Origin of the sequence: Halioxenophilus aromaticivorans, assembly GCF_042850945.1 — a bacterium.
Lineage (GTDB): Bacteria > Pseudomonadota > Gammaproteobacteria > Pseudomonadales > Cellvibrionaceae > Halioxenophilus > Halioxenophilus aromaticivorans.
Genome location: NZ_AP031496.1, coordinates 1,841,194 through 1,897,648 on the forward strand (window position 1 = coordinate 1,841,194; position 56,455 = coordinate 1,897,648).

General features: G+C 51.9%; 56 protein-coding genes (2 of these 56 running past the window's edge). 31 read left to right on the forward strand and 25 right to left on the reverse strand.

What is annotated here, in order from left to right; all coding sequences use genetic code 11:
• The 8 genes from ACGHM3_RS07945 to ACGHM3_RS07980 form a co-directional block, all read right to left on the reverse strand.
• A protein-coding gene (locus ACGHM3_RS07945) for a TolC family protein (protein WP_345417896.1) crosses the window boundary here: on the reverse strand, window positions 1-1,146 show its 5' portion. It extends 255 nt beyond the left edge of the window; the window shows 1,146 of its 1,401 coding nt (coding positions 1-1,146); it begins with the start codon at window positions 1,144-1,146; the stop codon falls past the left edge of the window.
• Complete coding sequence (locus ACGHM3_RS07950) at window positions 1,143-2,174, reverse strand: HlyD family efflux transporter periplasmic adaptor subunit (RefSeq protein ID WP_345417899.1); 1,032 nt, start codon at window positions 2,172-2,174, stop codon at window positions 1,143-1,145. The genes ACGHM3_RS07945 and ACGHM3_RS07950 overlap by 4 nt, the downstream gene beginning before the upstream one ends.
• Window positions 2,175-2,189: 15 nt before the next feature.
• Window positions 2,190-3,857: an ABC transporter transmembrane domain-containing protein gene (locus tag ACGHM3_RS07955; protein ID WP_345417902.1), complete on the reverse strand. Its 1,668-nt coding sequence runs from the start codon at window positions 3,855-3,857 to the stop codon at window positions 2,190-2,192.
• 239 nt (window positions 3,858-4,096) lie between these two features.
• Window positions 4,097-5,101, reverse strand: coding sequence for an ABC transporter permease (locus tag ACGHM3_RS07960; RefSeq protein ID WP_345417905.1), 1,005 nt, complete (start codon window positions 5,099-5,101; stop codon window positions 4,097-4,099).
• A 24-nt stretch (window positions 5,102-5,125) separates the two neighbouring features.
• Complete coding sequence (locus ACGHM3_RS07965) at window positions 5,126-6,007, reverse strand: ABC transporter ATP-binding protein (RefSeq protein WP_345417908.1); 882 nt, start codon at window positions 6,005-6,007, stop codon at window positions 5,126-5,128.
• Window positions 6,008-6,074: 67 nt separating this feature from the next.
• Window positions 6,075-7,403, reverse strand: a complete 1,329-nt coding sequence (locus ACGHM3_RS07970; RefSeq protein ID WP_345417912.1) for an AmpG family muropeptide MFS transporter — start codon at window positions 7,401-7,403, stop codon at window positions 6,075-6,077.
• Window positions 7,404-7,448: 45 nt separating this feature from the next.
• The gene (locus tag ACGHM3_RS07975; RefSeq protein ID WP_345417915.1) at window positions 7,449-7,760 is read right to left on the reverse strand and encodes an MGMT family protein; all 312 of its coding nucleotides are present in this window, start codon (window positions 7,758-7,760) and stop codon (window positions 7,449-7,451) included.
• Window positions 7,761-7,765: 5 nt separating this feature from the next.
• Complete coding sequence (locus ACGHM3_RS07980) at window positions 7,766-8,473, reverse strand: DUF481 domain-containing protein (protein WP_345417918.1); 708 nt, start codon at window positions 8,471-8,473, stop codon at window positions 7,766-7,768.
• Between the two features lie 252 nt (window positions 8,474-8,725).
• Here ACGHM3_RS07980 and ACGHM3_RS07985 point away from each other — a divergent pair, with 252 nt between their 5' ends.
• The 4 genes from ACGHM3_RS07985 to ACGHM3_RS08000 all read left to right on the forward strand — a co-directional run bounded on the left by ACGHM3_RS07985 (window position 8,726) and on the right by ACGHM3_RS08000 (window position 12,329).
• Window positions 8,726-9,202 (forward strand): FxsA family protein, encoded by a 477-nt coding sequence (locus ACGHM3_RS07985; RefSeq protein WP_345417922.1) that lies wholly within the window; start codon window positions 8,726-8,728, stop codon window positions 9,200-9,202.
• Window positions 9,203-9,375: 173 nt separating this feature from the next.
• Entirely contained in the window at window positions 9,376-9,666 is a 291-nt protein-coding gene (locus tag ACGHM3_RS07990) for a co-chaperone GroES (RefSeq protein ID WP_345417925.1), read from the forward strand.
• Between the two features lie 56 nt (window positions 9,667-9,722).
• Window positions 9,723-11,366, forward strand: coding sequence for a chaperonin GroEL (gene groL / locus ACGHM3_RS07995; RefSeq protein WP_345417928.1), 1,644 nt, complete (start codon window positions 9,723-9,725; stop codon window positions 11,364-11,366).
• A gap of 216 nt (window positions 11,367-11,582) precedes the next feature.
• On the forward strand, window positions 11,583-12,329 hold the full coding sequence (locus ACGHM3_RS08000) for a hypothetical protein (RefSeq protein ID WP_345417931.1): 747 nt from the start codon (window positions 11,583-11,585) through the stop codon (window positions 12,327-12,329).
• Window positions 12,330-12,378: 49 nt separating this feature from the next.
• Here the strand turns inward: ACGHM3_RS08000 and ACGHM3_RS08005 are convergent, their stop codons facing one another.
• Window positions 12,379-12,639, reverse strand: a complete 261-nt coding sequence (locus tag ACGHM3_RS08005; RefSeq protein ID WP_345417934.1) for a Lar family restriction alleviation protein — start codon at window positions 12,637-12,639, stop codon at window positions 12,379-12,381.
• 353 nt (window positions 12,640-12,992) lie between these two features.
• Here ACGHM3_RS08005 and ACGHM3_RS08010 point away from each other — a divergent pair, with 353 nt between their 5' ends.
• The 5 genes from ACGHM3_RS08010 (at window position 12,993) to ACGHM3_RS08030 (ending at window position 17,344) form a co-directional block, all read left to right on the forward strand.
• Complete coding sequence (locus ACGHM3_RS08010; protein ID WP_345417937.1) at window positions 12,993-14,510, forward strand: fumarate hydratase; 1,518 nt, start codon at window positions 12,993-12,995, stop codon at window positions 14,508-14,510.
• A 225-nt stretch (window positions 14,511-14,735) separates the two neighbouring features.
• Window positions 14,736-15,143, forward strand: a complete 408-nt coding sequence (locus tag ACGHM3_RS08015) for a Dabb family protein (RefSeq protein ID WP_345417940.1) — start codon at window positions 14,736-14,738, stop codon at window positions 15,141-15,143.
• A gap of 24 nt (window positions 15,144-15,167) precedes the next feature.
• Window positions 15,168-15,509, forward strand: a complete 342-nt coding sequence (locus tag ACGHM3_RS08020; protein ID WP_345417943.1) for a 4a-hydroxytetrahydrobiopterin dehydratase — start codon at window positions 15,168-15,170, stop codon at window positions 15,507-15,509.
• Window positions 15,510-15,555: 46 nt separating this feature from the next.
• Window positions 15,556-16,971 (forward strand): exodeoxyribonuclease I, encoded by a 1,416-nt coding sequence (sbcB, locus tag ACGHM3_RS08025; RefSeq protein ID WP_345417946.1) that lies wholly within the window; start codon window positions 15,556-15,558, stop codon window positions 16,969-16,971.
• Window positions 16,958-17,344: a hypothetical protein gene (locus ACGHM3_RS08030; protein ID WP_345417949.1), complete on the forward strand. Its 387-nt coding sequence runs from the start codon at window positions 16,958-16,960 to the stop codon at window positions 17,342-17,344. The genes sbcB and ACGHM3_RS08030 overlap by 14 nt, the downstream gene beginning before the upstream one ends.
• Here ACGHM3_RS08030 and ACGHM3_RS08035 read toward each other — a convergent pair.
• On the reverse strand, window positions 17,278-18,204 hold the full coding sequence (locus ACGHM3_RS08035) for a histone deacetylase family protein (RefSeq protein WP_345417952.1): 927 nt from the start codon (window positions 18,202-18,204) through the stop codon (window positions 17,278-17,280). The genes ACGHM3_RS08030 and ACGHM3_RS08035 overlap by 67 nt on opposite strands.
• Before the next feature lie 337 nt (window positions 18,205-18,541).
• Between ACGHM3_RS08035 and ACGHM3_RS08040 the strand changes: the two genes are divergently transcribed.
• The 6 genes from ACGHM3_RS08040 to ACGHM3_RS08065 all read left to right on the forward strand — a co-directional run bounded on the left by ACGHM3_RS08040 (window position 18,542) and on the right by ACGHM3_RS08065 (window position 25,358).
• Window positions 18,542-20,965 (forward strand): GNAT family N-acetyltransferase, encoded by a 2,424-nt coding sequence (locus tag ACGHM3_RS08040; protein WP_345417957.1) that lies wholly within the window; start codon window positions 18,542-18,544, stop codon window positions 20,963-20,965.
• 105 nt (window positions 20,966-21,070) lie between these two features.
• The gene (locus ACGHM3_RS08045; RefSeq protein WP_345417960.1) at window positions 21,071-21,508 is read left to right on the forward strand and encodes a DUF2214 family protein; all 438 of its coding nucleotides are present in this window, start codon (window positions 21,071-21,073) and stop codon (window positions 21,506-21,508) included.
• Window positions 21,509-21,721: 213 nt separating this feature from the next.
• Window positions 21,722-22,525, forward strand: a complete 804-nt coding sequence (locus ACGHM3_RS08050) for a class III extradiol ring-cleavage dioxygenase (protein WP_345417963.1) — start codon at window positions 21,722-21,724, stop codon at window positions 22,523-22,525.
• Between the two features lie 148 nt (window positions 22,526-22,673).
• Window positions 22,674-22,973, forward strand: coding sequence for a hypothetical protein (locus ACGHM3_RS08055; RefSeq protein ID WP_345417966.1), 300 nt, complete (start codon window positions 22,674-22,676; stop codon window positions 22,971-22,973).
• Window positions 22,974-23,051: 78 nt separating this feature from the next.
• Window positions 23,052-23,651, forward strand: a complete 600-nt coding sequence (locus tag ACGHM3_RS08060) for a CBS domain-containing protein (RefSeq protein ID WP_345417969.1) — start codon at window positions 23,052-23,054, stop codon at window positions 23,649-23,651.
• A 417-nt stretch (window positions 23,652-24,068) separates the two neighbouring features.
• Window positions 24,069-25,358: a TonB family protein gene (locus tag ACGHM3_RS08065; protein WP_345417972.1), complete on the forward strand. Its 1,290-nt coding sequence runs from the start codon at window positions 24,069-24,071 to the stop codon at window positions 25,356-25,358.
• A gap of 414 nt (window positions 25,359-25,772) precedes the next feature.
• Here ACGHM3_RS08065 and ACGHM3_RS08070 read toward each other — a convergent pair whose 3' ends face one another.
• Window positions 25,773-26,027, reverse strand: a complete 255-nt coding sequence (locus tag ACGHM3_RS08070; protein ID WP_345417975.1) for a hypothetical protein — start codon at window positions 26,025-26,027, stop codon at window positions 25,773-25,775.
• A 210-nt stretch (window positions 26,028-26,237) separates the two neighbouring features.
• Here ACGHM3_RS08070 and ACGHM3_RS08075 point away from each other — a divergent pair, with 210 nt between their 5' ends.
• Window positions 26,238-26,942 carry a hypothetical protein gene (locus tag ACGHM3_RS08075; RefSeq protein WP_345417978.1) on the forward strand — a complete coding sequence of 235 codons (705 nt, stop codon included), beginning with the start codon at window positions 26,238-26,240 and terminating at the stop codon, window positions 26,940-26,942.
• Here the strand turns inward: ACGHM3_RS08075 and ACGHM3_RS08080 are convergent.
• From ACGHM3_RS08080 to ACGHM3_RS08090, 3 genes are all read right to left on the reverse strand, one after another.
• Window positions 26,939-28,669 (reverse strand): SLC13 family permease, encoded by a 1,731-nt coding sequence (locus tag ACGHM3_RS08080; RefSeq protein WP_345417981.1) that lies wholly within the window; start codon window positions 28,667-28,669, stop codon window positions 26,939-26,941. The two genes, ACGHM3_RS08075 and ACGHM3_RS08080, sit on opposite strands and share 4 nt — an antisense overlap.
• Before the next feature lie 56 nt (window positions 28,670-28,725).
• The gene (argS, locus tag ACGHM3_RS08085) at window positions 28,726-30,462 is read right to left on the reverse strand and encodes an arginine--tRNA ligase (protein WP_345417984.1); all 1,737 of its coding nucleotides are present in this window, start codon (window positions 30,460-30,462) and stop codon (window positions 28,726-28,728) included.
• Window positions 30,463-30,541: 79 nt separating this feature from the next.
• The gene (locus ACGHM3_RS08090) at window positions 30,542-31,114 is read right to left on the reverse strand and encodes a tRNA-(ms[2]io[6]A)-hydroxylase (RefSeq protein ID WP_345417987.1); all 573 of its coding nucleotides are present in this window, start codon (window positions 31,112-31,114) and stop codon (window positions 30,542-30,544) included.
• Between the two features lie 215 nt (window positions 31,115-31,329).
• On the opposite strand from ACGHM3_RS08090, the gene fabV reads away from it, so the two are divergent.
• From fabV to ACGHM3_RS08120, 6 genes are all read left to right on the forward strand, one after another.
• On the forward strand, window positions 31,330-32,523 hold the full coding sequence (fabV, locus tag ACGHM3_RS08095) for an enoyl-ACP reductase FabV (protein WP_345417990.1): 1,194 nt from the start codon (window positions 31,330-31,332) through the stop codon (window positions 32,521-32,523).
• A gap of 11 nt (window positions 32,524-32,534) precedes the next feature.
• Window positions 32,535-33,470 (forward strand): lipid A biosynthesis lauroyl acyltransferase, encoded by a 936-nt coding sequence (locus tag ACGHM3_RS08100; RefSeq protein WP_345417993.1) that lies wholly within the window; start codon window positions 32,535-32,537, stop codon window positions 33,468-33,470.
• Window positions 33,471-33,598: 128 nt separating this feature from the next.
• Complete coding sequence (dapA, locus tag ACGHM3_RS08105; RefSeq protein ID WP_345417996.1) at window positions 33,599-34,477, forward strand: 4-hydroxy-tetrahydrodipicolinate synthase; 879 nt, start codon at window positions 33,599-33,601, stop codon at window positions 34,475-34,477.
• A gap of 98 nt (window positions 34,478-34,575) precedes the next feature.
• Window positions 34,576-35,763, forward strand: coding sequence for an outer membrane protein assembly factor BamC (gene bamC / locus ACGHM3_RS08110; RefSeq protein WP_345417999.1), 1,188 nt, complete (start codon window positions 34,576-34,578; stop codon window positions 35,761-35,763).
• 196 nt (window positions 35,764-35,959) lie between these two features.
• The gene (locus ACGHM3_RS08115) at window positions 35,960-36,748 is read left to right on the forward strand and encodes an MBL fold metallo-hydrolase (RefSeq protein ID WP_345418002.1); all 789 of its coding nucleotides are present in this window, start codon (window positions 35,960-35,962) and stop codon (window positions 36,746-36,748) included.
• Between the two features lie 77 nt (window positions 36,749-36,825).
• Window positions 36,826-37,098, forward strand: coding sequence for a PilZ domain-containing protein (locus ACGHM3_RS08120; RefSeq protein WP_345418005.1), 273 nt, complete (start codon window positions 36,826-36,828; stop codon window positions 37,096-37,098).
• A 232-nt stretch (window positions 37,099-37,330) separates the two neighbouring features.
• On the opposite strand, the gene ACGHM3_RS08125 is transcribed toward ACGHM3_RS08120, so the two are convergent.
• Window positions 37,331-37,843, reverse strand: coding sequence for a hypothetical protein (locus ACGHM3_RS08125; protein ID WP_345418008.1), 513 nt, complete (start codon window positions 37,841-37,843; stop codon window positions 37,331-37,333).
• A gap of 104 nt (window positions 37,844-37,947) precedes the next feature.
• Between ACGHM3_RS08125 and ACGHM3_RS08130 the strand changes: the two genes are divergently transcribed.
• Window positions 37,948-38,397: a hypothetical protein gene (locus tag ACGHM3_RS08130; protein WP_345418011.1), complete on the forward strand. Its 450-nt coding sequence runs from the start codon at window positions 37,948-37,950 to the stop codon at window positions 38,395-38,397.
• Window positions 38,398-38,417: 20 nt separating this feature from the next.
• Window positions 38,418-39,215, forward strand: coding sequence for a class I SAM-dependent methyltransferase (locus ACGHM3_RS08135; RefSeq protein ID WP_345418014.1), 798 nt, complete (start codon window positions 38,418-38,420; stop codon window positions 39,213-39,215).
• Window positions 39,216-39,344: 129 nt separating this feature from the next.
• Here ACGHM3_RS08135 and ACGHM3_RS08140 read toward each other — a convergent pair whose 3' ends face one another.
• The 4 genes from ACGHM3_RS08140 to moaC form a co-directional block, all read right to left on the reverse strand.
• On the reverse strand, window positions 39,345-39,614 hold the full coding sequence (locus ACGHM3_RS08140) for a hypothetical protein (RefSeq protein ID WP_345418017.1): 270 nt from the start codon (window positions 39,612-39,614) through the stop codon (window positions 39,345-39,347).
• 22 nt (window positions 39,615-39,636) lie between these two features.
• Window positions 39,637-40,104 (reverse strand): molybdopterin synthase catalytic subunit MoaE, encoded by a 468-nt coding sequence (gene moaE, locus ACGHM3_RS08145; protein ID WP_345418020.1) that lies wholly within the window; start codon window positions 40,102-40,104, stop codon window positions 39,637-39,639.
• 2 nt (window positions 40,105-40,106) lie between these two features.
• On the reverse strand, window positions 40,107-40,394 hold the full coding sequence (locus ACGHM3_RS08150) for a MoaD/ThiS family protein (protein ID WP_345418023.1): 288 nt from the start codon (window positions 40,392-40,394) through the stop codon (window positions 40,107-40,109).
• A gap of 90 nt (window positions 40,395-40,484) precedes the next feature.
• Window positions 40,485-40,973: a cyclic pyranopterin monophosphate synthase MoaC gene (gene moaC / locus ACGHM3_RS08155; protein ID WP_345418026.1), complete on the reverse strand. Its 489-nt coding sequence runs from the start codon at window positions 40,971-40,973 to the stop codon at window positions 40,485-40,487.
• A 469-nt stretch (window positions 40,974-41,442) separates the two neighbouring features.
• On the opposite strand from moaC, the gene ACGHM3_RS08160 reads away from it, so the two are divergent.
• Entirely contained in the window at window positions 41,443-41,838 is a 396-nt protein-coding gene (locus tag ACGHM3_RS08160) for a hypothetical protein (protein WP_345418029.1), read from the forward strand.
• 432 nt (window positions 41,839-42,270) lie between these two features.
• Window positions 42,271-42,972 (forward strand): hypothetical protein, encoded by a 702-nt coding sequence (locus tag ACGHM3_RS08165; protein ID WP_345418032.1) that lies wholly within the window; start codon window positions 42,271-42,273, stop codon window positions 42,970-42,972.
• Here ACGHM3_RS08165 and ACGHM3_RS08170 read toward each other — a convergent pair.
• Window positions 42,969-44,357, reverse strand: a complete 1,389-nt coding sequence (locus ACGHM3_RS08170) for a leucyl aminopeptidase family protein (protein ID WP_345418035.1) — start codon at window positions 44,355-44,357, stop codon at window positions 42,969-42,971. The two genes, ACGHM3_RS08165 and ACGHM3_RS08170, sit on opposite strands and share 4 nt — an antisense overlap.
• A gap of 34 nt (window positions 44,358-44,391) precedes the next feature.
• Window positions 44,392-45,210, reverse strand: coding sequence for a pyruvate, water dikinase regulatory protein (locus tag ACGHM3_RS08175; protein WP_345418037.1), 819 nt, complete (start codon window positions 45,208-45,210; stop codon window positions 44,392-44,394).
• Between the two features lie 99 nt (window positions 45,211-45,309).
• On the opposite strand from ACGHM3_RS08175, the gene ppsA reads away from it, so the two are divergent.
• From ppsA to rraA, 3 genes are all read left to right on the forward strand, one after another.
• Entirely contained in the window at window positions 45,310-47,679 is a 2,370-nt protein-coding gene (ppsA, locus tag ACGHM3_RS08180; RefSeq protein WP_345418039.1) for a phosphoenolpyruvate synthase, read from the forward strand.
• A 614-nt stretch (window positions 47,680-48,293) separates the two neighbouring features.
• Window positions 48,294-49,082, forward strand: coding sequence for a sulfotransferase domain-containing protein (locus ACGHM3_RS08185; protein ID WP_345418042.1), 789 nt, complete (start codon window positions 48,294-48,296; stop codon window positions 49,080-49,082).
• A 123-nt stretch (window positions 49,083-49,205) separates the two neighbouring features.
• Window positions 49,206-49,700, forward strand: coding sequence for a ribonuclease E activity regulator RraA (rraA, locus tag ACGHM3_RS08190; RefSeq protein WP_345418045.1), 495 nt, complete (start codon window positions 49,206-49,208; stop codon window positions 49,698-49,700).
• 125 nt (window positions 49,701-49,825) lie between these two features.
• Here the strand turns inward: rraA and ACGHM3_RS08195 are convergent, their stop codons facing one another.
• Window positions 49,826-50,878, reverse strand: a complete 1,053-nt coding sequence (locus tag ACGHM3_RS08195; protein ID WP_345418047.1) for a DUF2971 domain-containing protein — start codon at window positions 50,876-50,878, stop codon at window positions 49,826-49,828.
• 318 nt (window positions 50,879-51,196) lie between these two features.
• On the opposite strand from ACGHM3_RS08195, the gene ACGHM3_RS08200 reads away from it, so the two are divergent.
• Window positions 51,197-52,213, forward strand: coding sequence for an aspartate carbamoyltransferase (locus ACGHM3_RS08200; RefSeq protein WP_345418050.1), 1,017 nt, complete (start codon window positions 51,197-51,199; stop codon window positions 52,211-52,213).
• A 106-nt stretch (window positions 52,214-52,319) separates the two neighbouring features.
• Here the strand turns inward: ACGHM3_RS08200 and ACGHM3_RS08205 are convergent, their stop codons facing one another.
• Window positions 52,320-53,372 carry a DUF3549 family protein gene (locus ACGHM3_RS08205; protein WP_345418053.1) on the reverse strand — a complete coding sequence of 351 codons (1,053 nt, stop codon included), beginning with the start codon at window positions 53,370-53,372 and terminating at the stop codon, window positions 52,320-52,322.
• A gap of 153 nt (window positions 53,373-53,525) precedes the next feature.
• Here ACGHM3_RS08205 and ACGHM3_RS08210 point away from each other — a divergent pair, with 153 nt between their 5' ends.
• Window positions 53,526-54,716 carry a hypothetical protein gene (locus ACGHM3_RS08210; protein WP_345418056.1) on the forward strand — a complete coding sequence of 397 codons (1,191 nt, stop codon included), beginning with the start codon at window positions 53,526-53,528 and terminating at the stop codon, window positions 54,714-54,716.
• A gap of 95 nt (window positions 54,717-54,811) precedes the next feature.
• Here the strand turns inward: ACGHM3_RS08210 and ACGHM3_RS08215 are convergent, their stop codons facing one another.
• Together ACGHM3_RS08215 and ACGHM3_RS08220 are read right to left on the reverse strand one after the other, a co-directional pair.
• Window positions 54,812-55,492, reverse strand: a complete 681-nt coding sequence (locus tag ACGHM3_RS08215; protein WP_345418059.1) for a Fe2+-dependent dioxygenase — start codon at window positions 55,490-55,492, stop codon at window positions 54,812-54,814.
• A 13-nt stretch (window positions 55,493-55,505) separates the two neighbouring features.
• Window positions 55,506-56,455 carry the 3' portion of an alpha-hydroxy acid oxidase gene (locus ACGHM3_RS08220; RefSeq protein ID WP_345418061.1) on the reverse strand. 151 nt of this gene lie beyond the right edge of the window, so the window shows 950 of its 1,101 coding nt (coding positions 152-1,101); the start codon falls outside the window, past its right edge; its stop codon occupies window positions 55,506-55,508.

The following is a 56,455-nucleotide window of genomic DNA, read 5'->3' on the forward strand; positions in this document are numbered from 1 at the left end:
TTCTAGGTTTATTTCAGTTTGGGCTAGGCTAACGTTCAAGGCTCTAATCAGTGCTTCAAGGTCACGATAAACCTGCCGCAGTTTAAATTCCGCTTTGGTTTTCTTGGCTTTAGCTTGGGTGCGCCGCAGGGGTACTGAAAGCTTCAGCGCCACTTTGGTTTCCTTTTCCTCCAACGACTCAGGACCAGAGCCAAAATCCTTGGCCACGGCCACTTCCAAATCCATTTTCGGCAGCAATTTGTTTTCGGCTAGGCGCAGTTCCTGTTCGGCTTTTTCTACCTCAACCAGCTTGGATTGAATGGCTGGGTGGCTACTGCTAGGAGTCAGTTCATTGGTGGCCATTATCAAAGCGCTCGGCCAAGCAAACTCTAAATCTACTAAGGCTTTGTATTGGTCGGGACTGGTGGCGATGTCGCGCGGAATAAAGTAGCGTAATTGCTCGTAGCTTGCCCGCAGGGTCTGCTCGGCATTCAGGGCGGTGATTTCGCGCTGCATCAGTTGGATTTCAAACTCGGTCAGTACGATACGAGCCAAGTCGCCGGTGTTTACTCGAGTGCTAATGCCTTTGCGCCGATTTAAGGTGGTCTCCAGCATTTGCAAGGACAAGCGATAGTACTGGGAGGCCTTAGCCCACTCGGCGTAGGCTAATATCGCCGTGTAGTAGAATTCACTTTGCGCTATTTTTATCTGCTGCTGCCATTTTCGTCTGTCGTTTTCCGCCAACAAAATATTGTAGCGGTCTTCGTCGATGGTGCGGTTTTGCAGCAGTGAGATGCGCAGCCCAACCGAGGCTTCACCCTCTGACAGGGTGCGATTTTGTTCCTCGTATACTGGAAACTCGCCATCGGAGACCCGGTATTGAGTAAACACTTCACTGTTAAACGGCTTCAACCGCTGCGCAATTTCCTGAGTACTGTAAATACCGTCGTAATAACCCGTTACCCGTGAGGCGGTTTTATGGGCAAATTCGGTATCGTAGGCACCTTCGGCGTACTGGCGGTCGGCGGCGTATTGTTCACTCCTGGCCTCCAGGGATTGCAATTCGGGGTGGGCCTGGGCCACCAAGCCTAGGTATTCCATTAAAGGTAGGGCTGCGCAGTTGCCTGTAAACAAAAGGCCAAAAACTAACGGGAGGCTTTTCTTCATGGCTTTCTGTTGCTATTAGCTTGTTGTTCTCTAATGGGCGGGAAATTATTCAATTGTCGCCACAATTCGTAGCCCAGGCGAACTTCCTCTAACAGTATCCAAGCGCGCACCCGGCTGCCGAGGCGAGCGCTGTCGTGGTCCGGCCAGGGTTCGGCGCTTAAATCGGGTTTGATCCAAACTCGGAACTGGCCGTTGATGTCCGCCACCGGCTCAATAAAATCAACGATGCCCGAAAACGTGCCCACGGAGACGCCAGGCCAGCCGCTGAACTGAAATGTGGGCCAACCTTCAAATTGAATGCGCGTTGTTCGGCCCGGCGACACCAGCGCGGCATCCAAGCCGTTGACATAAACACTGACGTAACGGTCATCGGTTTTCGGTACGAAGGAAGCCAGCACAGCCCCGGCGGTGACGTAGGTGGAGGTGCCAACGGACTGCAGGCGAACCACCGTGCCGTCGACCGGTGCCAACTTGGTGCGGGTTTGCTGGCGGGCCAGGGTCATTCGGATGGTGTCCAGATCTTCCTGGGTTTTGGCCAGTTCTGCTTTCAGTTTTTCCAGGCTGATTTCTGCGCTCTCAACGTCTTTGGGTGATACCAAGCCTTCTTTTAGCAAAGCTTGTTGCCGTTCCAGGTTGCGTTCGCCGTTAACCACCGCAAGCTCGTTGGAGGCAAAGCGCTGGCGAGCGGCGGCCTCTTGGGATTGGATTTTTTCGATGCGTTCTTCGTCCACATCCACCAGGGTAACAATGGGTTGGCCGGCTTTCACCAGTTCGCCTTCGCTGACGTGCCACTGTTCAATCTGGCCGTCCAACAGGGCGGAGATGGGTTGAATACGCAAGGCTGGGTTGAGCGTGTCCACCGTGCCAACGCCATAGGCTGTTTGCACCCAAGGGGTGAATATCAGCAGGGCCGCAGCAAAGCCAATAAGGGCCATAACTGACCCGATGATGGCTTTGTAGTATTTGGGTGCAGATAGGCGATTTAGGGTTTTCATCGCCAGCATGAAATCTTTACGCGCGATTGTCATGTCGATGAGGCCTGTTTAGTGTCGCAGTCTGGTGGGCAGAGCGTTGGCATTGGGTTGCACCATAATGTCGATCACTCGGCTAAACACTGCGGTATCGGCGGCGTTGGTAAAATACAGCACCGTGGTATTCATATTGGCGATGATGTCCATTAGTGCCTGGCGCCGCTGTTGGGGAATGGTGTCGAAATGCTGGTTGATAATCAGTACTTTGGGAGAACCCAGCAATGCCGATGCCAGTTTTAGCTGAATAAATTCCATGGGCCCCAATGGCGCACCAACGGCTGATAATTGTGTATTAAAGCCGTCGGGTAGGCTGCAGATTCTCTCGTACAGCCCCACCTGCTCAATCACATTATTAATGGCCTCTTTGGTGATATTGCTTGCCGACATTTTTAAATACTCGGTGATGGAGCATTCAATGATCAGCGAGCGGTCGAGGACAAACACGGCTTGGCGCAGCTCATAGCTGTCCAGGTCGTTGAGATCGTAGCCTCCCAGTTTAATCCAGCCGCGTTTAGGCTCTAAGTAACGCTTGAGTAAGCGAATCATACTGCTTTGCGTCCAGTTATTCTGGGTGGTGACAAACACCTTTTCTTTACTGTCGATGGAGAAATCCAAGGTGCACATTTCGTCTCGGTTTTCCACAATCACATTGTTGAAATAGATAGCACCGTTAACCGGAGCGGGTTTGCTGGTTTGCTCCAGTGATTCTTGGGGAATACTCAGTACGCTGCCCAATTTATCGGCGGTGCCGTACAGCTCGTAATACAGTTTTAAATAGTATGGGAAGCGAGATAGGCCCAAGAACACGGCGGACATAATCAACTCGGCGGCCACCAATTGGCCAATGGAAAGTTGGCCGGCGATGACCAGCCAGCCACCCAGCCCTAGTAATGCCGAACTTGCTAATGCGTACAACGCGTAAAACAAAACCACCTGCTTAAACGTAAACGAGAAATGTTTTTCGTGCAGAGCGGTGTATTGCGCCACATAGGCTTCGGTTTTTTGGCTGGCGTAATCGAATTGTGAGGCCGACTTGGTGTATTCGTGGGCCGCAGCCAGGTTGCTCAACCAATTGGCGGTGTAGTACTTGGCCTCGGAAAGGCGTACGGCGGAGCGCTTTGCTGGGCCCGACCAGATGCGCCAAATAACCCAAACCAGAAGTAGTACAAACAGGTTAAACGCCAACAAGAATGGATGATAGAAAGCAACCAGAGTGAAGCCCACAAACATTTGCAGAATCAGCGCGTTGCCATCTACCACTAATGCTGGCACATTTTTTTGTAGTGTTATTATGTCGAAGTAGCGGTGGGCTGTGGAGGTGTTGCGTCTGCCTTCAAAAAAGCTGCGTGGCGCTAAAATGGTACGCAAACTGAGCTCCGCCACTAAGCGCGCATAAACTCTACGCTCGTAATATTCCATCACCTCGGTTCGCAAGGCGGCGAAAAACGCCGACAGTGCCAGTGTGCAAAATAGCACGATAGCGAGGATCACCACGGAGCGCGGTGAAGCCATATTGACCACGGTGTTGATCAGGGTTTGTACCGCGATGGGAACGGCCAGGGTCATTAGGCCGGTGGCAATGTTATAGGCGACAACAACACCAAAAAAAGATCGCTCAGGCTTAAGAAGGGAAAAAAGCGTGCTGCGCAGCTGCTTGAGGTCGATGTCTTTGTCGGCCATATTTACGTCGGAGGGTTAGTCATTTTACGGGAAAAAAATAGAAGGTTTGTTTGGTGTAGGTGGGTAGAGCTAACCCATACAAGCCTCACCGAAGGCAACAGTAACCAATTCGCTTGGTGAACACAATGCTTTGCTCAGTGGCAGCGGTTTGAGCCATTGGAGAAACGATTAACAGGCCTTCCGGCGGCGGCTGTGGGTAACTTTGTGCGAGCAAAGGCGCCGCCGAAGGATAGCCGGCCCTAACTTTCCCGCCAGCGGAAAAGCCAGGCAGAAAGCCCCAAGAATACCGCGCTCATGGCCGTTAAAATAAGCAGGTGGTGGCTAATCTCGGCCGGGCCGGCGCCGTCCAGCATCACCGAGCGGGCCGCTTGCACCATATGAGTGAGCGGTAAAAATTGGCTGGCGGTGACCATCCATTGTGGGGCGCCGTCCAATGAAAACCACACCTCTGACAACAACATCATAGGGAACACAAACAGATTCATCAGGCCGTTGGCCAGCTCTTCACTGGACAGCCGCGCGGCTACGATCAACCCCATGGATAAAAGCGCCAGGATGCCTAGCGCCGCCGACAATACCAACAAGAAGTAGCTGCCCAGCATGACAAAATCCAACACCAAGTTAGCTACCACAAAGACGATGGCACAGACGCACATATTGATCATAAAGCGAGACAAAACCTGGGCACTGAGGAACTCGATGGGTTTTACCGGCGAGGCCTGAATACGCTTTAACACGCCGTTTTTTCGGTAGCGGACGATGACATAGCCGACACCGAATAAACTGGAGAACATCATGTTCATGGAAATAATGCCGGGAATTACCCAGTCTACGTAGCGCACCTCGCGGCCACTGATGGATTGCGCCTGCCACTGTGGGTTGCTCGCGAGCCCCAGCAGTTGTTCTACCACATCGCCTTTCATGGAATCGCTGTTTTTCCAGTATTGATTTGCGCCCAGCAAGAGGTCAAGTTGGTGGAATTGCACCTTGGTAATGGCTTGCTCGCGATCGCTGTAATCTACAATTTGCACGCTGGGCTGTTCGCCCACCAATTGCTCAACCACGCTGGGGTCGGCGTTAAGCGTGCCCACTTTAAATAACGCATCTTCGCCACGGGAGAAGGCGAGGGCGACCACGCCGATAATAATTGGCGGCATCACAAACGACCAGACCAGCGACGAGCGATCTCGGTAATACTCTTTGTTACGCGCAATAAATAAGCTTAATAGACGTTTAAAATTCATAGTAATCAATGTTCGAGGCAGTTATCAGTCGCGCAGGTTTTGGCCGGTGATTTTTAAAAATAAATCGTCCAGGGTTGGATTGCGAATTTGCAGTGATGTCAAATCCACCTGCAGTTCAATTAAGGTTTGCAGGGTTTGGTCGACGTTGTGGCTAATGATTTCGACCCCGGTTGCGGTTACCGAATGTTCAAAATTAGCCAACAGGTCGGCGGCCATGGCACCTTCGGGCAGGTCGATGTAGGTAAAGCCGAAATGCTCCCGCAGTAAGCCTTTGGGGGTGCCCTGGGTGATGATTTTTCCACTGTCGACAATCAGTAGCTGATCGCACAGGTATTCGGCTTCGTCCATATAGTGTGTGGTCAGCACAATGGTTTTGCCCTGGGCCTTAATGGATTCTATTAGCTGCCAAAAATTACGCCGGGATTGTGGGTCCAAGCCGGTGGTGGGTTCATCCAAAAACACGATTTGCGGGTCGTTGAGAAGCGCCAAGGCTAACAGTACACGCTGCCGTTGGCCGCCGGAGAGCTTCGCCGCCGGGCGTTCTAGAAACTCAGACAGAGCACACAACTGGGTGAGCTTCTCCAGCGATAATGTCTCTTGATAGAAACCGGAAAACAACGCTATGACTTCGCGCACCGTTAAGAAGTCCATCAACGCCGTGGCTTGGAATTGAATGCCGCTTTGGGTTTTAAATTCTGGGTTATTGGCCACGCCGCGGTAGCGGATTTCACCACTGGTGGGCGGGGTGATGCCTTCAATCATTTCGATGGTTGTGGTTTTGCCGGCGCCGTTGGGTCCGAGTAAGCCAAAACACGTACCCTGTTCTATGGTAAAGGAAATTCCTTTTACGGCTTCAACATTTTTGTAGCTTTTGCGCAAATCGCGCACTTCCAATATGGCGGGCATGGCGTACAGCTTGCTCTGTTGGTGTGAGTCGGTGATTTTAACCCGGGCAGTTTACCGCAAAGGGTTTTTAGCCGTTAGTGAGATCTCTGAATTTATGCCGCAGGCTCCACAGCAGTATTAAAGAAGGGATTACCATTAGCGTGGTGACAACGAAAAAGGCCTCCCAGCTGCCTAGCCAATCTACCATGTAGCCACTTGCTCCAGACATACTGGAACGCCCCAGGTTGCCCAGTGAGGCCAGCAAAGCGTACTGGGTGGCCGTGAAGGCCCGGCCAGTGATGGCCGATATAAATGCCACTAATGCCACAGATGAGAAAGCCGCGGTAAAATTATCCACCAGCAAGGTTAGTAACAGTAGCCATTCAAGTGGGCCGGATTGCGCCATTAAGGCGAACATTAGGTTGCTGCCGGCCATGGCGATGCCGCCAATCATTAGCCCCTTAAGCACGCCAAATCGAGTATTAAAAGCGCTGCCCATCAGAGTAAATAGCACGGTTAAAAACCAGCCAAATAGCTTGGTGTATTGACCGATCTGCTCGTTGCTAAAGCCTAGCTCGCGATAAAACACGACGGACATACGGCCTAGGAAAGCTTCGCCGATCTTAAAGGTGAAGATAAACACCATTATGGCCAGCGCGACTTTTACGCCGTTACGCCGAAAGAACTCCATAAAAGGCTCTATCAGGGTCACCGTGAGCCAGTTGCCGGCCTTGGACAGGTGCAGTTTGTCTTGCACGTTTTGCTCGGCTTGGGATTGCAGTGCCTCGCGTTCAGTTTTGGGTTCTCGCACCAGCAAGGTGGCTGCCATCAGCACCCCTAATACGGCCATCATCACTGCATACACTTGATTCCAGCCGATGCTGTCGGCACTGGCAAAGGCGATGTAGCCGGGCCAGGAATAACCGGTCCACCAGCCGATCACTGACATGGCCGCGGCGGCGGGCATTTTGTCGTTTTCGTCTACGGAAAATTGGTCGATACGAAAGGCATCGACAGCGATGTCTTGGGTGGCTGAGCAAATAGCGATTAACAGGGCCAGCAAACCGAAGGTAAACAGTTGCTGATTGGGAGTAACGGTGGTGAGCAAAAACACCCAGATCAACATTAGGGCTTGCATTAAGAGTATCCAGCTGCGGCGTTGGCCGAGTAGCCGGTGCAACAAGGGTAGGTGAACCCGATCGATGAACGGCGCCCACAAAAAATTTAAGGCATAGACCATGCTAACACTGCCCAGCAAGCCGATTTCTGCCCGGCTTACGCCCTCATCTTTAAGCCAGCCGCTGAGCCCGCTGGCAATCAGTACCCATGGGAAACCGCTGGCGATGCCCATTAAAAAAATCCAAAACAAGCGGATGTCGCGGTAGGTATTTAGGGTAGAAAGCCAGGATTTGGGCATGGTAAGTCTGTTGTCAACGCGCAGTGCTTTGCGAGGCCGGTAAAGCTAATTGCTGGGTGGGTGAAGGTTCCAGCCGAATTGTCGCAGATTTACACGATCGTTGCGAAAAGTAATGCCTTCTTGTTCCAGCCGTTGACGCTGGAATGAGCCGCGCTCCCCGGGCAGAGAAATCCTACCCTGGCTGTTGATGATGCGGTGCCAGGGTAGGGTGCTGTCTTGCGGCAGCCGGCTGAGTATACGGCCCACCCAGCGAGCTCGATTAGGCAATCCGGCTAAACGAGCAATGGCACCGTAGGTGCAAACCCGCCCACTGGGCACTTGGCTAATGGCCAAGTAAAGGGCGGATTCCGGTCCCATGGCGCCTAGAAGCTGTAAACCAGGTTTACAGAGGTGATGGTGTCGGTGTCTTCGATGCCCGGGGCGGTGTCGCTGTTATTGCGCCATTCGTAGGCCACTTTCAACGCAAGATCCGTATTAATAGCGACACGCAGGCCGAAAATATTGTTGGTGAAGGTGTTATCTGAGGAAATCTCTATTCGGGTGTCATTTTCGATGGAGGTGGTATCGGTAAGCTTGTGGGCGTAGGCTGAGGTCAACAGATAGTTAATACCGCTTTGATTGTCACCCGTCTCTTCTTCCTTGGTTTTACGATAGCCGAAACCGGCGGAAATATCCCAGGTGATGTTTTCTTGCACAATCACTTTATAACCGGCACCGACAGACGCGGTGTAAATGGCTTCGTAGGAATCAAATTTGTCGTCAAAAAAGCGCAGGTCGCCGAATACGAAGGTGCGTTCCGACAACAGATACTTGCTCAGCCACTTGGCGGTATAGGACTCGGCAGACTTTACACCATCGGCCTCAGCACTAGTGCCAGAAATACCTGCGGAGTGCTCCCAGGGGGCACCATCAACGTAGTCAAAATTCACCGCGCCATTGGCAACCTTGGACTCAGAGTTGCCTTCCACCAGTACTAATCCAGCTTCACCAGTGCCTTTCCATTCGGCCGCCAGGGAACTGCTGCTGGTAATAACTAGGGCTAATGCCGTCGCGATTTTCGTCTTGTTCATAAACTAACCTTCAGTTTGAGTTTGTGGCGCACAAGTGCGCACTTCTAAAGCGGCGCTAGTGTAAAGTGTGTGGCGCCTAATCCCCAAGCATTACTGAAATAATCCATGCCATAGTTGTCAAAGCCACCAAGGTAGATGCGCACAAAGGCAGGGTTTGTGGCCGTGGCGCTGACGTGAGTGGCTTGAATCACCCAACTTTGGCCGCATTTTGTAACTAACCCTCATTGAATATTAATTTTAGACGAGTTTTGAATGCCTATTTTATTGATTGTCTTTTTTGGCATGTTTGTTGAGTTTTGGGTCATTGTGGCCATCGCTAAACAGATCGGTGTATTGGCTACTTTGGGCGCCACCCTGGTCACCGCGGCTATTGGACTGGCGCTAGTGCGTCGCCAGGGACTGAAAACCCTGGCTCGGGCGCAGGAAAAGGCCCAGCACGGGGAGTCACCGGCCAGAGAAATGGTCGAGGGCGTGGCTATATTCTTCGGCGGTATCTTGTTGTTTGTGCCTGGGTTTTTCAGCGATGCCATTGGCTTCGCCCTGCTGATCCCCGGTCTGCGAGGCGTGCTAGGGCGTCGTTTTCTAGCGCCAATCATTCAAAACGGGCGCAGTCAGTTTCATTTCTATAGCCAGTCCGGCGCGCAAAGCCGTACCTTCGAAGGCGAATTCGAGCGCACCGACATCAACAACGGTCCAGACGGCAAAAAAAATCAAAATTTTTTACCGTAGGGGTGTTGAAATCCATTCTGCCAACCCCATTTCCTGAAACACCCAACTAATGGTTAGCCGGTGTGCTGCACCTGCTACCTCTCAAGTGGGCTAAGCCCGCTTGAGCGTTGCTTAAAAAAACACTGTGAAATCCGCACCATCGGGTTGTTTTACTATATTAGGAGAAAATAAAGATGAACATTCGTCCTTTGCACGATCGTGTTGTGGTTCGCCGTAAGGAAGAGGAAAAGACAACTGCATCCGGCATCGTGTTACCTGGTTCCGCTACTGATAAGCCTAACCAAGGTGAAGTTCTGGCAGTTGGCAACGGTCGAATTTTAGAAAACGGTGACGTTCGCCCAGTAGACGTAAAAGTGGGTGACGTTGTGGTATTCGGTAAGTATGCCGGTAGCGACACCATCGAAGTTGACGGCGAAGAGCTGTTGATTTTGAGCGAAACAGACATCAAAGCAGTGTTGGTTTAAGCACTGCCGACGCCTCGTTAAACGCAAGTAACTGAATTTGAATAAAGGAAAGAACAATGGCCGCTAAAGACGTAAGATTTGGTGATGACGCCCGCAAAAGAATGCTCGCAGGTGTAAACATCCTGGCTGACGCAGTTAAAACTACCTTAGGCCCTAAAGGCCGCAACGTTGTATTAGACAAGTCTTTCGGTGCTCCTACCGTGACTAAAGATGGTGTATCTGTAGCCAAAGAGATCGAGCTGGAAGACAAGTTCGAAAACATGGGCGCGCAGATGGTTAAAGAAGTGGCTTCTAAAGCCTCAGATGACGCCGGTGACGGTACTACTACCGCGACTGTTTTGGCGCAATCTATTGTTAACGAAGGTCTGAAGGCAGTTGCCGCAGGCATGAACCCAATGGATCTTAAGCGTGGCATCGATAAAGCTGTTGCCGCGGCTGTTGAGCACGTTCGTTCTGTTGCCCAGCCTTGTGCTGACAGCAAGTCCATCGCCCAGGTAGGTACTATTTCTGCCAACAGCGACGAGAACATCGGTAGCATCATCGCTGAAGCCATGGAAAAAGTGGGTAAAGAAGGTGTAATCACCGTTGAGGAAGGTTCTGGCCTGGAAAACGAGTTGGACGTAGTAGAAGGTATGCAGTTCGACCGCGGTTACCTGTCTCCTTACTTCGTGACCAACCAAGACAACATGTCGGTAGAGTCTGAGAGCCCATTCCTGTTGTTGGTAGATAAAAAGATTTCCAACATCCGCGAATTGCTTCCAGTGTTGGAAGCCGTAGCTAAAGCCGGTAAGCCTTTGGTTATCATTGCTGAAGACGTAGAGGGCGAAGCCCTGGCGACATTGGTTGTGAACAACATGCGTGGCATTGTTAAAGTTGCCGCATGTAAGGCCCCTGGTTTCGGTGACCGTCGTAAGGCTATGTTGCAAGACATCGCCACTTTGACTGGTGGTACTGTGATCTCTGAAGAAGTTGGCCTGGATCTGGAAGGCGCTACCTTAGAGCACCTGGGTACCGCTAAACGCGTTACCATGACTAAAGAAAACACCGTTCTCGTTGACGGCGCTGGCGACGTTGAAGAAATCAAAGCCCGCGTTGCTCAAATCCGTGTTCAAATCGAAGAGTCTACCTCTGACTACGACCGTGAAAAACTGCAAGAGCGTGTGGCTAAACTGGCCGGCGGCGTCGCGGTAATCAAGGTTGGTGCTGCTACCGAAGTTGAAATGAAAGAGAAGAAAGCTCGCGTCGAAGATGCTTTGCACGCTACTCGAGCTGCAGTAGAAGAAGGCGTCGTGCCTGGCGGTGGTACTGCTTTGATTCGTGCGGTTGCTGCTATTGAGCATCTAACTGGCGACAACGAAGACCAAACTGCTGGTATCACCATTGCCCGTCGTGCTATGGAAGCACCTTTGCGTCAAATCGTGACTAACGCGGGTGAAGAGGCTTCTGTTGTTGCTTCTGAAGTACGCGGTGGCGAAGGTAACTTCGGCTTTAACGCTGGTAACAGTACCTACGGCGACATGCTGGAAATGGGTATTCTAGACCCAGCTAAAGTAACCCGTACTGCGCTACAAGCAGCCGGCTCTATCGCTGGTCTGATGATTACCACCGAAGCTATGGTTGCGGATGCACCTGCTAAAGACTCTGGCGCACCTGCAATGCCAGACATGGGTGGCATGGGTGGCATGGGCGGTATGATGTAAAGTCTGCCCCGGCACGTACAAAAAGGCTCGCTTGGCGGGCCTTTTTGCGTTTTTGGGGTTGTAGTTTTTCTTGTGCTTGCTATGTACACTGCACACACCCACTGGGCCGTGGCGCATAGAGTTGAGCAAACTGGGTAAAACACGGTCAAAGCCTTACGCCACTGGGCTGTTGAGCTTTGGGCTAGCCGCAACGACAACGCAAGGATTCTAAGACTTATGGTGCAATCTCGTAGAGAACCGACCATCTCCTCCTCAGATTTTTCCGCACCCCTGGATGACGATACCCCCAACCGCAACAGTAACGGCCGACGCACGCAAAAAACGCCACCGCCACCGCCAACGCCAGCCAAGGGTGGCCAGGGCATGGCCATCTTTGCGTTTTTGATTGCCTTGGTCGGAGTCGGCGCCGGTGGATTTGCCGTGTGGAAAATCCAAGCGCTGACCCAAGAGTTGACCGGAGCCGACGACCGCATCGCCGCGCTGGAAAAGCGGCTCACACTTTCAGACGATGAATCCAGTCAGTCGGTGACTGTACTGCAAGCCAATTTAAAGCAAGCGGTGAAAGACATCGGTACCAACGAGTCTGAAATTCGCAAACTTTGGGATACCCGTAACGTCAATCGTAAAGCCATTGCCCAGAATGACGACGGCCTAAAAGCTGCTCAGGCCGAGTTGGAAAAGTCGGTTGCCAGCGTGCAGAAAGCATTGTCCGATCAATACGCGGGCCTAGCCGGTAGCGTCAAAGAGTTGGAGGCGTCTTCAGGTTCATTGGAGCGACAGGTAGCCAATCTGCGCACGCAGTTAGCGGAACTGGATGGCGTGGCGCAAAAACTGGCCGCCGTGGATCAGCTTTCGGGCCGGGTTAGAAGCAACGAAGAGGCCATCGAAGCCATTGATGCTTATCGTCTTAATATTAACCGTCAGCTGGTTGAGCTGCAGCAAAAGCTCAGCCCAGGGCCTTAAATAAGACTAATCGCAATGCAGCTACTCGGTGAGCCGAGAGCTGCAGGCTTTAGCGGTAATCTGGTTTCAGTTTTATGCTCGGCTGGCCCATGGGGTGGCCCGGCGTGGCCGTGGTTGTTGGCATTTGCTTGAGGCAGGCTGAATGCAGACGGCTGGTTTCATTCCAGTGCATCACAGCTTGTTCTTGATTAGGTTTTTGCGGGCCGCGGCAGCGACAGCTTTGACAGGCGATGGAATAATTCATCTTGTGCACCACCATATGTAGGTGCTGGCTACCACAAAAGGGGCAAGGTTCGATCTGCAACGCCATAAAAGACTCCTGGTCGGTAAAGTGGCGTGTTTGATTGCATGGCCATTCCCTGTTGAAACTGGCTGCGTCCAGAACGTGGTATCTTTGGCGCAGCAATCTACGGCAAGGGATTCTTGCCTCAGCTCGCTCTTCGATGAGCTTACCAACCATGACTAAAGTCTAGTATTTCTGCCGATATATGCAAGAGATATGAGCAATAAATCACTATATGTAGTGCTGGGTTTTTAAGGTTTATCCCACATATGGTGTGCTTGGGGATGGTTTAGGCAGGCCGCATGAAGTAGGAAATTCGCCGCCCTTTGGTGTAAAATCGCGGCTTCAAAAATTAAAGCCGATACAGTGAGAAGTGCGTTATGACCACCGTGATTCGCAAGCAGGACCTGATTGACAGTATTGCTGATGCCCTCCAGTTCATCTCTTACTACCATCCCAAAGATTTTATTCAGGCGGTTCATCAAGCCTACCAGCGCGAAGCTAACCCCGCCGCTAAAGATGCCATGGCGCAAATACTGATTAATTCGCGCATGTGTGCCGAAGGCCATCGGCCAATCTGTCAGGACACCGGCATCGTCAGCGTCATCATGAAAATTGGTATGAATGTACAGTGGGATACCGACAGTAGTATCGAAGATATGATCAACGAAGGCGTGCGATTGGCCTACAATCACCCCGATAACAAGCTGCGCGCCTCCGTATTGGCCGACCCCGACGGGGCTCGTAAAAACACCGGCGATAACACCCCAGCCATGGTGACCTACAAACTGGTGCCCGGTGATAAAGTTGATGTGCATGTTGTTGCCAAGGGTGGCGGCAGTGAAGCGAAAACCAAATTTGCCATGTTGAACCCGTCGGATTCGGTGGTGGATTGGATTCTGAAAATGCTGCCCACCATGGGTGCAGGTTGGTGCCCGCCGGGTATCCTTGGTATTGGCATTGGTGGCACCGCCGATAAAGCTATGGCCATGGCTAAAGAGGCTCTGCTGGATCCAATTGATATCCAAGATCTGCAGGCTCGTGGCGCGTCTAGCCGGGCGGAAGAGCTGCGTTTAGAAATTATGGATAAAGTGAACAAGCTGGGTATTGGTGCCCAGGGCTTGGGCGGTTTAACCACCGTGTTGGATGTTAAAGTAAAAGATTGCCCAACCCACGCCGCCAATAAGCCGGTGGCGGTTATTCCCAACTGTGCCGCAACCCGCCTGGTGAAATTCACCTTGGATGGCACTGGCCCATCTTTGCAAACGCCGCCCAGTCTGGACGATTGGCCAGAAATTACCTGGGAAGTGGGCAATGCGCGCCGCGTGAACCTGGATGAAATCACCAAACAAGACGTGCTTGAGTGGCAACCCGGCGAAACCATTTTATTGTCCGGTAAATTGCTCACCGGCCGCGATGCCGCGCACAAGCGTATGGTAGACATGATCGCCAAAGGCGAGCCCTTACCGGTGGACTTCACCAATCGCTTTATTTACTACGTCGGCCCGGTTGATCCGATCGAGGGTGAGGTAGTCGGTCCTGCTGGCCCAACCACGGCCACACGTATGGATAAATTTACCCGCACTATGTTAGAAGAAACCGGCTTGGCTGGTATGGTGGGTAAAGCCGAGCGTGGTCCGACTGCCATCGAAGCCATTAAAGACAACAAGGCGGTGTATTTAATGGCCGTGGGTGGTTCTGCTTACCTGGTTTCCAAAGCCATCAAAGCGTCCAAGGTTGTCGCCTTTGAGGACTTGGGGATGGAGGCCATTTACGAGTTTGAAATCGAAGACATGCCGGTCACCGTAGCGGTGGATAGCAGCGGCGAGTCCGTGCATCAAACCGGCCCCAAAATTTGGCAAGCCAAAATCGAAGAAGGCGCTATTGAAGTTAAATAGCGCACATTAAGGCCGGTTTTTACCGGCCTTTTTTGTCGCGCCTTTTTCACCGCGCCTTTTTCACCGCGCCTTTTTCACCGCGCCTGAGTTTCGTTTTGGTAACAATATCCCGTACACTCGAAGGACAAGGGCGATGAGGTCTTTTGCACAAATCCCAGCAGCATGATCCAATGTGCCCGAAGTAAACGCAGGCCCTAGGTCTCTGACGATAAAAAAGGAATACTAATGACCGATATCTCTCGCCGTAAATTGATGGCAACCGGAAGTGGCCTGGCGATTGCGTCCGCGCTACCAAAGTCAGCCTCTGCGGCCACCGATGTGGTTCCACCTGTGCACCACATGGTGTACTTCTGGTTAGCCAACCCAGAGTCCACCGAAGACCGCGATAAACTTATTGCCGGTTTGAAAAGCCTAGCCGAAATACCCGAGGTACAGCGGCTGCATGTGGGCGTCCCGGCATCCACACTGAAACGAGATGTTATCGACAACAGCTTTCATGTCTCAGAATTAATGATGTTTAACAGCGTTGAAGATCAAGATGTCTATCAAAGCCACGAACTGCACACCAAGTTTGTAGAAGAATGCGAAGGTCTTTGGGAAAAAGTAGTGGTACACGATTCCATCATGGCGTAAGCCTAAGCTGATTCAGGAGCCTTTATGCAGTTGGCAGAGCAAACCTGCGCCGCCTGTGATAGCAGTGCTAAGCCTCTAAGCGATGTGGCCATCGAGCAATTGTTGGCAGAGCTTCAGGGGTGGCAGTTAGAGCACAGCAGCGGCATCAAAAAATTGGCAAAGGTGTTCACGGTAAAAGATTTCTCCGCAGCGGTGGCCTACGCTCAGGCGATAGCTGAGCTTGCCAACCAGCACGATCATCATCCGGCTTTGGTGGTGGAGTGGGGCAGAATCACCGTGCAGTGGTGGACCCACAGTATCAATGGTTTGCATAAAAACGATTTTGTTATGGCAGCAAAAACCGATGCCTTAGTTCAGTCGTTGTAAAACACTTACCCAATCATTCTTCTCACTTAAAAAAGAGTTACTCGGTTTGACCAGTCTTTTTTGGCACGATTATGAAACCTGGGGGGCTAGTCCGGCCCTGGACCGTCCGGTCCAGTTCGCGGGTGTGCGCACCAACCTTGATCTGGAAATCATCGATGATCCAGTGAATATTATGTGCCGGCCAAGCGATGATTTTATACCTCACCCAGAAGCTTGCCTAATTACCGGTCTAACACCACAGCAGGCGCTGTCCGAAGGCTTGCCGGAACGCGACTTTATCGCCAAAGTTTACGAGCAATTGGCAGAGCCTGGTACCTGCGGAGTGGGCTACAACAGTATTCGCTTTGATGATGAGGTCACTCGCTACAGTTTGTGGCGTAATTTTTACGACCCCTACGAGCGCGAATACAAAAATGGCAATAGCCGCTGGGATATCATCGACATGGTGCGCCTAACCTATGCTTTACGGCCGGAGGGCATCGAGTGGCCAATGGTGGATGGTGTACCCAGTTTTAAATTGGAAAATATCGCCGCTGCCAATCATTTTGAGCACGAAAACGCCCACGATGCGCTGTCAGATGTGTATGCCACCATTGCCTTAGCAAAACGTATAAAAACCCTTCAGCCCAAACTGTTCGATTACTTATTTACCCTGCGCGATAAACGCGAGGCCGCCTCGCACATCGATATTGGTAATTCCACGCCCCTGGTTCACGTGTCGGCAATGTTCCCAGCCAGCCGGGGATGCACCGCGCTGGTAGTTCCCTTGGCCAATCATCCTACCAACAAGAACTCGATTATTTGTTTTGATTTGTCGGCCGACCCTACGCCGTTATTTCAGCTATCTGCTGAGCAAATTCAGGAAAAACTCTACACCAAGACAGAAGATTTACCCGAAGATGAAGAGCGCTTGGCGTTGAAAGAGGTACATTTAAATAAAAGTCCAGTGTTGGCCACAGCCAAATTGCTAACCCCCGAGCACGCTTCGCGCTTGCAGATCGATTTGGATTTGTGCCGCCAACACTGGAAGCAAATTCACCGGCATAATTTGGGCCCCAAGTTGCAACAGGTTTACGCCAGCCGAGAATTCGCCAAACCGCGCGAGGAAGAAGCCGCTCTGTACGACGGTTTTGTATCCGCCAAAGATAAACAAAAAATGGCCCAGGTGCGCACTTCTAATGGCGAAGATTTGGCTGCCGCTGCCTTGAGCTTTGACGACCCACGCCTCAATCCGTTGTTGTTTCGTTACCGCGCGCGGAATTTTCCCGAAACCCTCACCGAAGCCGAACACCACCAGTGGCAAGAATACCGCTATCAGCGATTAACCGAGCCTCGACCTGGGCTTGTGACCCTGGAAGAGCTGCATGAAAAAATCTTCAGTTTACAAGAGTCAGAGCAGCTGACACCGGCGCAAATGCAGGTGTTGGACTCGCTGTCTGAATACGCTGATGCCGTGGTTTAATGTTTTTTTACTGAAAGACTCCATGGGGCCAACCAAGCGTGCCGTGCTCTATGCGACCGTGGTTACCTTGGCCGTGGCGGTACTCTTTAAGATTTGCTTTTGGCTGGATGATTCACTGTTACCGGTGTACCAGTGGTTGGCCTGGCCCGGTATTACCTGGGCGGGTTTCTTCAGTGCGGAATTGGACTATTGGCCCAAGTTTATTATTGTGCTGGTGGGCCAATTTCTATTTTGTTTTGTTGTTTTAATTACCGTCAATTGGGCTTGGCGATTTATTAAACAGGCGCTGTGCGCTCGCCGTGGCCCTTATCCCAGCCCCATTAAGCAGCGTATGTGTGCAAACGCTGCACGCCCCAAGGCGTCTAAGTCGTAACCTCCCTCCAGCACAGAAACCAATTTGCCCCCACAGTGGCGATCTGCCACTTGCATCAGTTCATCGGTGATCCAGGCGTAATCGGCGTCTTGCAGTCGCAGTTGGGCCAAGGGATCTTGTTTATGAGCATCGAATCCAGCCGACACCATCAGCAGTTGCGGTTGGAAGGCGTCCAGCGCTGGCAACAAATGTTTGCCGATGGCTTGGCGAAACTCAGCGCTGCCACTGCCGGCTGATAACGGCATGTGCACCATATTGTCGTGGGATTTGCCTGGGTCGCTGAACGGGTAGTAGGGGTGTTGGTAGCTGGATGCGTAGAGCACTTTTGGCTCTTGCCGGAAAATATGTTCGGTGCCGTTACCGTGGTGAACATCGAAATCAACGATGGCTACGCGGTCCAAGCCGTGGTGGTTGATGGCGTGGCGAGCACCCACGGCCACGTTATTGAATATACAAAAGCCCATGGCCCGGTCGTACTCGGCATGATGGCCCGGTGGCCGTACCGCGCAAAACGCATTGTTGAATTGCTCAGCCATGACAAAATCCACCGCCTGAATAACCGAGCCTGCCGCGTGCAGTGCGGCTGCCAAGGTATGCGGCATCATAAAGGTGTCGGAATCCAGCTCCACGCGGTCTTGTTGCGGGGCGCGGGCGAAGATGGCATCGACGTAGTCCGGATCGTGGGTGGCCACCAGTTGTTCGCGGGTGGCCGGTTCGGCGTCTATCCAGCGTAGAAAGTCGGCCATTTGACCGGCGATCAAGCGGTTTTGAATAGCCCCAATTCGCTCCGGGGCCTCGGGGTGCTCTTCCCCGGCGATGTGTTTTTCACAACTGTTGTGCGAGATATACACCGTAGGCATAGATCATCTCCGTAGCCGCGCTACATCTTCGGTAACGCTTTTATATTGTTTGTTATGTGATTACACCCTACTGTAATTTAGAGCGTAATAAGTTGCGGTGGATCAAGCCATAAGTTGCCCTATGATTAGAATCCTACCAAAGTATCGTTTTGTTCGCCCATTACACCCGTAACAGTGCATATTCTGAGTTAATGCTGTATGACGGTATAAGTTTTATGGGGTTTTCGCGGCGCTGCCCACCACGGCGGTAATGCTATTTTTTACGTCATCGGTTATTCAGCTATTGTCTGGCAGGCTAGGCAATGCATCAACACTTCTTAGGAGTAAAAATCCACTAATGTCGGAACACGCTCTGCGGCCTTTGTTTGCGCCGCAATCTGTAGTGGTATTAACCGGGGTTAATCCGCAGCACCCGGCGGTAACTGCAATATTGCAGTCCCTGGCGGTGGCCGCTCGGCCGTTGACGGTAACCCTGGCCGGGCCACGCCCATCCATGGCCACGGAAACTCCCCTAGTGACCCATGTAGACCATCTATCGGAGCTGACTGACAGCCCCGATCTGGCGATTTTAGTGGGGGATTTGGCGGCTCCGGCACCGCAGTTAATTGAACAGTGTGCATCGGCAGGTATTAAATTCGTACTAATGGTGGCCGCTTGCAATACCCCTGAGGCCGAGCTGGCGGCCGCCACCAAGCGCTACGGCGTGAGAATGCTAGGCCCCAACAGTTTCGGAATCTGCCGACCTAGTGCGCGTTTTTTTGCCTGGCTTGGGCACACCCAGCCACTCACCGGTCGGCTGGCGCTGATGTCGCAATCCGGCACCATTGCCAGTGGCTTGGTGGATTGGGCTACATGGCAAGGCATTGGTTTTTCCCAGGTGGTGGCCTTTGGCTTGTCTTTGGATAATAGTATGCCGTCCCAGGTGTTGGATTATCTTGCCAGCGATTACAACAGCCAGTCGCTACTGATGTACCTAAAGTCCGTGGGCAACCCCACTCGGTTTTTATCCAGCCTGCGCGCGGCGGGGCGGACTAAACCGGTGGCGGTGGTGGCCGAGCATTCCTTGGGTACCGATGAGCGAATTCTTGATGCCGCCCTCAATCGTACTGGTGCTGTGCGTGGCAAGCGCCTTAACGACTTAATTGCCGCTGCCTCCGTGATGACGAATGCCCGCCGAGTCTACGACGGTAGCCTGCTTATTATTGGCAACGGAGCCGGGCCGGGAGAAATGGCCGTGGAGCGCGCGCGTGAGCTTAACGTGCCGTTGTTACAACCCGAAGGACGCTTAAAACAAGAGCTTAGCGATATCATCGGCGAAGACGGCACGGTGGATAGAATCACTACGGTTTGGGCCAGCAGTGCAGCGGGGCGCTATGTCGAGCTGGCCGATGAAGCCTTGCGGCACAAAAGCTGTGGCGCGGTGCTGTTAATGCTTAGCCCGACCGCCTTGCTGGATTTGGGCTCTCTATACGATGGCATTGTCAGCTTGCAGCGCAAACAAAAAAAACTGGTTATGGTGTGTTTGATTGGTGGCGGTAACATGGTCACCGTGCGTAAACAAATCACCGCCGCTGGAATTCCCACTTTCCGCACGCCGGAATCGGCCATCGAGGGCTTTCAATTTTTAGTGCAGTTTCAGCGCAACCAGCGCCTGGCGAAACAGAGCCCGGAAAGTGGTGCAGTGCGTTTGCAAATTGATGTGGAAAATGCCCGGGCGATTATTCAAGCGCACCTGGATCAAGGGCTTAGTGAACTGCATTTTTCTGGATTAACCGAAATACTTGAGCAGTTTAATATCTGCGTGGCGCCAGGTGTGGAAAAGGGCAGTGATATTAAAACGCCGTTACATGTGCGCATGTTCCGAGACCCGGTATTTGGCCCTATTATTGGTTTGGCGTTTGGGGGTAGTGAGCAGTGGCATCGTGAATCCGAAGCCATCGCCTTGCCGCCACTCAATACCGTATTAATCAAAGATTTAATTCAGCAAATCCTCCCCGATGCCGAGTCCTATTTACTGGAAAATCTGTTGCTCGGTTTATCCACCTTGGTGTGTGAGATACCAGAGTTGCACAGCATAGACCTAGCGGACTTGAGAGTAGGGCAGGATTCCATTCACGGCGGTGATATCAGCGCTCGGTTAGTAGCCTGCCCCAACTTGCGCCGCTACGAACATTTGGCCATCCAACCCTACCCAAGACATTGGGTGAGCGAATTTCGTATGCGCAATGGCGACCTTGTGGCTGTGCGCCCCGTGCGGCCAGAAGATGCCCCCATTATGGCCGACTTTGTGCGCGGGTTATCTAAAGAGGCGCGATACTATCGGTTTATGGCCAACATTGTAGAGCTTACGCCGAGAATGTTGGCTCGCTTCACTCACATCGATTACGACCGTGAAATGGCCTTAGTAGCGGTAGTTGAGGATGACGGCATTGCCAGAGAAATCGGTGCGGCTCGTTACAGCGATAATTTTGACGGCCACAGTTGTGAGTTTTCCATTGTGCTGGCGGACGAGTATCAAGGGCAGGGCTTGGCGGCCTATTTAATGCGGCGCCTGTTTTGTATCGCGGCGGACAAAGGCTTTCCAGTGATGGAAGGAACGGTGCTGGCCAATAACCGGCACATGATCGACTTCTGCCGTAAATTGGGGTTCAGCATTAGGCGCGACGCCGATGATGCTGGGATGGTTATTGCGGCGGTGGTTCTATCGCCCCAGTTTATTGAGCAAGTAAAAGTAAAGCTCGATGCAGGTGCAGCAATGTAACTCTCGTGCTAATACCCGGTCTACCAAAACCCGGTATGCCAAAACCCGGTATGCCAAAACCGAGTGTGAAAAACCCAGTGAGAAAAACCCAAGGGAGGGGAAAACATGACGGCGTTTATCCTAGTGCGCTATGTGCACTTTTTGGCGATATTTATTTTGTTTGCATTGTTGGTTGTGCAGCATTTAAAACTAGAGCCCACGCTACCGTTGGCCGAGGTGAAACGGCTTTCGTTGATCGATGCGTTTTATGGCATTACCGCGGTGGTGGTACTGCTGGCAGGGTTAAGCCTCTGGTTGTTAGTGGGTAAGCCGGCGGGTTTTTATAGCTCAAACCCGGTATTTCACGCCAAGCTGGGGCTATTTGGCTTAATGGTGTTGCTGTCTATCTATCCTACCGTTACCTTTCTCAAACTGCGTAAATCTAACAGCCCCACGCTGGCCATTCCTAAACCTGTTGTAATGGTGGTGCGTTTGGAGTTATTGCTGTTTTTAATTATTCCGCTGTTGGCCGTGTTTATGGCCCAAGGCAGAGGGCTGGCGTAATTGGCTGCGCAGCACGGTGGTTTTGTTTTCAACGTACTGGTTAAATTTTTTGACGTTACCCGGATAGTTCACTGGGCTAATATGGGCAGCAGGTAGAGGGAAATGCCGTTGAACGTTGAGCAACGTCGTTTATTTCTGCTTTTTGATTTCAATCCAGGAAATGTGAGGGAACCCGTTTCAGGATGAAGCTAATGTTTTAATGGACCTAGCCCGATGACCACCAACACCAATGTGCTTTATCTTTCCCATGGCGGTGGCCCAATGCCTTTAATGGGCGACCCGGGGCATTCCGAGATGGTGGCATGCTTACAGAGTATCGGCAGGGAGCTGGTAAAGCCTGCGGCGATCATTGTTATCAGCGCTCATTGGGAAGAGTCGGTGTGCCGTGTGTTAAGTGCTCCAGAGCCACCTTTACTTTACGATTACTACGGCTTCCCTGACGAAACCTATCAAATTCAATATCCGTGTCCTGGTCAACCCGAATTAGCCACTCGCATAAAACAGGCGCTCATTGCCGCTAAGATCAACTGCGAGTTGGAGCCCTCCCGGGGATTCGATCATGGTGTTTTTGTGCCGCTAAAGCTTATGTTCCCACAGGCGGATATTCCCTGCGTGCAAATCAGTCTGCAAAGTAGTTTGGACGCCGCGGCTCACCTGGCACTGGGCGCGGCCCTGCGGTCGCTGATAGGCGAGGACATTTTGATCGTGGGCTCGGGTTTTTCTTTTCATAACATGCGTGCTTTTTTCTCGGCTCGCAGCGCCAGCGATCGAAAGAAAAATACCGAATTTGAACACTGGCTGCAGGAGACCTGCCAAAGCCCGGAATTAACCTCAAGCCAACGCTGGCAACGCCTTACGGGCTGGCATCAAGCGCCGGGAGCGAGATATTGTCATCCAAGAGAAGAGCACCTGTTGCCGCTGCATGTGTGTTACGGTTTAGCTCAGCAAGCGGCAGATCGGGCCTACCAGGTGAGCATTCTTAACGTGCAGTCCAGTATGTATTTGTGGCACCTTTAAATGGGGGCGGCCAGTAATGCAATTCTCTTGTTTGACCTATCACAAAAAAAGATAATTTTTTTATCTTTTGCGGAACAGCTGACTGCACCCGCAGTCAGAGTGTTTAAGCAATCCAGTTTTAGCCATCTTGGCTGTTAAAGGAAATTCTGTGTCTAACCGTTCTACCCGAAGCCTATTGTCAGTACTCAGCAGCGTTTTGCTGCTGGTGTCGCTGAATCTTGGTGTTTCGCAAGCGTTAGCGGACGGTTTCACAACTACGACGGTCACTGTCATCGATGCCATAAGCGTTGACGATACCTTCTCTGATACCGAAGACGGCGCTGCCCTAGCCGGTATTCTAGCAACGGAAGGTCAAACCGCTGTCACTGCGCAAGTCGTTGAAGGCTCGCATCTACCGCAAAGCAAAATCTGTGGCCACACCATTCGCGGACCCCCGCATCGCAGCTGATTCAACAAAAACAGCACTATAGCCATTAATTTCTTATTTTTTGTTAAGCAAAAGCATGCGCTTTTGCGGGGTACTCTCATGCATAAATTATCTGTTTTAAACGCAAACTTTTACCAAGATCTGGCCAGCCCAACCGAGGATGGGCAACTAACACTGGCTTCACCAGCGCTGGATTTACTCGCCGACTTTGCCAAAGAATCTCCCGTGGTGGTTGATGACCGAACCCCGGCCTCCCAGGCGCTGGAGATGTTGAGACGTTCTTCGGCCCATGTGCTGCTGGTATTAGACCAAGCCCAGCACTTTCTTGGCGTGGTCAGTTTCGACCGGTTGAACTCGCAAGAGCTGATTAAAAGGGTTTCGGCAGGGCACAGCCGAGAGGATTTAATGGCCGCCGACTTCCTAGAAAGCCGCAATTCAGTAAAGGCATTGCCCTACAGCGACTTTGTTCAGTCGTCGATTTCCGATGTAATGCTGGCGTTGCAAAATAACAGCCTACGTTATTGCTTAGTGGTGGATCAGCAGAGCCGTAAAATCCGTGGGGTTGTGTCTGCCTATGCCATCGCCAAAAAGCTAGGGTTGCCGTTTGAGGTATCCCAATCCGCCAGTTTCAGCGAGATTGCCGGAGTCATTTATCGCCAGTTCAACCCGGACCCAAGGCCGACACTCGCGGTTAACTAATCAGCCTTCTTTCCTTGCTCCACTCCCACTTGCCGCAAGCTCAACTTGCGGCTTTTTTATTTAAGACTTGTCCAGACTGCATTGAGCTTTCTAGGGTGGAAGGCGCGATCAACAAAGAATTTACACCGTTGGGATGGCGTTTACTTGCCAGCTTAGACACAATGCTCAACACTAGTTTACGATTGTAAGTCAGGCTACAACAGCGTCTCGCTTGGGCTCTATCTCGGCCTAGTCGCTGTATTTGCCTAGGTGGAAATAGAAAAATAGTGTTGGTAGCAGCTCGCAAGTTCTCGATGCCTATGTCCTTTGATAAAATAGTAACACCGCTGAAGTAGGCGACAAGCCCAGGTGGTTCGTCGCAAAGCCGTACGCAGGGACGCTCAACACGCTAGCCAGTTCAAGGAGAAAATAGTACGCATGAACAGCCGGTTACCCACTCAGGCCACCAGCTCCGCGCTGACATTATTCATTTGCTACGGATTTGGTGTTTTATTGCTCATCGGCGGGCCTGCTGCCTTGGCATGGGATAATAGTAACTACGCGCGTTTTTCTCAGTACAACCGTCCAGTTTTTATAGCTTTATTGCAACGCGATGCCAACAGCGCAGGGGATCAATCCGTGCTGTCCGGTGCTTACCCCTTCCGTTTAGACCTAGCAATAGAGGCCGAGTATTTCTCCGATCGTCGGTTTGCTCGCTTGTGGCGAGAGTCCATTGGGTTGAACAGCAATACTCGGCAACAGCAAGACGAAAGCCAAGCCTTGGCCAAGCTCTACCAATTTTTAGATCAAGATTTTTACCGTGGCGATCACTTCCGCGTGGTCTATACGCCGGGTAGGGGCACTAGCTTGCAAATCAATATGGAAACCATTGAATTTATCGATAATTCACAGCTGGGGGTTTTAATGTTAAATGGTTTGCTTGGTGATGTGCCGCTATCATCGGAGTTTAAGCGCGACTTACTCGAGGACAATAACGGTGATAGCCCGCTGGTGGCTGAATTCCTAGCGTTGCAGCCCTCGGCGGTGGAGTCCCAAGCGGTTCTGGCTTCGGCCCCGGTTGCCGCCAGCGCGGCTGCGGAACCCGAAGAGCCAGTGCCAGCCCAGGTTGGTTCTGTACGGAGTATCCTTGCTCCAGAGCGTGCACCTACCAATGCTCCTGCAAGGCAGCCTCAGACGTTACCAGATCCCGCCGCTACAGCCCCGGCAGTGATGACCGAGGCGACTACCCCTAGCCCAGCCAGTGCTGACGTTATTGGGCAAACCGAAAGTGAAGCGGTGGCGGACGTTGGCGCTTCTGCCCAGGTTGCTACAGTGCAAACCGGCAATTCAAATGCAGCCGTCAATACACCCACCGTTGTGGCGGCTGCGACTGTAGCCCAGGAACCCAACACCGAGGACAAAGAAGCCGCCACAGCGGCCAAGCGTGCCTATCAATCGCAATTGGAGCGCGCCATCCGCAAGTATCAAACCATTCCATTTAAAGCGTTCAGTCGGCGCATGGAAGGTGATGTGTCCCTGCACATTGCGGTGGATGACAAGGGCTACCTAACGCGGCTAGATCTTGCAAAACCCAGCCGTTACGATGTTTTAAACGATCAGGCCTTGGATGCTGTGGCCAGCGCAGAGCCATTTACGCCTATCCCAGAGAACCTTGGTTTAAAAGAGTTTAGTTTTGAATTAACACTCACCTATGATCTCGTATACTAATTGCTAGCGTATTTCAGGTGTTTTTTAATAAATGGAGTTCTGAGCCGTTCGATTGGGTGTGGTGCATTGCAAAAGGTGTTGCCCGAGGCCTAGGGAATGAGAGGAAGAACCTGCATGAAATTGTCAATTTATTAACTATTTATCTCGGACAAGAGAGACAGTTGTTAAGAGAAACAGTTGTCAAGAAGGCCCCCGTACATTAAGCGAATAATGACAGGCTAATCAGCTTGGAAAGGCCAGTTTCCACGTAACAGAAATAACGTAGATACGTACAGGCCAAATCTTTATAGACAACGATTTTGGTTACGACGTGTCACTGCCAAGCACTTTAGACCACAGCACTCTAGACCCAAAAGCTCAGACCAAAGCAAAAACCGCCGCGATTATTTATGCTAAAGCGGCGGTAAACAATAATTATGCGCTGGGTCGAGAGCGGCCTTTCATAGAGATGTCGCGATCCTTCTGCAAGGCGCTGTAGATTTGGCAGCTTTCCTTGAGCGCCTGCTGCAAGGTATTGCGGTAAGTTAAATTGCCTTCGTTTTCAAAATCCAAATCGGCGATGACTCGCTCCAGGTAGGAGATACGTTCCTCTAAGGTTTTTAGGCGAATGCGGTTGTCTAGGCTTTCCATGCTGTCTAGCGGTTTGCAACGTTGCTTTGTGATTTTCATTTGGCTTGATTTCTCGGGAAGTAAAATCAATTACTCGAATTATTATTAGTAGTGTGAGATCAACAGCGAAAGTCTCACTTAGAGTTATAGCCTATGAAAAATAATTATCTACAGGGTTGCCCCGTATAAAAAGGATTGCGACGACAATCTTTGCGATATACACCTGCTAAACTAAAAAGTAGTCAAAAACCGAGTTAAATGGATCCTGTCATGAGTGACACAACATTCCAAATAGTCTTTCGTGGCGATATCGCCATTGGCCAACCCATAGAGCAAGTAAAAGCGAGGATGGGGCAGTTGTTTAAGCTGTCTTCGCCACAGGTAGAAAAGCTGTTCACCGGTAATGTAGTGGTTCTGAAACGCGGCCTAACGCAGGTAAAGGCCGCCCAATATAAGCAAGCCTTTGCCAAAACAGGCGCCATTGTCTCCGTTGTGGCCGATGACCAAGCCGGGCAGAAGGCTAAGCCCGCCGGTACTAGCAAGTCCGGTGAGGAGCTCAGTATTGCTCCGGTGGGCGCAAGCTTGATGCCTCGTGGAGGTAAGCCTAATGAGGCGGCGGTGGCCCCCTCGGTGGAGCATTTGTCCCTGCGCCCCAGTGGCGGCAACTTGCTGGACAGCGGCGAGCTTTGCGCTGCAGAACCAACACCGGTGATGGTTGCCAACTGGGGTTTGGCTGAGCTGGGCGCGATTATTGAATCCATCAGTGAAGAGGCGCTGCCGTTGCCGATCATGGATGCCGGCTGGAATCTGGCAGAAGTGGGGGCCGACATGGGCCAAGCAACACAGGATCAGCCGGCATTGGTTGCCGCCCCGGCGCTAGATATTGCCCCGGTGGGCAGTGACCTGGCAGAGCCGGCACCGGAGCTGCCCATCGTAGAGCCCGATACCAGCCACCTGAGTTTGGAACAAAGCTAAAACGGAAAAACCAGTGGGATAAGGGCAATCACGCCGACGGAGTAAACCAAGCTCACCAATCCCCCCGCTTTAATGAAATCAGACATTTGATAATGCCCGGGGGAGTACACCATTAAGTGGGTTTGGTAGCCGTAGGGAATCAAAAAACAGGCGCTGGCGCCGTAGGCCACGGCCATCACGAATGGCATGGGGTCGACCCCAAACCCCTGAGCTGTAGACAGCGCAATGGGGAAAACTAACGCAGCGGCGGCATTATTGGTCACCAACTCGGTGAGAACTAGCGTCAAAATAAACACCCCGGCCAGCGCTGCATAGGGGCCATAGCCGTTAAACACGGCTTGCATAAAACCGGCGATCATATCGGCAGCACCGGAGTTATCCAGGCCTTTGGCGATGGTCAGGGCGGAGCCGATGATTAGCACCAGATCGAAAGGAAAGCGTCTGCGCAGCTCTTGCACGCTCAGCAACCTAGTGCCTAAAAATACCGCCAGCAACAGTCCTAGCCCGGTGAACAATGGCAGTAAATTGACGGCTGCCAGCGCGATAACGGCGGCAAAACCTACCATGGCCCAAACACTCTGATTTTTACCAAGGCGCGAGTACTGCAGGGTATCTGACAGAATATGGAAGTTGCGGTCGATGTTGCGGTGTTGGAAAAAATCCGTGCCTATGGCCAACAGTAGGGAATCGCCCACTCGCAGTGGAATACGGCCAAGCTGCCCACGCAATTGCTTTTCGCCGCGACGAATGCCCACTACGCCGGCATTGAACATGGTGCGGAAGTCCACCTCTTGCAAGGTTTTGCCCGGCAGTTCTGACTCGTGGGCGATGACCACTTCCACCAAGTTGGTGGTGAGCAGTTGTTCGGCTTCTGTGCCAAACACTTGCAAGCCATGGAACTGTTGCAGGGTATGTACCTGTTCCACTTCACCGGTAAATAACAGGCGGTCGCCTTCCTGTAGAAGCTCGTCTGGGGTTACCGGCGAGATGCGGCGGCCATTGCGGTCAATCTCCAGCAAGAATAAGCCCTGCAAGCCCCGCAATTTGTTGGTTTCGATGCTGGAACCAACCATGGCCGAGCCACGAATAACCTCAGCGGTGACGAAGTAATTCAGTTTGTTGCTGGTATCACTTTGTTGGTGGTTAGGTAAAAAACGCGTGGTCAGCGCAATGACGCCGATACAGGCCAGAGCCACCGGAATACCCACGGCGGAAAACTGAAACATGGAGAATTGGGGTAAGCCGGCGTCGGCGACGAAGGAGTCCACCACTAGGTTGGTGGAGGTGCCCACCAGGGTGGTTACGCCACCTAGCACCGAAGCATAGGACAGGGGAATAAGCAGGCGCGACGGGGCAAAGCGGTTTTGTTTAGTGAGCGTGCTTAAAAAAGACGCTACTACAGCCGTGTTGTTGAGAAAGGCCGAGAAACCCGCGGTGGTTAACATCAACTTAATGCGAGCCCAGCGTTCGTTGCCCGTTAACAAAGTTGAAGAAAGGCTGTCGAGAAGAGGCGAGCGCTCCAGGGCCAGCGAGACCAACAACAGCAGCACCAGGGTAGCCAAACCGGGGTTGGCAAAGCTGCCCAACAATTCTTGGGTTTCTACCACGCCAAAGGTCAGGTAAGCAAAAGCCCACCCACAAAACAACAGAGCCGGCTTTAGCTTGCCCTGAATCAAACATACCAGCAGTAGCAACACCGAGGCGAGTACAATCCAGCTACTCATCATCTACTTACATTCCATCTTTAGTTTGCAACATCCACTTTCACAAAGCGATGGATTGTTTACATACGATCCATTACATCAATGCCCAACAACACTAGGCCCTGCTTGATGTGTTCGCCGGTGGTACGAGCCAGGTGTAAACGACTGGCTTTAACGGGTTCTTCAACGCCGTCTTTGAGTATTGGGCAGGCCTCGTAGAAGGTCATAAAGGCACTGGCCAGCTCAAACAGGTAGGTACATAGCACGTGGGGGAAAGCTTCCTTGATCATCAGTTCCACCACTTCCGGGAATTGTAGCAATTTGAGCGCCAGGTGTCGTTCTTGCTCTGCCTCAACGGAAATCTGCGCGGTTAAGCTGCTGGGTTCAACCCCGGCCTTACGGAATATGCTTTGAATTCGGGTATAGGCGTATTGCAAATAGGGCGCGGTGTTGCCTTCAAAGGCCAGCATAGCGTCCCAACTGAAGATGTAATCGGTGGTGCGAGTTTTCGACAAATCGGCGTACTTCACCGCACCAATACCCACTTTAAGCGCAACTGCGGCTTTTTCTTGCTCGCTCAGCTCGGGATTTTTGGTTTCTATCAATGCGCGGGCTCGCTCCACCGCTTCGTCGAGCAGATCGGCCAGCTTTACGGTGCCGCCGCTGCGGGTTTTAAAGGGCTTGCCGTCTTCACCATTCATGGTGCCAAAGCCGTGGTGCTCCAGGCTGATATCCGAGCTGGCGAAGCCGGCTTTTACGCCCAGCGTGAAGATCTGCTGCATGTGCAGGCCCTGGCGCTGATCGATAAAATACATCAGACGGTCGGCGTTGAGGGTGTTGGCGCGGTAGCGCAAGCACGCTAAATCGGTGGTAGCGTAAAGGTAGCCGCCGTCTTGCTTTTGCACAATAACGGGGCTGGGGTTGCCTTTTTTGTCGGCCAACTCCTGCAAAAACACCACCTTGGCGCCTTGGTCTACCACGGCTAAGCCTTGGTCTTCCAAGGCTTTTACCAACACGGGTAGGTCGTCGTTGTAGGCGCTTTCGCCCATCACGTCTTCGCGGCTTAGGGTGACATTGAGCTTTTGGTAAATCTCATCGCCGTGGCTGAGCGAGATCTCCCGAAACTTGTTCCACAGTGCCAGAATCTTCTCGTCGCCGGATTGCAGCTTCACGACATAGTCGCGAGCGGTGTTGGCGAATTCTGGGTCTGCGTCAAAGTGTTGTTTGGCCTGCTGATAAAAGGCCTCTAGGTCGCGCAGGGCGATTTCAGCATCGGTGGCCTGGGTTTGGCTTTCTAATTCGGCCAATAACATGCCGAACTGTGTGCCCCAGTCGCCCACGTGGTTTTGACGAATAACCTTGTGGCCGACGAATTCCAGCGCCCGCACGATAGCGTCGCCAATGATGGTGGAGCGCAAGTGGCCAACGTGCATTTCCTTAGCCAAATTGGGGCTGGAATAATCCACCACCACGGTTTGGGGGGCACTGGTGGGCTCAACCGAAAGGGTGGCTTGCTCGGCCACACCGCTGAGCTGTCGGCCCAGCCACGCGTCCGCTAGGTGAATATTAATAAATCCGGGGCCGGCGATTTCTACCTTATCGGCGATGCCGTCTAATGCCAGCTGGTCCAAAATCTTAGCTGCCAGCTCCCGTGGGTTGGTTCTCATGGCTTTGGCAGCGGCCATCGCACCGTTGGCTTGGTAATCACCAAAGCCGGCTTTTTTTGCAGGAGCCAGGTGAGGGCCCAGTTCGCTGGGGATACCAGCTGCTTGCATAGCAGATTGCACTTTATCGGCTAAAAATTCGCGAATATTCATGGTTTTTGGTCTTTATTTGGTGGAACCTGGCCGGTGTTAACCGGGCCCGGCGTCAATCTTTTAAAAGGGCAGGGCGGTATCAGTGAAGCGCTACTCGCAGCGGCAACTCGGCGACGATGTTGGCTTCAAAATCCAGCAGTTCATCCAGTCGGCCCTGAACCACATTAGCCGTAAAATATCGCTCGGCCAGCTCGATAAACAGCTCGTGGTGGCGCGCCTCCGAACGAGTGATGGCGTCGTAAAACTGTTTTAGATCCCCCGTTGGCAAGGCTTCGGCCACTAATCCAAAGCGCTCGCATCCACGCGCCTCGATTATGCCCGCAACCAGCAGCCTGTCCAGGAAATACACCTCAGTACCTCGACGAAATGCCTTGCGAAATTGATTGATGTATTCGTCTTTTTGGTCGTCGCCCAAGGTGCCACCACGGGCGTAAATCAGCTTTACCACTTCGCGGAAGTGCTGCATTTCTTCAATGGCCAAATCGGCCATGGAGCGCACCAGCTCGGTACGGTCGGGGTAGTGGGACAACATAGACACAGCCATTCCCGAAGCCTTTTTCTCTGCCGCCGCGTGGTCTTGCAGAAAAGTATCGAAATCGGTCAGCACGGTGTCGGTCCAGGCCGCGGTGGTGGCAAATCGCAGAAAACTCATAGCCAATTACTGATGGTTCACAGAGGTTACGGTAACAAAGGGGGCGAGATTATAGCGAATATCCAGGCCGTGGGGGTGTTTTTTACGCTTTGTTGCGGTGAACGCTAGCCCTGGCCGTTTTGCTGCCTATAATAGGCGGCCTTCGCGGGTGCTATCAGCCAACATACCACCCCCGAGTTACACCCGGCACAGTCGAATTTAAAAAAGGTTGCTATATGATCATTAAACCCAAAGTACGTGGTTTTATTTGTACCAACGCTCACCCGGCCGGTTGTGCGGCTAACGTCCAGGAGCAGGTCGACTACGTAAAAAGCCAAAAAGCAGCGGGCACCGGGCCTAAAAATGTCTTGGTGATTGGCGCCTCCACAGGTTACGGCCTGGCCTCGCGTATCGTGGCGGCCTTTGGGCACGGCGCGAATACCCTGGGAGTGTTCTTTGAAAAGCCGCCCACCGAGCGCAGGACTGCTTCCGCCGGTTACTACAACTCTGCGGCGTTTGAGCACTTGGCCAGTGCCGAGGGTTTGTATTGCAAGAGCATCAATGGCGATGCCTTCTCCGATGAGATCAAACAGCAAACCATCGAAACCATTAAAAACGACCTCGGTAAAATTGATTTGGTGGTTTATAGCTTAGCCTCGCCACGCCGTACCGACCCCAAAACCGGTACGACCTACAATTCGGTATTGAAGCCCATCGGCCAAGGCTATACCGCTAAGAATTTGAATACCGATACGCTGAAGATTGGCGATGTCACCGTAGAGCCCGCCAACGAAGAAGAAATTGCCGCCACCGTTAAAGTGATGGGCGGTGAGGACTGGGAGTGGTGGATGCAGGCTTTGGCTGAGGCCGATGTGCTGGCGCCGGAGTGTCAAACCACCGCCTATACCTATCTTGGTGACAAACTCACCTGGCCAATCTACGGCCACGCCACCATTGGTAAAGCCAAAGAAGATTTGGATCGCGCCGCCGCAGCCATCAGTCAGCAGCTGGGTGGCAATGGTAATCAGGCTCGTGTATCCGTATTGAAAGCCCTGGTGACCCAGGCCAGTTCTGCGATTCCGGTGATGCCCCTGTACATTTCTATCCTTTATAAAGAGATGAAAGCCGAAGGCACCCACGAGGGCTGCATTGAGCAAATCTGGCGTCTCTATGAAGAGGGGCTGTACAGCTCTGAGCCGCGCCTGGATAACAACAATCGTTTGCGCATGGACGACCTGGAATTAAAACCCGAGCTGCAAGCTAAGGTGGAAGCTATCTGGCCAGAGGTCACCGAGGAAAACTTGTTTGATCTCACTGATTACAAGAGCTACAACGCCGAATTCTTGAAATTATTTGGCTTTGGGTTAGATTCGGTGGACTACGAGGCGGATGTGTCGCCCATCGTTGAGGCATCATTTAAGCCCGCCTAAGCCGATATTCCATGGCGTTTCCTTTCCGATCGCTGCTGCACCCCCGGTATGCAGCTACGTTAGTACTGATGGGGGTGTGGTGGTTGGTGTCCCAGTTGCCACACGTGGTTTTGGTGTGGCTCGCCCATGGCTTTGCTTTTTTCACTCGCCTTTTGGCCAAGCGGCGCTGTGCCATTGTGCAGGCCAATCTGGCGCTGTGTTTTCCGCAGCTGAGTGACCAGCAACGCCAGAATTTGTTTCGGCGCAATATCTTTCACACCTGCTTGGGCGGCTTAGAGATTGGCATGGTCTGGTTTTGGCCAAAGTGGCGCCTACGCCGGTTTGGCCAAGTGGTTGGGTTGAGTAATCTCACAGAGCAATCAAGTGGTGTACTGATGCTGAGCCTGCATAACACCACCGTGGATACCGCCGCCGCAGTGCTTAATCCGTTGGTATCACAGACCGACATGATGTACCGGCCGCACAAAAATCCAGTGTACGAATATTTCCAATTGCGCTGCCGTCAGCGCCATAACCCGCAAAGCCGCTGCATTGACCGCGCCGACGTGCGTGGCGCGATCAAAGCTATGCGGCGCGGTCGCTGGCTGTGGTATGCGCCGGATCAAGACTACGGCATTAAACAGGGCGTTTTTGCTACTTTTTTTGCCGAGCCCGCAGCCAGTGTCACGGCTACCGCTCGCTTTGCTCGCACGGCCAGGGTGCCGGTGGTGCCCATGGTGCACTATCGAGATGAGCGATTGCGTTGGCGAGTTGATATCCAGCCGGCTTTGCAAGATTTCCCCTCCGGTGATGATATTGCCGATGCTCAGCGAATAAACGACTGGGTTGAGGCACAGGTACGCCTGCGGCCGGAGCAGTATTTGTGGGTTCACCGCCGCTTTAAAACCCGCCCGCCTGGCATGCCTGGGGTCTATGGCCGCTACAGCAAGCAGGGGCGGCAGGCGTAAGCCATCGGCCAGCGTAATAATCCACAATCATCGTCCTAAATGCGTCAATAAAAAAGCGCCCTGGTAGCTTGTGCCTAGACAGGTGCGTCAGTACCATACGCGTTTATTTTTACAGCCGGAGACAGCGAATGATAGAAGGCAGCATGGTGGCGCTGGTTACCCCCATGACGGCGGCAGGGGATCTCGATTGGGAAGCCCTGCGGACAGTGGTGGAATGGCACATAGAACAAGGTACGCACTCGATAGTTGCCGTCGGCACTACCGGCGAGTCGCCTACCTTGAGCCCAGCCGAGCACCTCGAAGTCATCGCTAAGGTGGTAGATCAAGTTAATGGCCGCATACCGGTAATTGCCGGCACCGGCGCCAATGCAACCGCCGAAGCCTTAGAGCTTACCCAGGCGGCCAAAGAGCGCGGTGCCGACGCTTGTTTGTCGGTGACGCCTTACTACAACAAGCCCACCCAAGAGGGTTTGTTTCAGCACTTCAAATACGTGGCCGACCGAGTAGCGATTCCCCAGATTCTCTACAACGTACCTGGCCGCACCGGCGTTGATCTCAGTAACGAAACCGTACTGCGTTTGGCCCAGGTGGATAACATCGTTGGCTTAAAAGACGCCACGGGTGACGTTGCTCGTGGTAAGGCGCTGTTGGCCGAAGTGGATAAATCGTTTGCGGTATACTCTGGCGATGACCTTACTGCGGTAGAACTTATTTTGGCCGGTGGTAAAGGCAACATCAGTGTGACTGCCAATGTGGTGCCCAGTGCTGTATCGGCCATGTGTGTTGCCGCTTTGCAAGGGGACAACGAGCGAGCCCTGCAGATCAACGATAAATTAATGCCGCTTAACAGAGCACTGTTTGTTGAGTCTAACCCCATACCCGTGAAATGGGCCATGGCGCGCATTGGCAAAACCGCAGGCGGCATTCGCCTACCGTTAACGCCCCTGGCTGAGCAGTTTCACGAGCCGATGGAAGCCGCTTTGACCCTGGCCGGAGCCTTGGACTAAACCACAGCGAAACCTTTCGCTCACGGCCAATGTCCATACTGGGCGTTATGCGGGTGCTAGCCACCCGCGGTCTATATAAATAGGTTAGAATTTAATCAATGATAAAACCCTTGCTCCGTTTGTGTGTCGTAAGTAATGCCCTATGGTTAACCGGCTGTGGTACTTTCTTTGGTGAAGACGGCATGTTCCGTAACCGTGGCGGTGAGTACCAGCGGGCGGAGCCCATAGAGCCCATCGCGGTGCCCGAATCTTCCCGCGCCAGAATGCAGGAAATTTACGTAGTGCCGAACATCAACGATGCCGGTTACGACTACAGCCAAACCTTCGACGTGCCCCGGCCACAGCCACTATCGAGTGCGCTGCTAGCGGACACCGTAAAAATCCAACGTCTGTCCGGTGATCAGTGGATTTTTATTTCCAATTCGCCGGCCGAAGTATGGCCTCAGATTGTGGAATTTCTTGGCAACTACAATATTCCCGTTGCCGGCACCGACCCTGAAAAGGGCCTTATCGATACTCACTGGTTGGCCTTCAATGATGCTCCTGAAGTGCACAATCGATTCCGGCTGAGAATCGAAACCGGTGTTCAGCCAGAGAGTTCGGAAATCCATATCTTGCAAATGGAAACCACCGACGAGGCGGAACTAAAACAGCCAGAGCTTTGGCCTAAATCCTCTGAAAACGCCACCCGAGAGGCGTGGATGGTGGATGAATTGTCCAACACCTTGGCGGCCAACTTGGAGCGTTCTTCGTCGTCCTTGCTGGCTCAAACCATTGGTGCCGACGACAAAGCCGTTATGGCCAAAAGCAGCTCCAAAGAGCCAATATTGCGCCTGAAACTGTCGTTTTCTCGCGCCTGGGCCAGCGTAATGCATGCCACTGGCCAGGATGGTTTTCACCCCTACGGTAGCGAAAACTCCCTAGGCGCTTTCTATGTGGATTACCGTGAGCCTGTGGCTGAAGAAGACAAGCCCGGCTGGATCAAGCGTAGCGTGCGTGCGGTTAAAGGTGCTTTTGGTGGCGACGCTGATCCGAATGCAGAGCCGACCACACCTTACACCATAGCCGACGTGTTATCGCATCTACCAGACACCGCGCAAACCCGCGAGGTCTTCTCGCAAAACGAAAGCCAGGGTGAAAAGCTGGAAAACGTACCGGGCTATTTGGTGTTGGTGCGCGGCGTAGATGGCAACATTGAAGTGCGAGTGCGCGACGGTTACGGCCAGCCCGTCGAAAAAGACATCGCCGAACAATTGCTCGGCATCATTCGCACCAATCTGATCTAATGAGTATTACGCCTAGGGCGTGAGATCCTCTCGAACGCGGCTGCGGCGCAGGGATGCGCTGCACGGCCAAACGGCATCGTTGCCGTTTTGGCCTAAAAAATCGATATGCGTTGGCTTCGGTCGAGGACGACTAAAACCATACGACCGGCTATCGCAATGGATAGCCGCGGAAAATGACTTCTCAATTGGAGTGTCTGTGAGATACGCCTCACTGGGCAGCGGTAGCCAAGGAAACAGTACGGTGATTGCCTCTAAGCAGGGATTAATCCTTGTGGACTGTGGCTTTACTGTCAAAGAAACCGTGCGCCGCATGGCGCGTTTGGGTTTATCCCCCGCGGATTTAAACGCCGTCATCGTGACCCATGAACATGGCGATCACATCAAGGGCGTTGGGCCATTAGCTCGGCGCTACAAAATGCCGGTGTATATGACTGCCGGAACCTATCACCAAAGCTCCGTTGGCAATGTGCCGCACTTGCACTTAATTGAAGGCTACAGCGCCTTCACGGTGGAAGATATGCACATTCAGCCAGTGGCCGTTCCCCACGATGCTAGAGAACCCAGCCAATTTGTGATATCGGCGAACAGCAAGCGACTGGGTATTTTGACGGATCTTGGCAGTGTCTCAGAGCATGTTTACGAACAATATCACGGTTGCGATGCGCTCATATTGGAGGCTAACCACGACCCAACAATGCTCGCAAATGGCCCTTATCCCTATAGCTTAAAACGCCGTGTGGGCGGGCAGTGGGGGCATTTGAGTAATGCCCAGGCGTTGCAGTTTTTGGCTGAAATCTACAGTGACAAACTGTGCCAATTAGTGGTGGCGCATATTAGCCAAAAGAACAACTGCTTTGAGTTGGTACAGCGTGAATTCCAAGACTGGCAGCAGTGTATTGAAACAGTTCTGTTCGCCTGCCAAAACGAAGGTTTTCACTGGCTCGATTTAAACGACCAACCAGTCCTCAGCGAGCAAGCTTCATAACCTAAGCGCAAAAACTTGGCTATGCTTATGACAAGCACACCGGCACTGGCCGGTGCAGTTAAGTTTGGAGACAGTTTATGCATGAACGTCGGCGCTTTGAACGTCGCCCCTCGTCAATTCGGGTGGAGATCACCCACGGAGCCTTTGGCCGTATTGTGGGTTATGCCCGGGATATCTCAGATGGCGGTGCATCGGTAATGCTCGAAGGCGAGTTACGGCCACCAGTGGGTACTGTGGTCAGCGTGGTGTTTAAAAAAGTTTCGGGCCAGGTAAATGAAAAACCGGTCAATATGCAGGTTATGCATCAAAACAAAAACAACATAGGCTTGATGTTTGCCCCGGCCGGCTGAAGTTTGACACGCGGCTGGTCACGCTGCGGTTATTTCTCCCATTGCAGGTTGTATTGCTGCAGCTTGTACTGAACAAAGTTGTGCTGAAGCAAGTCGGACTGAAGCAAATAGGCCTAAGTTAAGCGGTATTAAGGCGACATCGGCGCTGTTTGCAATGATCGACGTAATTGTGCGGGCTTGGCTTAGGTTTGCCCCAGCCGCTCTGTTCTATTAGGGGTTTAGGGGTTCGTTCTTACCTGGCGTTGCAATGGTTTGGCGCTTCCACTTCTACGTCTCCGCCGGCCGTCATTTGCCCCACCTCGTCGCAGCGCACGCCTTTATTTCCCCTCAAATCCACCCATTCGAGCCGCGGCAGATTCAGAAGCGTTTGCAGCTGGGTTAGGTTATTACCCGAGAGATCCAGCCGCGTTATCTGGCTGAGACCGAGCAAGCCCTCAATCGATTGAATCTGGTTATCGGCTAGGTTCACTTGCTGTAAACCAGTGAACTGGTTTAGCCCAGTAATGTCACTGATGCCAGCGTGGGAACAATTCAGTGCGTTAAGCTGCCGGTGTTGGGTGATGTTTTGGTCGCTAATCCACTGTGCTATACAAGCGTTTAGGGCTGGGTCCTGGGCTTGGATATCTCGCACCATCCCCGGCGGTTGGTACACCGGCCGGTCATTGAGCGATACCCGGTAGTCCTGGCAGCCGGCGAGGGCGATAGTGGCAGCTAAGCCGGTGGAAAAAGAAATTTTTGCAGGCATGGTGGCTGGCTGGGTAAACTCCGTCTAATGGAAGAGGCAGTTTAACCTAATCCGATCGGAGTGGTGCATCATTGAGTGATTTGTGGTTAGAAAGGAAAGGGTCGGTGTTAAACTTAGTGGCAAAATACAGTCGTGGGCTGGTGGTAACGGCAGTATTATGGCCGTGGAGTGTCTTTGCTCAAAGCTTTTCATTGGCAGATGGCGCTGTGCCTTTACAGCAACGCATAGACAACGCCGAAGTAGTGGCGGCCATTACTGTAGAAACCGCCATGGAGCAAATTAACCTGGCGCTGTCCAAAAATGGCCGTTTCGTTTCCGAGGGGGTTCGCTACGGCGCGGTGGTGGACGAGGTTTGGAAGGGCAGGCTGACAGTTGGCGAAGACCTTATCAAATTCAATGTGTCCCTCAATAATTGCTACAAAACCCTGGCCCTGGCCGAGGAGTATTTGGTACTGGCACGGCTTAATAACAGCGGTGAGTTGGCCATAGACTCCTGTGACGATTTTGTACTGCGCAGCACCGCGCCGCGTAAATTCGCCTCGGTTAGTCCTTAACTGTTGATGGCTTAGCTGATATGCCTTGCTCGCCCACATCCAATACGGTGCTGCTAAACCCTTATAAAGACGCTGAGCTAAAACAGTTGGCACAGCATTTAGGCGTGAGCGAAATTACCCAGGCAAATTGGCGTGCCGAGCAAGGATTTGCCCTGCTGATCACCGCTCGCGGGCTGGGTCTTATGGATTATTCTCAGCCCAAAATTCAACCTGTGGTGGTGGATTTTGTAGCCGGCAAGAGCCAGCATCGACGTTTGTTCGGTGGTGGAAAAGGGCAAATGATTGCCAAAGCAGTGGGGGTCTCAGCGCATTTTAAACCACATGTATTCGATGCCACCGCAGGCCTAGGCGGCGATGCCTTTGTGCTGGCAAGCCTCGGCTGCCAGGTGACCATGGCAGAGCGTAACCCGGTGGTACACGCGTTGTTGGCCGACGGTTTACGCCGTGCGCGTTTAACCGAGGAGGCCGATATTTTGGCCATCGTGGATGCAATGAAGTTGCTAGAGTGTGATGCTAAAACGGCGTTGGCCGGTGCAGGACATGTGCCGGAGCCGGAGATCATTTATCTAGACCCAATGTTTCCTAGCCGCAAAAAATCGGCCGCAGTCAAAAAAGAGATGCAGTTTTTTCATGCTGTGGTGGGGGCGGACCAAGACCAACACCTGCTACTGGAATCGGCTCGTCAGCGGGCCAAATACCGTGTAGTGGTCAAACGACCGAGGCTTGCCGAATGCATCGGCCAACAACCACCTACCTACCAATTAAGCGGCAAAACCAGCCGTTATGATATTTATGTCAATCAAAAATTGCCGCAATAATTATGGCTCGGCTTTTGTTTTCGTCGTGTTTGGCAGTTGCGTAAGGCAATGACATGTTACGGAAGCGCGTTAGCTCAAGTTGATCAGTGTTAAGGCGAGGGGTTTGGCCTCGGTTTTTAGAAGAACAATTTACCGATCTTTTATAAAGTTTATTATTCGAATAATTACCATGCGAATGTGAGCAAGCATGGCCAAAAGAAACCCTAGGGCAACCACCACCAAACTGATCGCTAGGATGATTTCTTGCGGCCAGGAGCTTTCCATATGATAACCGGAATAAACACCCACCATGCCGGTAAAAAATATTGCCGCGCCTAAACGAAATTGTTTGAAAACAGTATCTAAGCTTGCGCTGTAGTGATGTTTGAGCGCCACCCAATAGCGATTATTTTGCCACACGAATCAACGCCTCAATAAAAAATTAATCTTGCCAGCGATGCTTGGCCGCCACGTCGGATTGCTTAGACGCTACCCATTGCTCGCCATCGGTACGAATTTCCTTTTTCCAAAATGGGGCGTCGTTTTTTAGGTAATCCATAATAAATTCACAGGCGTTGAATGCGGCTACGCGGTGTGCGCTGGCGACGCCGACAGCTACAATGGGATGGCCTGCTTCCAGGCGACCAATGCGATGCACAAGCGAAATGGCTTGAATTGGCCATTTTGACGCCGCTTGTTGAGCAATAGTTTGCAATGATTTTTCAGTCATTCCGGGGTAGTGCTCTAATTCTAGGGCGATAATATTTTTGTCGTTATCCAGGTCGCGCACTAAGCCGGTGAAAGTTACTACGGCCCCGGGCGAGGGTGTGCATTGGCTCAGTTGATGGTACATTTCGCCGGTGTCGAAAGGCTCAGGTTGCACGGCAATGCTGATGTTGGCGTGGCTCATAATTATCCTCCTGTAACTGGCGGGAAGAAGGCGACCTCATCACCGTCTGCAATGGGGCAGGGCGCCTGGACGATCTCCTGGTTCACCGCAATAAACAGTTTCTGCTCGGAGAAAACAGATTGCCAGTTTGGATTGTTTTGACACAAAAATGCTATTAATTGGTCACTGTTGAAAGCTTCTGTAGGGGTGCCATTGGATGCAATAAATTGGGCTAAAGATTCGATGTTAATCAATTGTTTGTCGCTGCCCAGTTGGTCTCTTAAACTGGCAAAAAATAAAACGGTAATCATTGCTGCTTGGCCTTAATTGATTTAATCCTGCAGTGGCGTATGTGTTCATTGGCGCGCCCCCCTTAAAAAAATACTGGTTCGGGTGCTGCGCTAAATTGCCGCGTCTTCGGCTTGCCAAGGTCCACTTTTGCCGCCCAGTTTTTCCATTAATTTCACTTCGCTAATCACCATGGCTTTATCCACAGCTTTGCACATATCGTAAAGCGTGAGGGCGGCCACGCTTACCGCGGTGAGTGCTTCCATTTCAACACCGGTTTTGCCTGCTAATTTACAAGTGGCGGTAATATGCACGCAGCTATTATCGGTGTCCGGGGTAAGCTCCACGCTGATTTTGGTAAGCGCTAACGGGTGACATAGCGGGATAAGGTCACTGGTCTTTTTGGCTGCCATGATTCCGGCAATTCTGGCGGTGGCGAATACGTCGCCTTTTTTATGGCCGCCGGAGACAATCAAGGTCAAGGTTTGGGGTAGCATACGAATCTGGGCCGATGCTGTGGCTGAGCGTTCGGTGACCTGCTTGCTACCAACGTCAACCATATGGGCTTCGCCGGCGGCATTAAGGTGGGTAAGTTCAGACATAGGTAACTCTAAATAGGGAATCAAGGGGCGTTGTTACGTTTCACCTCAGTATAAAGTGAATCTATTACGCTAGAAAGTGACTAAATTTGACGCGTAGAGCAATAATCGATTGTTTTTCGGTCTTTTAGCTTTAATAATAGCGAAGTTTGGTTATAATGCGCCGCATTCTGAGCCGCGTTCGTTTTATCCTCCTGCAACCCACAATAACGGATACGCACGCGGTTTGGCCGCAAGCACATGCTGGTCGGCCGCTGACCAAATTTTCGGCTATTCTTTCAGTAAAGCGCTTTCTGAATGCACACGCATTGTGCACTGCAGCGTGGCATGAAAAACGTGGTCGGCAGCTAGGTGGAGTTGTCGCACAACCTGTGTGCAGTTTCCGACAGCTTATTATCGCACCGCATCCGTTAGCAGAGCCCATTGTACGTAGCCCTGGTGGCCAACCTAATTAACGTTCTAAGAGAGTTTGATGTTAAAACACATTGCCGTTCGATTGAGAAAATTTCATCATGGCCAATTGGCCTTCAATATAAACGAGTCCACCGTTGTAAATGCGAACATCGAGAAACGCGATCCGGCCTTAAAAAACCTGTTAGAAGGCTTTCTCAATAATGGTTTGGAATACACGGTAGATGGTTGTGATTTGTACTGGTTTCAAATCGACGATGAACACCCGTTAAGTTTTTACGAGCCGCTCAATGAGGTAGAAGTGGTTTTTGAAAGCGAATGGTTTGAAAATAAAAAAGACAGCTTCCGCCATATGGCCGGCATGAAATACTTTGATGCCAGCGCCGGCTTAGCTAACCAATTTACGATTAAAGATCAGCAGCGAAAAATTGCCTACCAGTTAGACTCTGCCGCATAAGCGCTGCTTTTTATAGGTGAGGTGGTAAACGCCGCGCAGGCGTAACCGGTTAATCCTAAAATACTGCGGCCCTTTAATAAGATTTTGCCAACGGCAGGGATGCCTTTTGAATACAGATGCTTGCCAGCTCGATCTGCGCTGGTATATATCCTCCGTCAATATCACACTTCTTTTTGCCTCTACACTTTTTTGCCTCTATAGGTGCTGTTTTTTCGTGCGCTTGTTGCTTTGATTTCTTTCTCTCTGTTTCCTTGTTCTTTTCTTCGCTTGTCCTTTTGTTGCTCTGTCCTCGCGTTCGATGTTCTCATGTTTCTCCGTCAAGAGGCTCACTTGTCGTTGAACTCTGATTTTCTGCTGTAGTGTAGAACTTTCAATTCCTGTACTCATCGTTGCATTCGCTTTACCGAACCTTACAATAACGGCTTAAGTAACGTGAGTCTTCGCTCAACCACAGATGCCGATATGCCGCATTTTGAGCATCTCCGAGCGGGGTTGTTTGTGGGCCTGAATCCACCCAAGCTTCACGGCGCAATAGTGATGTCGTTACAGGCAAAATATCACCATAGGAATCCTGCGATGGGACGGTCGTTTGTTGTTAAGCCGCTGATGGGCACTGATCAAGCAGAGCAGTTTGCGTTACGGTATGGCTTTAAGGTTCAGCCACAGACGCTGGTGGTTAGTGTCAGTGACGCCTTTTCCGATTACATTGTTCTGGCTTTAAGCGAGCAGCTGGAATCTCGTCAACAACGGGACGAGCATTACCGTCAGGCGATTGAATATCTGCAAAAAGCTCAGGCGCTGTTGCGTGGTCAGCCGCACCCGGCTGGAGGCATGGTCAATAAGTTGGAAAAAATGCAACTTACCTTGGATAAAGTGATTGATAACCGCAGTGAGGTTGCAGAAGAACGCGCCAAGCGGTTTGTTGAATTAAACTTGGTGCGTAGGCTAAGAGATGTTTGGCAGCGCTATACCAACACGCCTTTTTACGTTGGCTTGGATGGCAGCGGCCGCTCGCCCCACGATTATTTGCGCCAGTGCTTCGAGTTGGCGTTAGCGCAATACCCTGAGATCGAATGGTTGGGCGCGGTGAATGACCGCGCCATAGATTTTATGTTGAAAGCGATACGGAGCTAGGGCTCAAAGCGGCCAGCTAGGTAGTTGTAGACTGCCCTCAGTCCCATGGCTTCGCCGCCCACCGGGCGGCCCGGTAATTTGCGGTTATTCCAGGCCATCACATCGAAGTGCATCCATTGGGTATCCGGGCTAACGAACTCCTGTAGAAATAACGCTGCAGTGATAGCGCCGCCCAAGGGGCTGGCTGCGCTGTTAACCATGTCGGCAACTTCGCTGTTGAGCATGGAGCGATAGGCCTTGTGCAGAGGCATGGGCCACACTGGGTCATCAATTTCGCTGCCCTGTTGGGCCACCGCTTCGGCAACGTCTGGGTGAGTGCAGAAGAGGGCGGGCAGTTCCGTACCCAGGGCCACCCGAGCGGCTCCGGTTAGGGTGGCGAAATCAATCACCAGTTCCGGTTGCTCGGTACAGGCCTCGGCCAGGGCATCGCACAAAATCAGGCGGCCTTCGGCGTCGGTATTGTCGATCTCCACCGTGGTGCCCTGGCGTGTGGTGATAACGTCGCCCGGTCGAAACGCGTTGCCGCCGATGGCGTTTTCCACCGCGGGTACTAAAACCCTAAGACGAACGGGCAGTTGATTGGCCATAATCAATTCAGCCAATGCCAGGGCATGGGCTGCGCCGCCCATGTCTTTTTTCATTAAACGCATCCCCTGGGATGGTTTTAGATCCAGGCCGCCACTATCAAAACACACGCCTTTCCCCACTAATGTCAATTTGGGAGCGGCACTGTCGCCCCAGGTCAGGTCGATTAACCGAGATGGGTGCTCACTGGCCCTGCCAACGGTATAAATGGTGGGGAAGTTGTCTTGCAATAGCTCCTCGCCCACCCACTGGCGTAGGGTTGCCGTGTGGGTTTGAGCCATTTTTTCTGCACACCACGCCAAGTGTTGTGGCATTAAGTTTTCTGCTGGGGTATTAATAAGGTCGCGTGCTAAATACACCGCCCGAGCGGTTTTTTCTACGCGTTCTAATAAAGCGGAATCTTGGACAAAAAGTTGGCACTTTTGGTTGCCGTCTTGGTTGGATTTGAACGCGCAAAATTGATAGCTGCCCAAGTACCAACCCAGTACTATCTTTTCCAATAGCTGCGAATTTTTTTCGTCGCAATGATATTTGCCTGGCGGGAGCATTTTGGCCAAATCGCCACAGCAGAAAAAATCTTCTGTATCACAAAAAAAGATTGCTTGGCTGAGCTCACCGGTGGGGCTTGGTATAAGTGCCACACCTTTGCCAGTAAAGCTCGTGCTGGTTAGCCAATTTTGTACATGGCTGGGTTGGAGATTGCGCCATTGATCAAAATTTTTTTGATCGTTAACAATCAAATTGATGCCTTCGGTGCCAATGTAAACGTTTGCAGTTGGTAATAAAATTACTTCGCTCATTGTATTCCTTAATGATTAACCGGTTTTTAATAAATTAAACTCGGCGTTGCAGGTTTTTCTGCACAATAATTTGGGTGGCAATTTCTTCCACAGAAATCGACGTTGTGTCGATGGTCGGAATGCCTAGTTTGCGATACAAAAATAGCCCTTCTTTTACTTCCCAGGCGCATTGTTTTATGGAAGCGTACTTAGAATCGGCTCGTCTTTGCTGGCGAATGTCGGACAACCGTGAAGGGTCGATAGTGAGCGCAAACAGCTTGTTTTTATGCTCCCTGAGGCTTTTGGGTAATTCGCCTTTATTTAAATCTTCTTCTGTCAATGGGTAATTGGCAGCAAAAATGCCGTGCTGCATAGCAATGTACAAACAGGTGGGTGTCTTGGCGCTACGCGATACGCCAATTAGGATTACGTCGGCATCACCGTAATACCGAGTCTTCATGCCGTCGTCGTTTTCCAGTGCGAAGTTTACCGCATCCATCCGAATTAAAGCCCGTTCACCGGAGGGGTTATCGTGGCTTTGTCCAACCTGATAAGATGACACGGAACCTAGTTCTTTTTCCAAGGAAGGCAAAAACGTACCGATAATATCCATCAGTGAGCCTTTGGACTGCGCAATGTGATCGCGTATTTCGGGGTTCATGATGGTGTCAAAAATTAAAGGCTTGGCCCCAGTTTTGGCAGCCGCTTCATTAATTTGCCTGATTGCTTCGTCGGCTTTTTCAATGCTGTCGGTATAGGGCAGATACACTTTGTGAAACTGCGTTTCCTTGAACAGAGGTAAAAGTGCGTTTCCTAAAGTTTGCGATGTGATGCCCGTGCTGTCGGAAATAAAAAAAGCGTATCTAGCGGTCATAGGTTAGATTCTCTCGGCCAAGTTTTAAATTGTTCTGATGATTGTCGTTTGCTGTTATCATGCGCCGTCCTTCTAAGTTTGTGCATACAAGGAGTTATTGTGGTCGATCAGATTATCCCGTTTGAACAACTGGGAATGAATGATGTTGAAAAAGTTGGCGGCAAGAACGCCTCTCTAGGTGAGATGATTAGCCATCTTACCAGCTTGGGCGTTCGCGTTCCCACCGGCTTTGCCACCACCGCCGATGCGTTCCGAACCTTTCTCAGTCAAAGTGGCCTCGATGACCGAATCCACAAGATACTCGACGAGCTCAACATCGACGATGTTAACGCACTTGTCGAGGCTGGCAAGCAAATCCGTCAGTGGGTGGTAGAAACCCCCTTTACCCCAGAGCTGGAACAAGCCATCCGAGACGGCTACAAAGATCTGTGTGGTGATCTAGACGACATCGCCGTTGCCGTGCGTTCCTCTGCTACCGCCGAAGACTTGCCGGATGCTTCCTTCGCCGGCCAGCAAGAGACCTTCCTTAATATCCGTGGCATCGAAAATGTACTGCACTCCTGTAAAGAGGTGTTTGCGTCGCTGTTCAATGATCGTGCCATTTCCTATCGAGTTCACCAGGGTTTCGATCACAAAGACGTGGCCTTGTCGGCCGGTATTCAGCGCATGTGCCGCAGTGAAACCGGCGCCTCCGGTGTAATGTTCACCATCGACACTGAATCTGGCCACAAAGACATGGTGTTTATCACCGCGTCTTACGGTTTGGGCGAGATGGTCGTACAAGGTGCGGTTAACCCCGATGAGTTCTACGTTCACAAACCTACTCTGGCCAAAGGCCACCGCAGTGTTATCCGTCGTACTCTGGGATCAAAAGCGGAGAAAATGATCTATGGTGCCAGCGCCGAGGCCGGTAAGTCCGTTGAGGTGGTCCCGGTGGCGGAAGATCTTCGCGGCCAGTTCTCCATCGGTGACGACGATATTTTAGAGCTGGCTAAACAAGCTATGATCATCGAAGAGCATTACGGTCGCCCCATGGATATCGAATGGGGTAAAGATGGTGACGACGGCAAAATCTATATTCTGCAAGCGCGCCCCGAAACCGTACGCAGCCAGATGACCGGTAACACCATGGAGCGTTACCGCCTGAAAGAAACCAGCGAGCTGTTGGCCACCGGCCGCGCCATTGGCGATAAAATAGGCGCCGGTAATGTTCGAGTTGTGGCGGGCCTTGAGGAAATGGATCAAGTTCAGGATGGCGATGTACTGGTTACCGACATGACCGACCCGGATTGGGAGCCCGTCATGAAGCGTTGTGCGGCGATTGTAACCAACCGTGGTGGGCGTACCTGTCACGCGGCAATTATCGCTCGCGAGCTCGGTATCCCAGCGGTGGTTGGCTGTGAAGACGCCACCGAGCGCCTAACCACGGGTCAACAAGCCACCGTGAGCTGTGCCGAAGGTGACACCGGTAACATCTGGGCCGGATTACTCGAATTTGAAATCATCAAAACCGATACCTCTGAAATGCCAGAGCTTGAGGTCGACGTTATGATGAACGTGGCTAACCCAGATCGAGCTATGAGCTTCTCCATGTTGCCCAACAAAGGTGTCGGCTTGGCGCGCTTGGAATTCATCATCAATCGCCAAATCGGGATACACCCTAAAGCGCTGTTGAATTTTGATCAGCAGAGCGAAGAGCTGAAAACCACCATAACCGAAATGTCCTCTGGTTATGAATCACCGGTGGATTTCTACGTCGAAAAAATCGTTGAAGGCGTGGCCACCATTGCGGCTTCTTTCTACCCTAACAAGGTCATTGTGCGGATGTCGGATTTTAAATCCAACGAATACGCCAACCTGGTTGGCGGTAACCAGTACGAGCCGGAAGAAGAAAACCCAATGATTGGCTTCCGCGGTGCTTCACGCTACATTGCTGAAAGCTTTCGCGATTGTTTTGAACTCGAATGCAAAGCCATGAAGAAGGTCCGCAATGAACTGGGGCTGGATAACGTATGGCTGATGATTCCGTTCGTTCGTACCGTGAGCGAGGCTCAGGCGGTGGAAAAGATCCTGGCGGACAACGGTTTAGTGCGTGGTCAGGATGGTTTAAAACTGATCATGATGTGCGAGCTGCCTTCCAACGCAGTACTGGCCGACGAGTTCTTGCAATACTTCGATGGCTTCTCCATCGGCTCCAACGATATGACTCAGCTTACTTTAGGTTTGGATCGTGATTCTGGGTTAATTGCCCATTTGTTTGATGAGCGCAACGAAGCCGTTAAGAAGATGCTGAAAATGGCCATCGAAGCCTGTCGAGCCCAGGGTAAGTACGTTGGTATCTGCGGCCAGGGGCCTTCGGATCACCCTGATTTGGCACGCTGGTTGATGGAGCAAAACATCACCTCGGTATCACTGACACCAGATACTGTGCAGGAAACCTGGATGTTCTTAGCCGAAAACAGCAAGTAATCTGTTACCTTTAACGGGCCGAGTTATTCGGCCCGTTTTTCTTCCCCTCCCATTTTCTTCCGCTGCCTTCTTTTACTCTTCCGTGGCCACCTCAATTTCATCTAAAGGTCATCCAGCGCTGGCGCTTTTGGAATGAGCCTGCATTGTCAAAATGACTGTTCAAATTTCCATCCTTTGTAAAATGTTCACAAATATGAGCAATGAGTCGACTGTTTTTTGCATTCCGCGGTCACTTTTTACCAAGAACAGGTGTTAAAAATTGGCCATTGCTCTAGTCTAACCCCGCCGAAACATTTCTATATTAGCAAGAACGCAGAACGCAGAACGCAGAACGCAGAACGCAGAACGGATTGCCGGGCTAGGATCGTGTTAGGAGGCCAAATAGGAATCGGCTCGAAAGTTGCTAGTTTTGTGGGCAAAAGGTTGTTTGTAAGAGGTTATGTGCAAGAGGTTGCATGACAGAAGTAACTGGTGATCAGCAGAAAGCAGTGCGAGCAGCAGTGGAGAGTATTATTTGTACTAAACCACAGGTTTCAGTGCAAGCAGGTTAAAGGCCATCATACTGGTATTTGGCTCAGTGCGGTGTACAGGGTTCCAAACAGGTTTACAGTTTTATGCGTCGACATTTGATTTTGACACACGGTCGTTCAGGAAGTAATTTTCTGACTAATTCATTGAATTTACACCCGCAAATTGTTAATTATGGCGAGGTACTGGGGGATTGGACCTTACCCAGCAAACTGCGCAGGGTGGGGCTATTGGAGAACCAATCGCTGCCCAGCTATCTCGATCAGCTCTACAACAGCAAAGCCTTGTTTTACTGTGCCCAGGCTTGGTCTGCTAAGCAGCATCTCATCAAACACAAACCAGTCAATTTAAAGCGGCATTCAGCGGTTAAATCCCTGGGTATTAAAGAGTTTGGTATCCATTTTCAGCGCAATGGCTTGGCGGACTATCTGCAGGATCACCACGATATTGATGTCATATATTTATATCGCGAAAACATTCTGGACCGCTACATCTCGGTGCAGTCGTTGCAACGTAATCGCGTTGTGTTATCGGAAAGTAGCACCACGCGCCTGGCTAAAATGACCATCGATATCGATGACATGATGCAGTCGCTGGATGTCTTACGCGGCGAACTCGATTACACCCATCAATTGATAGCCAGTTTGGCGCCGAATAGGGTGCTGACTATCCGTTACGAAGATGCCTTCAAAGACGGCATTTGTTTGCAGGCAATGTGCAACCAAGTGTTTCAGTTTTTAGGCGTGGAAACCATCGCCGAAAAAAGCCAACAAAAGAAAATTTTGTCGCGCTCCTTGGAGCAGGTGATCGATAACTTTGACGATTTTCAGTCTGCGATACACCGCAGCCAATACAGCAATTTGTTGGCCGTATAACCGGGCTTTGGCCAGCTATTCTCGCTAGCCATCCCCACGCTAAAGAATGCCTTAGTCGCATTGCTATTTGCAGATACTTGGCGCATGCTGCTAATTTAATTTTTCAGTTAGCAGGTAAATTCTATGAGCCAATGGTGTACTCCAGATATTTGTGATGCTTACCCAGACGACGTCCGTGTGCTGCACTTAGCGCTGAACAGTTATGGTGGCAAAAGCAACTTTTATGGTGAGGTCGTTACCATTAAATGCCACGAAGACAATTCCTTGGTGAAGGAGCAGGCTTCCAAGCCGGGTAACGGACGAGTGATGGTTGTCGATGGCGGCGGTTCCTTACGACGCGCATTGCTGGGCGACATGATCGCCGAAGCGGCGGTTAAAAATGGTTGGGCAGGCTTAGTTATCTACGGCTGTGTGCGTGATGTCGATGCCTTAGCTGATTTGAGTTTGGGGGTTAAAGCGTTGGCTAGCATTCCTCTTAAAACTGAAAAACGTGGCATTGGCGATTTAAACGTTGAACTAGAATTCGGTGGTGCCGTAATTAAAGCCGGCGATACTGTCTACGCCGATAATAATGGTGTGGTGTTTTCCGACAGCGCCTTAGATTTAACTAAAATATAACTACGCCGAGCCTACAGGGCCTAGGGCCTGTTAATACTAGTTCGGAGCCTCAGTTGAACAGGAAGATACTCGGGGCGCGCAGCCTCCAGCAGTGGTAGCAAATTAGTGTTAACAGGCCCTAGAGCTTAGGCCCTGTGTTCATTTAGCGGCAGAGAAACTTCTTCTAGCATTTGGTCCAGCGCCGCATCGCCGGAGATCGAGTCCTGGTCTAGATCCGGCAGGTCGTCGAAATCTTCCCCAGTGTCTTCTTCTAGGGCCGGGTCGAGCTCTGGCATTTGGCTTTTGATAAACTTGCGGCGGAAGGCCATTTGATAACTGCCCGGCTGCATTTCGGTTTGCAAAACGCGCACGTTGGGGTTGATGGCTAGCGCCTGTTCTATTAAAGATTCGCGGGCGGATTTGGGTGTATGTAAACCGAAACAGATTGCGTCTAGATCTGCGCCGTTGAAAACAATATCGCTGTAGTCATCGTCGGTGCGGGCCAGCGCTTTTTCTGAAATAACTTTAAAGCAACGCCATTCTCGTTGGTGGGCCAAGCTTTTGGCTTTGGTGAGAAATTTATCGGTAAATACCTGGCCATGCTCTTCCTGAAAATTCTTAATAACAGCCTCTACCTGATCTGCCAATAAGCTAATTTCCGGGCGTGTGTCTTGGTACTGTATTTTATGAGGCTCTTCAAAGTCGGTGTGCTCACCAACATTAAATCGCAGGGCCACCCCTCTATGATGATTACCCCATTGCTGCCAAGCCATGGGATTGTTTAATCGCGAGCTAAAACAACACAATCGCAGTCGCATACAGTAGCTGCGCCAGTTTTGCATTAGCCGTTGATTATATTCGTCGCGGGCATTTACCAGAGGTTTCAGTAAACCTCTCAGTACCTCATCGGCCTCATCCGGTGAGGCAAATCGATCCTCCGAGCGCCATCGGCGTATGGCCTGCAATATCGGCGTTGAACCCCCCGGCCTGTCCGGGCAAAAGATCAAGTTTACTGCGTGTTTAACCGTGGCTGCGAGCAGCTCCTGCGGTGTAAAACACAGCTCACTTGTGTGGTTGAGTTCAAAAGGGTCGATGAAAAGGTGTGGGGCGCTCCAGCGCAGCGCTTGCGATGTGAGAATTTTTTCGGCCGTTACGGTATCGCAGAATTTCACGAGACTGTCGGGGGTTTTGTTAACCACGGCTTATCCTTCTAAATCATAACGTCGTAACTGGTGCCCCACGATTGACTGTGCACTGGGCAACATAAGTGTTATCGGCACGGCAATTCAAAAGTTTACGGGATATGTCAACCGTCCATCCGCTCAAATTACTTTATAAGGTGGTTTGCGCCGGCTTACAGAACACCCGTATTTGGCCTGTACAACGGCCGGGCTGCCAAATAATCACCGAGCTCGCTTCTCTAACACCGCTCGCTTACTTTAGAATAGCGGCCGTCCCAACCCACAGGTATAGCCTGTCCCCAGTAACCCCTGTCCCCAGAAACCCAGGAGGCCACCGTGCAATTAACCGGAAGTCACATCTTGTCGATATCGCAGTTTGATCGAGACACCATAGAACGGGTGTTCACCGTGGCAGACAGCATGACTCCCTACGCTGCGCGCAGGCGTGTCACGCGGGTGTTGGAAGGCGCCATCCTGGGTAATATGTTTTTTGAGCCCAGTACTCGTACCCGAGTTAGTTTTGGTTGCGCCTTTAACCTGCTGGGCGGCGAAGTGCGGGAAACCACTGGCTTTGAAAGCTCGGCCATTGCCAAAGGGGAGTCGCTGTACGACACCGCCCGGGTGTTATCCGGTTACAGCGACGTCATCTGCATGCGGCATCCTCAGGAGGGCTCCGTGGCGGAGTTTGCCGAAGCCAGCCGAGTGCCAGTAATCAATGGCGGCGATGGCGCTAATGAACACCCAAGCCAAGCGCTGCTGGATTTGTACACCATTCGCAGCGAGTTAGCCGGCCGGGGGCGGGGCGTAGATGGCATGCGCATCGCCATGATTGGTGACTTAAAATACGGCAGAACAGTGCACTCCTTGGCCAAGCTGCTGCTGTTGTACCAGGATATTCAGCTGATTTTGGTGTCGCCCAAAGAATTGGCAATGCCCGAGGAAATTGTTGAGCAGCTGCGCCTGCGAGGCCACGATGTCAAGGTCACCGACGAACTCACCGAAAGCATTCAAAAAGTGGATATTGTTTACTCCACGCGTATCCAGGAAGAGCGTTTTCAAAGTAAAGACGAGGCTGATTTATACCGCGGCCGGTTCAGATTGAACCAGGCCATCTATACGCAGTACTGCGAACCCAACACGGTAATCATGCATCCCTTGCCCCGAGACTCTCGGGCCGACGCTAACGAGCTGGATAATGACCTCAACCAAAACCCCAACCTGGCCATATTCAGACAAACCGACAACGGCGTTTTGGTGCGCATGGCGCTGTTTGCCCTGGTGTTGGATGTCGCCGACCAGGTAGACAAGTACGCCCGTGACGTGCGTTGGTACAATGCCTCTCGCAATGGCTAGCGCAGAAGTTGTTGGCCACGTAAATGACGGCTTTGATTATGCCTGCAGCGACACAGATACTGTTGCAGGGTAACAGCCCGTCACCTTCCTCTTTTCACCTTCCGCTTTACCCATTACCACCGGCTTGTACCCGTTCAAACAATGCGCCAATGGCAGCCATCAGCGTTGCTGAGCGCTGTGGATGACGCAGGGCTTGCATTAGGCTGGGTTTCAGTTCGGGTAATGCCATTAGATCCGCTACCACTTGAATAAAATTATCGTGGCCAAGCTTTGCCAATAGCTCTAAAAACTGTAAGCCGAGTTCGGTGTCGGCCAAGTCGGCACTGCAGCGCGAGGCGATGGCTGCCACCACTTCAACGTCGGGCTCGGCCATCAGTGCCATTGATTTGATTAGGGCTTGGCGCCTTAACCCGGTGGCTTGGCTGTGTGACATACCACGGATGGCGGCAGCGATAACATTGCTATTGGGTTGGTCGGTTTGTAATTCGCAGTGTAAGCGATCAATCAGGGTTTGGCACAGGCTGGCGTTGATGGCCTCGTGCTCCAGCAATTGGGCAAAGCCAATAAAGGCCGGCGCTGGGGCTTGTTTTAAGCCTTGTTTTAACAGTGTTTGGTAATCCTGCCAGCGGGCGGTGACATCCGCTAGGCCCTGAATGCCCAGGTTTTGCCAGGCTTCGTCGTTGGGGGATGCGAGATAATCGTGGGCGGCTTGGAAGAACTGACTGGGAGGACGTATTAGGATGGCGCTGACTTTGGCGTGGAAAGCGGCCTGTCGATCTTGCGGTAGGCTAAAGGCGTAGGGGTTGTTGTCCAGCACGGCACTGAGTTGCTGGCCACTCTGCGCCGCTTGGATATTGGAGCCTATGGACAGCAGCAGCTGTTGCAGAAACTGATCGCGCTCCCCGGGGGCCAGAAACCCCATTTCATCCAGCGGCAACTTCAACGACCAGACCATGGGGCTGGCTTTGTTGGCTTGCGTCCAAAACACCACGCCCAGCCAGGCATGGCCGAGATAGGCATGGGGGTAGGGGGTGGCCAGCTGATCGGCCTTGGTAAAGGCTTCCTTGGAGAGCTTTTGAATGCGCCGCCCCAAATCGAAGTAGCGTGCTTCGGCACCTAAATACTCAAAAAACCCGGTGATGCCTTCTACATTGGCCATAGTCTTACTCTGTTTCTGCTGCTTTGTAGTCTTCGGCGGCGAATTGTAACGCAAACCCAACTTTACCGCTGCCCTACGCATTGCTAATGTTTGGCTATACTTTCTACCCTAAACCCTCTTTTAATACCGGTTAGATGAGCCAGGAAACGCCCTATGTCCGCAGTGGAGCCTTTTAGTCGCAACCCGAATCTGATTGCGCCCCATTACCAACACGCCCAGGTTGAGTTAAAACTCATGCTCACCGGTCACGTCTATCAGGCGGTGCCGGATGTGGCCAAGGCCGGTTACGCCGAGCACTGGCAGTGCCTGAGCAAATACGGCAACGAGCGCGTTGATATAGAACTCGAAAAAACCGAGCTGGTGCGCCAGGGGTTTGCCCAGTTGGTGGAAAGCCAGCCGGGTTGCATTGCCCTGGCGGCCAGCGTGCATGAGTTGTTTGTGCGGTTTTTATCCTGCTTGGATTACGACAAGCGCAAGAAAATCATCACCACTACCGGAGAGCATCCCTCCATCCTGCGGCAATTGGTACGCTGCCAAGATTTGGGAATTGAACTGGTATTACTGGACCCAGCGCCGGCCAGTAATTTAGTTGAGCGAGTATTGGCTAATTTGGATGACGACACCCTAGCGGTGTGTTTGTCCACCGTGGACCACACCTCCGGCCATCAAGTGTGGGAGGTCGATACCTTGATGGCGCCTTGCGCATCCTTGGGCATTGAGTTGTTTATCGACGCCTACCACAGTGTGAATGTGCTGTCGTTTTCGGTGGCAGAGCACAACCTGCAGCAGGCCTTTGTGGTGGCCGGTGGCGCCAAGTATTGCCAAATGGGGGATGGCAATTGTTTTATGCACGTGCCTCCCTGGCGAGACTTTAAACCGGCGGTGACTGGCTGGTTTGGAGTGTTTGACCCCAACCTAGATTCGCCCTCGGCGCAACCCCTGGCCTACGCCGATGCTGTGGGCCAGCGTTTTGATGGTTCCACCCGAGATATGCTGCCGTATTTTCGTGCGGTAAAGGTGTTTGATTATTTTCGTCAGCAGCAGTTAACACCGGAGTTACTGCACGATATCAATCACCATCAGCTATCCACTATGGCAGTAGCGTTTTCGCAACTGGATTTAGACCCTAAGGTGGTTCGCCTTTCTACGTCAGTGGAATTTATGGGCGGCTTCCTCTCGATAAAGACGCCCTTCGCGACGGCGTTGCAAGCCCACATGCGCGATATCGGTGTCATTTGTGATTACAAGAGCGAGTATCTGCGTTTGGGGCCGGCGCCTTACCTGTGCGACGAACAATTGCTGGATTGCGTAGAGGCACTGCGTGAATCCGTGGCGGCTTTGTAAGCCGCATTTTCAAATCCGATTTCCTGAGTCGAATTTCATAAGTTGAATTTCATAGATTGAATCGACCGGCCCCGCAATAGGAAAATATTAGAACTCTAAGTGGTGGTCCACTGCCTCACCAAATTGTGGTAAAGGCCGGATAGGGCGATGATATCGCTATGGTTTGCGCCCAATTGGTGGGTAAGGCTTTGAATGGTGTTGTCTAGGTCGTATAGATGGCTGCGTTGTTCGCTATTTTTCACCAAACTCTGCGCCCAAAAAAATGCGCACACGCGCTTGCCTTCGGTAACCGGCTTTACTTGGTGCAAACTGGTGGCGGGATACAAAATCAAATCCCCGGCACTGAGTTTAACTTCCTGCAATCCATATTGCCCCTCAATGCACAGCTCTCCGCCGGCGTAGTCACCGGGCTCGGTCAAAAATAACGTGCAAGAGACATCCGTGCGCAGTTGGCTTTGATCCGGCAATGTCATAATAGAGCCATCCACGTGGGCACCGTAGTGGCCACCGTTTTGATAACAATTAAATTTAGGCGGGTAGAGCTTGGCCGGTAGGGCCGCCGCAATAAATTGTGGGCATTGATTTAAACGCGCCACAATTAATTGTTGTAATTGTTTGGCTTGTTGGCATTGGTCGTCCAATTGCAGGTTATTTTTCACCTGAGCCGCGATACCACCGGCGGTGGCTTTACCATCCTGCCAGCGGCCGGCCTCCAGCCATTGTTGCGCCTGTTGAATTTCATTGTGGTTTAAAACATTTTTGATGGGTATCAGCATAACGGTTCTTGGTTTACGGGCGCCGGGTGATGTGGCTGGCAGTGATGGCCTCAACCGTGGGGCAACCGGCTAGGGCCATGGTGAGTTCAAATTCTTCACGCAACAGTTTAAGACAGTGCGCTACGCCCAATGCGCCGGCGATGGCCAAGCCGTACATAATGGGCCGGCCGATCATCACGGCATTGGCTCCCAGTGCTAGGGCCTTAAATACGTCGGTGCCGTGGCGCACCCCGCTGTCTAAAATAAGCGAAAAGTCGCCACCAACGGCGGCTCTAATGGCGGCAATTTGGTGGATGGGGGAGGCAAGGCAATCCAAGCTGCGCCCGCCGTGGTTGGACACTACCACACCGGCCAAACCGGCCTGTTGCGCCTGGCTGGCATCATGTGTGGATAAAATGCCTTTCAGGAAAATCGGCAGCTGGGTTTGTTGTTGCAGCCATGCAATGTCATCCCAGCTGGGACTATGCGCCATATAGCCATTTAAAATGACACTTTGATTGGCTTCAATAAGTGGCGGTGGCGCGTCGCTCACGTGCACTGCGCGCACCGCCGGAGGCAGGGCGAAACCGGCCTTTTGTGCGCGAATGCGCAAGCCGTTGATGGGGACATCTACAGTTACCATAAGAGCGCTGTAACCGGCGTCTTCGGCCTGGCGAACCAGCTGCAATGTCTGTTGTTTTTGCGCCTGAAAATACAATTGAAACCAAGGCGAGGCTACCTGCTCGCCTATGGCGGCTAGGGGTTGGCTGGTGAGTGTACTCACCACCATCTGCGATTCTGTGGCAGTGCAGGCTTGGGCCGTGGCCAGTTCACCTTCGTTGTGAACCAACCGCTGGTAGGCCACCGGCGCGGCAATAATCGGGTGGGCCAAAGCTTGGCCGATTAAGTGTACGGTGCTGTTAGCCTGGCGAAAACTGTTGAGTACCGACGGTAGTATCTGCCAGTCATCGAAGCTGGTGCGGT

Bases quoted from the DNA above. Each gene is read 5' to 3' on its own strand.
- ACGHM3_RS07950 (WP_345417899.1), bottom strand. From the start codon at position 2,174: ATGACAATCGCGCGTAAAGATTTCATGCTGGCGATGAAAACCCTAAAT.
- ACGHM3_RS07955 (WP_345417902.1), bottom strand. From the start codon at position 3,857: ATGGCCGACAAAGACATCGACCTCAAGCAGCTGCGCAGCACGCTTTTT.
- ACGHM3_RS07960 (WP_345417905.1), bottom strand. From the start codon at position 5,101: ATGAATTTTAAACGTCTATTAAGCTTATTTATTGCGCGTAACAAAGAG.
- ACGHM3_RS07965 (WP_345417908.1), bottom strand. From the start codon at position 6,007: ATGCCCGCCATATTGGAAGTGCGCGATTTGCGCAAAAGCTACAAAAAT.
- ACGHM3_RS07970 (WP_345417912.1), bottom strand. From the start codon at position 7,403: ATGCCCAAATCCTGGCTTTCTACCCTAAATACCTACCGCGACATCCGC.
- ACGHM3_RS07975 (WP_345417915.1), bottom strand. From the start codon at position 7,760: ATGGGACCGGAATCCGCCCTTTACTTGGCCATTAGCCAAGTGCCCAGT.
- ACGHM3_RS07980 (WP_345417918.1), bottom strand. From the start codon at position 8,473: ATGAACAAGACGAAAATCGCGACGGCATTAGCCCTAGTTATTACCAGC.
- ACGHM3_RS07985 (WP_345417922.1), top strand. From the start codon at position 8,726: ATGCCTATTTTATTGATTGTCTTTTTTGGCATGTTTGTTGAGTTTTGG.
- ACGHM3_RS07990 (WP_345417925.1), top strand. From the start codon at position 9,376: ATGAACATTCGTCCTTTGCACGATCGTGTTGTGGTTCGCCGTAAGGAA.
- groL (WP_345417928.1), top strand. From the start codon at position 9,723: ATGGCCGCTAAAGACGTAAGATTTGGTGATGACGCCCGCAAAAGAATG.
- ACGHM3_RS08000 (WP_345417931.1), top strand. From the start codon at position 11,583: ATGGTGCAATCTCGTAGAGAACCGACCATCTCCTCCTCAGATTTTTCC.
- ACGHM3_RS08005 (WP_345417934.1), bottom strand. From the start codon at position 12,639: ATGGCGTTGCAGATCGAACCTTGCCCCTTTTGTGGTAGCCAGCACCTA.
- ACGHM3_RS08010 (WP_345417937.1), top strand. From the start codon at position 12,993: ATGACCACCGTGATTCGCAAGCAGGACCTGATTGACAGTATTGCTGAT.
- ACGHM3_RS08015 (WP_345417940.1), top strand. From the start codon at position 14,736: ATGACCGATATCTCTCGCCGTAAATTGATGGCAACCGGAAGTGGCCTG.
- ACGHM3_RS08020 (WP_345417943.1), top strand. From the start codon at position 15,168: ATGCAGTTGGCAGAGCAAACCTGCGCCGCCTGTGATAGCAGTGCTAAG.
- ACGHM3_RS08030 (WP_345417949.1), top strand. From the start codon at position 16,958: ATGCCGTGGTTTAATGTTTTTTTACTGAAAGACTCCATGGGGCCAACC.
- ACGHM3_RS08035 (WP_345417952.1), bottom strand. From the start codon at position 18,204: ATGCCTACGGTGTATATCTCGCACAACAGTTGTGAAAAACACATCGCC.
- ACGHM3_RS08040 (WP_345417957.1), top strand. From the start codon at position 18,542: ATGTCGGAACACGCTCTGCGGCCTTTGTTTGCGCCGCAATCTGTAGTG.
- ACGHM3_RS08045 (WP_345417960.1), top strand. From the start codon at position 21,071: ATGACGGCGTTTATCCTAGTGCGCTATGTGCACTTTTTGGCGATATTT.
- ACGHM3_RS08050 (WP_345417963.1), top strand. From the start codon at position 21,722: ATGACCACCAACACCAATGTGCTTTATCTTTCCCATGGCGGTGGCCCA.
- ACGHM3_RS08060 (WP_345417969.1), top strand. From the start codon at position 23,052: ATGCATAAATTATCTGTTTTAAACGCAAACTTTTACCAAGATCTGGCC.
- ACGHM3_RS08065 (WP_345417972.1), top strand. From the start codon at position 24,069: ATGAACAGCCGGTTACCCACTCAGGCCACCAGCTCCGCGCTGACATTA.
- ACGHM3_RS08070 (WP_345417975.1), bottom strand. From the start codon at position 26,027: ATGAAAATCACAAAGCAACGTTGCAAACCGCTAGACAGCATGGAAAGC.
- ACGHM3_RS08075 (WP_345417978.1), top strand. From the start codon at position 26,238: ATGAGTGACACAACATTCCAAATAGTCTTTCGTGGCGATATCGCCATT.
- ACGHM3_RS08080 (WP_345417981.1), bottom strand. From the start codon at position 28,669: ATGATGAGTAGCTGGATTGTACTCGCCTCGGTGTTGCTACTGCTGGTA.
- argS (WP_345417984.1), bottom strand. From the start codon at position 30,462: ATGAATATTCGCGAATTTTTAGCCGATAAAGTGCAATCTGCTATGCAA.
- ACGHM3_RS08090 (WP_345417987.1), bottom strand. From the start codon at position 31,114: ATGAGTTTTCTGCGATTTGCCACCACCGCGGCCTGGACCGACACCGTG.
- fabV (WP_345417990.1), top strand. From the start codon at position 31,330: ATGATCATTAAACCCAAAGTACGTGGTTTTATTTGTACCAACGCTCAC.
- ACGHM3_RS08100 (WP_345417993.1), top strand. From the start codon at position 32,535: ATGGCGTTTCCTTTCCGATCGCTGCTGCACCCCCGGTATGCAGCTACG.
- dapA (WP_345417996.1), top strand. From the start codon at position 33,599: ATGATAGAAGGCAGCATGGTGGCGCTGGTTACCCCCATGACGGCGGCA.
- bamC (WP_345417999.1), top strand. From the start codon at position 34,576: ATGATAAAACCCTTGCTCCGTTTGTGTGTCGTAAGTAATGCCCTATGG.
- ACGHM3_RS08120 (WP_345418005.1), top strand. From the start codon at position 36,826: ATGCATGAACGTCGGCGCTTTGAACGTCGCCCCTCGTCAATTCGGGTG.
- ACGHM3_RS08125 (WP_345418008.1), bottom strand. From the start codon at position 37,843: ATGCCTGCAAAAATTTCTTTTTCCACCGGCTTAGCTGCCACTATCGCC.
- ACGHM3_RS08135 (WP_345418014.1), top strand. From the start codon at position 38,418: ATGCCTTGCTCGCCCACATCCAATACGGTGCTGCTAAACCCTTATAAA.
- moaE (WP_345418020.1), bottom strand. From the start codon at position 40,104: ATGAGCCACGCCAACATCAGCATTGCCGTGCAACCTGAGCCTTTCGAC.
- ACGHM3_RS08150 (WP_345418023.1), bottom strand. From the start codon at position 40,394: ATGATTACCGTTTTATTTTTTGCCAGTTTAAGAGACCAACTGGGCAGC.
- moaC (WP_345418026.1), bottom strand. From the start codon at position 40,973: ATGTCTGAACTTACCCACCTTAATGCCGCCGGCGAAGCCCATATGGTT.
- ACGHM3_RS08160 (WP_345418029.1), top strand. From the start codon at position 41,443: ATGTTAAAACACATTGCCGTTCGATTGAGAAAATTTCATCATGGCCAA.
- ACGHM3_RS08170 (WP_345418035.1), bottom strand. From the start codon at position 44,357: ATGAGCGAAGTAATTTTATTACCAACTGCAAACGTTTACATTGGCACC.
- ACGHM3_RS08175 (WP_345418037.1), bottom strand. From the start codon at position 45,210: ATGACCGCTAGATACGCTTTTTTTATTTCCGACAGCACGGGCATCACA.
- ACGHM3_RS08185 (WP_345418042.1), top strand. From the start codon at position 48,294: ATGCGTCGACATTTGATTTTGACACACGGTCGTTCAGGAAGTAATTTT.
- rraA (WP_345418045.1), top strand. From the start codon at position 49,206: ATGAGCCAATGGTGTACTCCAGATATTTGTGATGCTTACCCAGACGAC.
- ACGHM3_RS08205 (WP_345418053.1), bottom strand. From the start codon at position 53,372: ATGGCCAATGTAGAAGGCATCACCGGGTTTTTTGAGTATTTAGGTGCC.
- ACGHM3_RS08210 (WP_345418056.1), top strand. From the start codon at position 53,526: ATGTCCGCAGTGGAGCCTTTTAGTCGCAACCCGAATCTGATTGCGCCC.
- ACGHM3_RS08215 (WP_345418059.1), bottom strand. From the start codon at position 55,492: ATGCTGATACCCATCAAAAATGTTTTAAACCACAATGAAATTCAACAG.